The organism is Pseudomonas kurunegalensis, assembly GCF_030291635.1.
Lineage (GTDB): Bacteria > Pseudomonadota > Gammaproteobacteria > Pseudomonadales > Pseudomonadaceae > Aquipseudomonas > Aquipseudomonas monteilii.
Map to the genome: position 1 here is coordinate 4,345,919 of NZ_CP127871.1, position 56,892 is coordinate 4,402,810.

A 56,892-nucleotide genomic window follows, 5' to 3' on the forward strand; every position below is an offset into this window, starting at 1 on the left:
ACGCAGCGGTACACCGCGCCTTCGCTGGTGGTTTCCTTGCCCTTGCTGCGTTTGACCAGTTGAGTACGCTCGACCTGCGAGCCACACACCGGGCACGCACTCGGCACTTCGACCGGGCGGGCATCTTCCGGGCGACGCTCCAGCACCACCTGCATCACCTGCGGGATCACGTCACCGGCACGGCGGATGATTACCGTGTCACCGATGCGCAGGCCCAGGCGGGCGATTTCGTCCATGTTGTGCAAGGTGGCGTTGGACACGGTCACACCCGCAACCTTGACCGGCTTCAGGCGCGCGACAGGCGTTACCGCCCCCGTGCGACCAACCTGGAATTCGACGTCCAGCACCTCGGTCAGCTCTTCCATGGCCGGGAACTTGTGGGCAATCGCCCAGCGTGGCTCACGCGCACGGAAGCCCAACTCGCGCTGGGCGGCCAGGCTGTTGACCTTGAATACGACACCATCGATTTCATACGGCAGGCTGTTACGTCGCTCGCCGATGTCGCGGTAGTAGGCCAGGCATTCTTCGATGCCTGCCGCATGCTTGAGCTCGCGACTGATCGGCATCCCCCAGGCTTTGAGCTGCTCAAGGATGCCGATATGGCTGTCGCCGATGCTTTCAGACACCTGACCAACGCCATAGCAGCAGAACTCCAGCGGGCGGCTGGCGGTGATTTTCGAATCAAGCTGGCGCAGGCTACCGGCGGCGGCGTTGCGCGGGTTGGCGAACGTCTTGCCACCGGCTTCGGCCTGGGCGGCATTGAGCCGGTCGAAACCGGCCTTGCTCATGTACACCTCGCCGCGCACCTCCAACACCGCCGGCCAGCCCTCACCCTGCAGCTTGAGCGGAATGTTGCGCACGGTGCGCACGTTGGCGCTGATGTCTTCGCCGGTGGTGCCATCGCCGCGGGTAGCGCCCTGCACCAGCTGGCCATCGCGGTACAGCAGGCTCACGGCCAGGCCGTCGAGCTTGGGTTCACAGCTGAAGTCGACCGCGCCGGGCTGATCGAGGCCTTCTACAACGCGGCGGCCGAACTCACGCAGGTCGGTTTCTTCGAAGGCGTTACCCAGGCTGAGCATAGGGACTTCATGGCGCACCTGGCTAAAGGCGGCCAAGGCAGCGCCGCCGACGCGCTGGGTGGGCGAGTCGGGTGTGACAAGGTGCGGGTGCTCGGCTTCAAGCGCCTTCAGCTCGTTGAACAGGCGGTCGTATTCGGCATCCGGCACGCTGGGCTCGTCGAGCACGTAGTAGCGGTAGTTGTGCTGGTCGAGCTCGGCACGCAGTTCGTGGATACGGGTTTCGGCGGTCATTTTCAGGTTCTCTTGCATAGCAAAAGAGCAGCCCTTGGCTGCTCTTGCGCTTGAAACAGGGTGGACAGAGGTCTGCCCACTTGGGCACATCAGCGCTTCTGGGTCAGCGCGCGGCGCTCGAACTCGACGATACGCTGGCGGTAGTGCTCAATCGTCTGGGCGGTCAGCACGCTGCGCTGGTCGTCCTTGAGCTCACCGTTCAGTTCGTGGGCCAGCTTGCGCGCCGCAGCCACCATCACGTCGAAGGCTTGCTTCGGATGACGCGGGCCCGGCAGGCCGAGGAAGAAGCTGACGGCACGGGTGCTGAAGTGGTCGATGTCGTCCAGGTCGAACACGCCAGGCTTGACCGCGTTGGCCATGGAGAACAGCACTTCGCCGTGACCGGCCATGCTCTCGTGGCGGTGGAAGATGTCCATTTCGCCGAAGCGCAGGCCGCTTTCCAGAATGTTCTGCAGCAGTGCCGGGCCCTTGAAGCCGCCCTCGTCGCGGGAGATCACGCTGATAACCAGCACTTCCTCGGCCGGCGGCAGGTCCTTCACGCTGCTGCTGGCAGGCGCCGCACCGCTGTTGCGGGTGTTGTCGGCGGCAAAGTCGTCGTCGCTTTCGGCGAACAGATCCGGCTCACGCGGCTCGGCGCTGAGGTTCAGGTCGCCCTGCTGTACGTCGGCGGCCGCACGCTTCCCGCGCTTGCCGGCCTTGACCGGCTTGGGCTCGCGCTCACGATCACGCGCAGAAGCGCTGAGCGACGGCAGGTCGCTTTCGTCTAGCTCAGGCTCCTTGTGGGTATCCAGCACCCGCGACGGGCCGAGCACTTCGGCACTGCCGCCTTCTTCGTCCGGCAGGTTGGAATAACTGCGATCCAGACGGAATTTCAACTTGCCTTTTCCGCCGCGCATGCGGCGCCAGCCGTCGAAAAGAATCCCGGCAATGACAATGATGCCGATGACGATCAGCCACTCGCGCAGACCGATTTCCATGTAATCCCGTGCCTCTATAAAAATATGCTTGAAAACAAAGGGTTCAAAGCCCTTTAACACGTGGCGCCAACTCTATGTTCTGACAGGCGTTTTACCCACGCAAAAAACGAGTGACATTAAGCTAGCACGACCAAAGACAACTTTACACCGTCTGTCGCACATGGCGGGGGCATTTCGCTACAGAATGTGCCCCCATCGTCGCGCATCACGCATCGACCATGGCCATGGCCGCCTCCACATCAACTGCAACAAGGCGTGAACATCCGGGTTCATGCATGGTCACCCCCATCAATTGATCCGCCATCTCCATGGCAATCTTGTTATGGGTGATGTAGATGAACTGCACGCTTTCACTCATTTCCTTGACCAGACGGGCGTAGCGCCCGACGTTGGCATCGTCCAGCGGCGCGTCGACTTCGTCGAGCATGCAGAACGGTGCGGGGTTCAACTTGAAAATGGCAAACACCAGCGCCAAAGCGGTCAGTGCCTTCTCGCCGCCGGACAGCAGATGGATGGTGCTGTTCTTCTTGCCCGGTGGCCGTGCCATGATCGTCACCCCTGTATCGAGTAGATCTTCGCCCGTCAGTTCCAGATAAGCGCTGCCACCCCCGAAAACTTTTGGGAAAAGTGCCTGTAATCCGGCATTTATCTGATCAAAGGTATCCTTGAAGCGGTTGCGGGTTTCCTTGTCGATCTTGCGGATGACGTTCTCCAGGGTCTCCAGGGCTTCGACCAGGTCGGCGTCTTGCGCGTCCAGATAGCGCTTGCGCTCGGACTGCTGCTCGTATTCTTCAATGGCCGCCAGGTTGATCGCACCCAAGCGCTGGATGCGTGCTTCAAGCTGCTCCAGCTCCTGCTCGGTACCCTGCTCGCTGGCCTCGGCCTCAAGGGTGGCGAGCACGCCTTGCAGGTCATAGCCATCGGCCAGCAGCTGCTCCTGCAAGGTTTTGCGCCGCACATCCAAACCTTGGCACTCAAGGCGCAACTGTTCCAGCTGGCCGCGCAACACCAGCGCTTGCTGCTCGGCCTGGGTGCGGCGTTTTTCGGCATCGCGCAGTTCGCGGTCGGCTTCGTCCATGTGCAGGCGGGCCTTGCGCATTTCCTCGTCGACGCTCATGCGCCGCTCCAGCAGCTCTTCCAGCTTCAGGCGCAGCTCTTCCTGCGGGGCCTCGCCCTCCTCCAGGTTCAGGCTCAGTTGCTCCTGGCGCTCGGTCAGGCGCGCGGCCTGCTGCTCCAGGCGTTCCAGAGCCTGACGGGTGGAGTCGTGCTGGGCGCGCAGCGAGCCCAAGCGCACGGCCAGCTGGTGGGCGTGGTCCTTGTGCTGACGGGCTTCCTGACGCACCCGATCGAGGCTTTCACGCAGCGTGTCGCGGCGCGCCATCAACTGCTCGCGCTGCTCGGTGTCCTGGGCCATCAGCTCCAGGGCTTCTTGCAGCAGCAGGCGTGATTCGCCCAGCTGCTCATGTTCCAGGGCACGCTGCTCTTCCAGCTCAGCCAATTCTTCCTGCAGGCGCCGGCGGCGCAATTCGACCTGCTCGGCGCGGGCACGGCTGGCCGACAGACTGGCATTCAGTTCACCATGCAGGCGGTTTTCTTCCTGGCTGCGGCGGCGCAGCTGTTCGCGCTGCTCTTCCAGGTCCAGCTGCTGCTCGCGCAGGGTTTGCAGTTGCTGTTCCAGTTGTTCCAGCGCCGCCGCCTGCTCCAGCTGCTCCTGACCTAACCGTTCGATTTCCTGGCCGCGTGCCAAAACCCCGCCTTCGGCCTCACCACCACGACGAACCCGCAGGAAATGCCGGCCAACCCAATAACCATCACGACTGACCAGGCTTTGCCCTTCAGCAAGGGCTGCACGCCGGGCCAGCGCCTCGGTCAGGTTTTCTACCGGTCTGACCTGGCCAAGCCAAGGCGCCAGGTCGATAGGGCCTTCAACTTTTTCCAGCAGGCTGCCGGGCAAGGATACGTTGTCAGCGCTGGCCAGAAGCAAGCGCAACTCGCCCTGCTCCAGGCCGGCAAAATCGAGCTTGCCGAAGTCGTCCACCAGTACGGCTTGCAGATCGGCGCCAAGCACCGTTTCCACGGCCAGCTCCCAGCCCGGCTCCACCCGCAGGCCTTCTGCAAGGCGCGGCTGCTGCTCCAGGCTTTGGCTTTGCAGCCAGTCAGCAGCACCTGCGCCCGGCTCCAGCGCGGCCTGCTGCAAAGCCTCCAGCGAAGCCAACCGGCCGCCCAGGCGCTGCAGGTCACCCTGCGCCTGTTGTTGTGCCTGGGTGGCCTGGTGCAACTGCTCGCGCACACCTTCCAGTCGCTCGACCACCTGCTCTTCGGACAGTTGCAGTTCTTCCAGCAGCATTTCGCTGCTGGCCAACTGCTCAGCCAGTTCGAGCATGGCGGCATCCTGCGGGTCGCTACCCAGTTGCTCACGCTCCTCGCCCAGCTTGCGCTGGCGTTCGCCCAGACGCTCCAGGCTGGCTTCCAGCTGCTGCAGGCGCGCCTGCTGCACCTCGGCCTGGCGGCGCGGCTCGGCGGAGCGGCTGTTGAAGCTGTCCCACTGCTCCTGCCAGCCGTGCATGCCCAGCTCGGCTTCTTCCAGCGTGGCGGCGGCTTCTTCGGCAGCGGCCAAGGTCAATTCCTGCTCGGGTTCGAGCATGGCCAGCTCTTCGCCAAGGGTGGCCAGCAAAGTGCGGTCATGGCCCAGGTGCGACTCAGTCTCCAAGCGCGTGCGCTCGGCTTCCTTGAAGTCGTCCTGCAACTGGCGCAGGCGCTGCTGGCCGTGCTGGATACTCTGCTCGACCCGGGCGATATCGCCGGCCACCGAATAGAACCGGCCCTGCACCTGGTTGAAGCGTTCGGACAGCTCGTGATGACCGTCGCGCAGGCGCTCGATGCTGGCATCGGCGTTGCGCTGCTCGGCCACCAGCGCCTCATGGGACACGTCCTGGTCGCCGATCACCGACTCACGCTGACGCACCCGTTCATCCAGGTCGCGCCAGCGCAAGGCCGACAGGCGCGCCTTCATCTGGCGCTCCTGGGCCTTGTACTCACGGTACTTCTCAGCTGCCTGGGCCTGGCGGTGCAGGCGTTCCAGCTGGCGCTCCAGCTCTTCGCGCAGGTCGGTCAGGCGCGCCAGGTTTTCCTGGGTGCGGCGGATGCGGTTTTCGGTTTCGCGGCGGCGTTCCTTGTACTTGGAAATGCCGGCGGCTTCCTCGATGAAGTTGCGCAGCTCCTCGGGCTTGGCCTCGATCAGCTTGGAGATCATGCCCTGCTCGATGATCGAGTAGCTGCGCGGCCCCAGGCCAGTACCCAGGAAGATATCGGTAATGTCGCGCCGGCGGCACTTGGTGCTGTTGAGGTAATAGCTGTTCTGACCGTCGCGGGTGACCTTGCGGCGGATCGAAATCTCGGCGTAGGCGGCGTATTCGCCGACCAAGGTGGTTTCGCTGTTGTCGAACACCAGCTCGATGCTGGCCTGGCTGACCGGTTTGCGGCCACTGGAGCCGTTGAAGATGACATCGGTCATCGACTCGCCGCGCAGGTTCTTCGCCGAACTCTCGCCCATCACCCAGCGCACTGCGTCGATGATGTTGGACTTGCCGCAGCCGTTGGGGCCGACCACCGCCGCCATGTTGCTGGGGAAGTTGACCGTGGTCGGGTCGACGAACGACTTGAACCCGGCCAGGCGAATGCACTTCAGGCGCATCGGTCAGCCTCGGGCCAGCGCCGCCAGCACCAGTTCGCAGCTGCGCTGGCCGTAGGCGGTGAGCACCTCGCGAATGCGCGGCAGGTCGCGGGCGACCACGGCTTCGAGCAGGCGGGCGAACAAGTCGAGGTAGTCGATCATGTTGGCCTGGCGCTGGTCCAGCGACAGGTAGTAGGCACGGCTCATGGCGGGCTGGAGGTTTTCCACGGTTTCCTGCAGGAACGGGTTGTCGGCGAACGGATAAGCCGCACGCATGACCGCAAAGCTGTCGGCGACGAAGGTCTTGATATCCAGTTGGTCATGGGCGCGCTGCAGGCGCTGCTGGATCTCCAGAAACGGGCGCAGGTCGGCTTCGGTGCGCCATTTTTGCGCAACCGCGTTGCCCAGCAGGATGTAGAACTCGCCCATCAACGAACACAGGCTGCGCACGCTGCGCTCGTCCAGCTCGGTTACATGGGCACCTCGGCGCGGCAAAATCGCCACCAGGTGGCGGCGCTCGAGGATCAGCAGCGCTTCGCGCACCGAGCCACGGCTGACGTTGAGCGCCTGGGTAACCTTCTGCTCCTGGATACGCTCGCCTGGCGCCAGCTCGCCGCGGATGATGCGTTCGGCCAGGTAATCGGCAATCTGCTCGGAGAGGCTGTCCGGGGCCTTGAACGTCATGGTTTTCCTTCAAAATCATTGAACTGGGCACAAGGGGCGGATTGTAGCGTACTTGGGCGGTAATCGCGCAGAGGGGCCAGGCGGTTTATTTGACCTGCCAGACAGCCGCGCGCCCGGCGCGATCTATGCTTGTTCCATAGGCAATGTGTTCGGCCGGGCGTAGACACGAGCAATTTCTTGACCTTTGAGTCAGAAAAATATTGACCTGCTAGACAGGTCTTGCTTAGAGTCCGCCCAACAACAATAAAACCATTGCGAGGCCATCCCCGTGATCCAGTTTCTCGTCAACCAGGAGTTGCGCAGCGAGCACGCCCTGGACCCGAACATGACGGTGCTGCAGTACCTGCGCGAGCACCTGGGCAAACCCGGCACCAAGGAGGGCTGCGCCAGTGGTGACTGCGGCGCCTGCACCGTGGTGGTCGGCGAACTGACCCAGGACGAACAGGGCAACGACAGCCTGCGTTATCGCAGCCTCAACTCGTGCCTGACGTTTGTCTCGTCGCTGCACGGCAAGCAATTGATCAGCGTTGAAGGCCTCAAGCATCAGGGCCAGCTGCACAGCGTGCAGCAAGCGATGGCCGATTGCCATGGTTCGCAATGCGGCTTCTGCACCCCCGGTTTCGTGATGTCGCTGTTCGCCCTGCAAAAGAACAGCAGCGGCCCCGACCTGCACCAGGCCCAGGAAGCCCTGGCCGGCAACCTGTGCCGCTGCACCGGCTATCGGCCGATTCTCGACGCTGCCGAGCAGAGCTGCCGCCAGCCCTGCCGCGACCAGTTCGATGCCCAGCAGGCGCAAACCATCAGCCGCCTCAAGGCCATTGCACCCACCCAGACCGGCGAACTGAACAGCGGCGACAAACGCTGCCTGGTGCCGCTGACCGTGGCCGACCTGGCCGACCTTTACAGCTCGCACCCCGAAGCCCGCCTGCTGGCCGGCGGTACCGACCTGGCGCTTGAAGTGACCCAGTTCCACAAGACACTGCCGGTGATGATCTACGTCGGCCACGTGGCCGAGCTCAAGCGCATCGAGAAAACCGCCAGCCACCTGGAAATCGGCGCCGCCACCCCGCTCACCGACTGCTACGGCGCGCTGAACGAGGAGTACCCAGACTTCGGTGCCTTGCTGCACCGGTTTGCCTCGCTGCAGATCCGCAATCAGGGCACCCTCGGAGGCAACATCGGCAACGCCTCGCCAATCGGCGACTCGCCACCCCTGCTGATCGCCCTGGATGCGCAGGTCGTCCTGCGCCAAGGCGAGCGTCAGCGGGTAATGCCACTGGAAGACTACTTTATCGATTACCGCATTACCGCCCGCCAGGACAGCGAGTTCATCGAGAAAATCATCGTGCCGCGTGCCACCCGCGACTGGGCGTTCCGCGCCTACAAGGTGTCCAAACGCCTGGACGATGACATCTCCGCCGTGTGCGGGGCGTTCAACCTGAGCATCGAAGACGGCGTGGTCAGCGGTGTGCGCATCGCCTTCGGCGGCATGGCGGCCATCCCCAAACGCGCCCGTGCCTGCGAGGCGGCGCTGCGTGGCAAGCCGTGGGACCAGGCCGCCATCGAGCGCGCCTGCCAGGCCCTGGCCGAGGACTTCACCCCGCTCAGCGACTTCCGCGCCAGCAAGGAATACCGCCTGCTGACCGCGCAAAACCTGCTGCGCAAGTACTTCATCGAACAGCAAACGCCGTACATCGAAACCCGGGTGACCGCTTATGTCTAACCATCACGTAGCCAAAAGCCAGGCCGAGATGGCCGAGCTGTTCAGCCAGGACCTGACCACCGGGGTCGGCCGCAGCGTCAAGCACGACAGCGCCGACAAGCATGTGTCCGGCGAGGCGCTGTACATCGACGACCGCCTGGAATTCCCCAACCAGTTGCACGTCTATGCGCGTACCGCCGACCGTGCCCATGCGCGTATCCTGCGCATCGACACCACGCCGTGCTACGCCTTCGAAGGCGTGCGCATCGCCATCACCCACGAAGACATCCCCGGCCTGAAAGACATCGGCCCGGTGGTGGCCGGCGACCCGCTGCTGGCCATCGACAAGGTCGAGTTCTTCGGCCAGCCGGTACTCGCCGTCGCAGCCCGCGACCTGGAAACCGCGCGCCGTGCAGCCATGGCCGCCATTGTCGAATATGAAGACCTGGAGCCGGTGCTGGACGTGGTCGATGCACTGCGCAAGAAGCACTTCGTGCTCGACAGCCACACCCACCAACGCGGCGATTCCGCTGCCGCGCTGGCCAGCGCCCCGCACCGCATTCAGGGCACCCTGCACATTGGTGGCCAGGAACACTTCTACCTGGAAACGCAGATTTCCTCGGTGATGCCCACCGAAGATGGCGGCATGATCGTCTACTGCTCCACACAGAACCCCACCGAAGTGCAGAAGCTGGTGGCCGAAGTGCTCGACGTGCCAATGAACAAGGTGGTACTGGACATGCGCCGCATGGGTGGCGGTTTTGGCGGCAAGGAAACCCAGGCTGCCAGCCCCGCGTGCCTGTGCGCGGTAGTGGCCCGCCTGACCGGCCAGCCCACCAAGATGCGCCTGCCGCGTGTCGAAGACATGACCATGACCGGCAAGCGCCACCCGTTCTATGTCGAATATGACGTGGGCTTTGACGACAACGGTCGCCTGCACGGCATCAACTTCGACCTGGCCGGCAACTGCGGTTACTCGCCCGACCTGTCCGGTTCGATCGTCGACCGCGCCATGTTCCACTCCGACAACGCCTACTACCTGGGCGATGCCACCGTGCATGGTCACCGCTGCAAGACCAACACTGCCTCCAACACTGCTTACCGCGGCTTTGGCGGCCCGCAGGGTATGGTCGCCATCGAGCAGGTAATGGACCATATCGCCCGCCACCTGGGCCGCGACCCGCTGGCGGTGCGCAAGGCCAACTACTACGGCAAGACCGAGCGCAACGTCACCCACTACTACCAGACCGTCGAGCACAACATGCTCGATGAGATGACTGCCGACCTGGAAGCCAGCAGCGACTACGCCGAGCGCCGTGAGTCGATCCGTCGCTTCAACGCCAACAGCCCGGTACTGAAGAAGGGCCTGGCGCTGACGCCGGTCAAGTTCGGCATCTCGTTCACTGCCACCTTCCTCAACCAGGCCGGGGCGCTGATCCACATCTATACCGACGGCAGCATCCACCTGAACCACGGCGGCACCGAGATGGGCCAGGGCCTGAACACCAAGGTTGCGCAGGTGGTGGCGCAGATCTTCCAGGTGGATTTCAGCCGCATCCAGATCACCGCCACCAACACCGACAAGGTGCCCAACACCTCGCCGACCGCAGCCTCCAGTGGCGCCGACCTGAACGGCAAGGCGGCGCAGAACGCTGCCGAAATCCTCAAGAAGCGCCTGACCGAGTTCGCGGCGCGGCATTACAACGTGACCGAGGAAGACGTCGAGTTCCGCAATGGCCATGTGCGTGTACGCGACCAGATCGTCAGCTTCGAGCAACTGGTGCAGCAGGCGTACTTCGCCCAGGTATCGCTGTCCAGCACCGGCTTCTACCGCACACCGAAGATCTTCTACGACCGCAGCCAGGCGCGCGGCCGGCCGTTCTACTACTTCGCTTTCGGCGCCGCCTGCGTGGAAGTGATCGTCGATACCCTGACCGGCGAATACAAGATGCTGCGCGCCGACATCCTGCACGACGTGGGCGACTCGCTGAACCCGGCCATCGACATCGGCCAGGTGGAAGGCGGCTTCATCCAGGGCATGGGCTGGCTGACCACCGAAGAACTGGTGTGGAACGCCAAGGGCAAGCTGATGACCAATGGCCCGGCCAGCTACAAGATCCCGGCGGTCGCCGACATGCCGCTGGACTTGCGGGTGAAGCTGGTGGAAAACCGCAAGAACCCCGAAGACACCGTGTTCCATTCCAAGGCCGTGGGCGAGCCGCCGTTCATGCTCGGTATTGCTGCCTGGTGCGCCATCAAGGATGCCGTGGCGAGCCTTGCCGATTACCGGGTACAGCCGAACATCGACGCGCCGGCGACACCGGAGCGGGTGCTGTGGGGCTGTGAGCAGATGCGCAAGGCGGTGGCCGCGACGCAGCCTGCCGAGCCGGAACTGGAAACCGTCACTCACTGACAACGCAAGGCCCTGTAGGAGCGGCCTTGTGTCGCGAAAGGGTCGCGAAGCGGCCCCAAGATCTTGGCTACTGCATAGATTGTCGGGGCTGCGGTGCAGCCCTTTCGCGACACAAGGCCGCTCCTACAAGGGGACCGTGTCGATCTTTAGAGAGGTTGCATCATGCACCAATGGATCAACGCCCTCGCCGACCACCAGTCCCGTGGCGAAGCCTGCGTACTGGTGACCATCATCGAAGAACGCGGCTCCACCCCGCGCAACGCCGGCTCGAAAATGGTCGTCAGCGCCAATGGCCTTTTCGACACCATCGGTGGTGGCCACCTGGAATACAAGGCCCTGCACATCGCCCGGCAGATGCTCGAAGAACAGCGCACCACCCCACACCTGGAGCGCTTCAGCCTCGGCGCCAGCCTGGGCCAGTGCTGCGGCGGCGCTACCGTGCTGTTGTTCGAGCCCATGGCCGCCGTGCAGGCGCACATCGCCGTGTTCGGCGCGGGCCATGTCGGCCGTGCTCTGGTACCCTTGCTCGCCGCGCTGCCCTGCCGGGTGCGCTGGATCGACTCGCGCGAACAGGAATTCCCCGAACTCATCCCCAACGGGGTGACCAAGGTCGTCAGTGAGGAACCGGTCGACGAAGTCGCAGACCTGCCGCCAGGTTGCTACTGCATCGTCATGACCCACAACCACCAGCTCGACCTGGAACTGACCGCCGCCATTCTCAAGCGCAACGACTTCACCTGGTTCGGCCTGATCGGCTCGAAGACCAAGCGGGTCAAGTTCGAGCATCGCCTGCGCGAGCGCGGCTACGACGATGCCGTGCTGGCACGCATGCGCTGCCCGATGGGCCTGCCCGAGGTGAAGGGCAAGCTGCCCATCGAAATCGCCGTGTCCATCGCCGGTGAAATCATCGCCACCTACAACGCCTGCTTCGGCCAGCACGACGCTGCCGCCAATGCCGGCCCCATTGCCCAGTTGCTGCCGCCCTCCCGGCGCAGCCAAGCCATTTGACGAGTGTGTTATGACCGTTACCCGCAAAGCCTACCGCGCCGCCATCCTGCACAGCATCGCCGACCCGGCCGAGGTGGGCCTGGAGGCGTCCCATGAGTACTTCGAGGACGGCCTGCTGGTGGTCGACGATGGCCGCATCAGCGCCGTTGGCCACGCCAGCGAGCTGCTGCCGACCCTGGATGCCGGCATCCCGGTTGAACACTACCAGGACGCACTGATCACCCCGGGCTTTATCGATACCCATATTCACTTCCCGCAAACCGGCATGATCGGTTCCTACGGCGAGCAACTGCTGGACTGGCTGAACACCTACACCTTCCCTTGCGAAAAGCAGTTCGCCGACAAGGATCATGCCGACAAGGTGGCCAAGATCTTCCTCAAGGAACTGCTGCGCAACGGCACCACCACTGCGCTGGTGTTCGGCAGCGTGCACCCGGAATCGGTCAATGCCCTGTTCGAAGAGGCCGAGCGCCTGGACCTGCGCCTGATCGCCGGCAAGGTGATGATGGACCGCAACGCACCGGACTACCTGACCGACACCGCCGAATCCGGCTATGCCGAAAGCAAAGCACTGATCGAGCGTTGGCACGGCAAGGGCCGCCTGCACTATGCAGTCACCCCACGCTTTGCACCGACCAGCACGCCGGAACAGCTGACCTTGGCGGGCCAATTGCTCAAGGAACACCCAGGTGTGTACATGCACACGCACCTGTCGGAAAACCTCAAGGAAATCGATTGGGTGAAGTCGCTGTTCCCCGAGCAGAAGGGCTACCTGGACGTCTACGACCACTTCGAGCTGCTGGGCGAGCGCTCGGTGTTCGCCCACGGCGTACACCTGTGCGACGAGGAATGCCAGCGCCTGGCCGAAACCGGCTCTGCCGTGGCCTTCTGCCCCACCTCCAATCTGTTCCTGGGCAGCGGTCTGTTCAACCTGCCCCAGGCTGAGCGTTTCAAGGTCAACGTGGGCCTGGGTACCGACGTGGGGGCTGGCACCAGCTTCTCGCTGCTCAACACCCTGAACGAAGCGTACAAGGTGATGCAGCTGCAAGGCGCGCGCCTGCACCCTTACAAGTCACTGTACCTGGCCACCCTCGGCGGCGCCCGTGCGCTGCGCCTGGACGACCGCATCGGCAGCCTGCGCCCCGGCAACGATGCCGACTTCGTGGTGCTGGACTACAAGGCCACGCCGCTGCTGGACTACCGTATTCAGCAGTCCAACAGCATTGAAGAGACCCTGTTCGTGCTCACCACCCTGGGCGACGACCGCACCGTGCGCGAAACGTACGCGGCCGGGCGGTGCGTACACCAGCGTTAAGGCTCTTTAGCCAGGCCCCGGTACAGCGCGCCGCCGATTGCAGCCCCGATCAGCGGCGCCACCCAGAACAGCCACAGCTGTTGCACGGCCCAGCCACCGACGAACAGGGCCGGCCCCGTGCTGCGCGCGGGGTTGACCGAGGTGTTCGTCACGGGAATGGAAATCAGGTGGATCAAGGTGAGGGCCAGGCCGATGGCAATCGGTGCGAACCCTGCCGGTGCGCGGGAGTCGGTCGCCCCCATGATCACCACCAGGAACATCGCGGTCATCACCACTTCACTGATAAAGCCCGCCCCCAGCGTGTAGCCGCCGGGCGAGTGGTCGGCGTAACCGTTCGAAGCCAGCCCTGCAGAAAGCTCGAAACCGGCCTTGCCGCTGGCAATGAGATAGATCACACCCGCTGCCAGGATGGCGCCGATCACTTGTGCGATGACGTAGGGCAACAGCTCCTTGGCCGGGAAACGCCCACCCACAACCAACCCGAATGAGACGGCAGGGTTGAGGTGACAGCCGGAGATATGACCGATGGCGAAGGCCATGGTCAGCACAGTGAGGCCGAAGGCGAAAGCAACACCGAGAACGCCGATACCGACAGGGGAACTGGCTGCGAGTACCGCGCTGCCACAGCCGCCGAGGACCAGCCAGAAGGTGCCGACCAGTTCGGCCCCCATCCGTTTACCGAGGGACATGCTCATGAATCCATTCCTCAAGAAGTTGAACGCAACGAATGCGCAAGCCCAACTGCTTGATGAAGGTTTGCTCACAAGAATTTAGCAGACCTTTGGCTGATGGCCAGTAACGACCGAGGGCCGCAAAGCGGCCCCTCTCAATCACCCAGGCAAACGATCAACCCTTGGCGGAAGCCTTGGGTTTTTTCAGCAGGTGCGAGAACACTGCATGCAGATCGTCCGAGGCACTCTCCTCGTCCAGGTTCAGCTTGCTGTCGATGTGGTCCATGTGGTGCATCATCAGGCTCACGGCCTGTTCAGCATCGCGCGCCTCGATGGCATCGATCAGTTGCATGTGCTCGTCATACGAGCAATGCGAGCGGTTGCCGCTTTCGTACTGGGCGATGATCAGCGACGTCTGCGACACCAGGCTGCGCTGGAAGCTTACCAGCGGCGCATTGCCCGCCGCCTCGGCCAGCTTCAGGTGGAACTCGCCGGACAGACGAATGCCGGCACCCCGGTCACCGCGCGAGAAGCTGTCGCGCTCCTCGCGCACCATCTGCCGCAGCTCGTTGAGCTGGTCCAGGGTGGCGTGTTGCACGGCCAGTTCGGTAATGGCCCGCTCCACCATGCGCCGCGAGAAGAACACCTGGCGCGCTTCTTCCACCGTCGGGCTGGCCACCACCGCACCGCGGTTCGGCCGCAGCAGTACCACGCTTTCGTGGGCCAGGCGCGACAGGGCGCGGCGGATGATGGTGCGGCTGACGCCAAAGATTTCGCCCAGCGCTTCCTCGCTCAACTTGGTGCCCGGCGCCAGGCGCTGCTCAAGGATGGCCTCGAAAATGTGCGCGTAGACGATGTCGTCCTGGGTACCGCTGCGGCCGGCCTTGCCGACACGTGCAGGTTTTTTCAGAGGTTGCAGCTGTTCGTTCATGGGCTCTCGAGGCACGAAGAGAAAGTATGGCGCCATTGTACACAGGCTGAGGCGATTCCGCAGGGGGCGTTTTACCTATATAGCCGTTGTACGACGCATTGCGCACACAAAACATAAAACATTATTTGCATTCTTTGTACACAAAAGCATAATCCACCGAGCAACTTCTTGACCCGTGAGTCAACAAAACGGTCAGACGTCTGCCTTCCCTCGCGGAGCCGCCAAGTGCATTGCGCAGGACAATGGCTCCATAACAACAAGAAAGACTTGAGGAGTACTCGCTGTGGAAAGCCGCAAATCCGAAGCCCCTACGCTGGATCTCGCCCCACCGCTCGAAACGAGCTGGCTGGAGCGGATTTTCAAACTCAAGCAACACGGCAGCACCGTAAAAACCGAAGTGATCGCCGGGGTGACCACCTTCATCACCATGGCCTACATCATCTTCGTCAACCCCAACATCATGGCTGACGCCGGCATCGACCATGGTGCCGCCTTCGTCGCCACCTGCATCGCCGCTTCGCTGGGCTGCCTGCTGATGGGCCTGTACGCCAACTGGCCGGTGGGCCTGGCGCCGGGCATGGGGCTTAACGCGTTCTTTACCTACACCGTGGTCGGCACCATGGGCTACAACTGGGAAACGGCGCTGGGGGCGGTATTCGTCTCGGGCGTGCTGTTCATGTTCCTGACCTTGTCGAAAGTGCGCGAATGGCTGCTGAACAGCATCCCGGTCAGCCTGCGCCATGCCATGGGGGCCGGCGTCGGATTGTTTCTCGGGCTGATCGGCCTGAAGACGGCAGGCATCATCGTCGACAGCCCCGCTACCCTGATCAAGCTGGGCTCTCTGCATGAGCCGGGGCCTCTGCTGGCGGGCGTGTGCTTCCTGCTGATTGCCATCCTCAGCTACAAGCGGGTGTTTGGCGCGATCCTGATCAGCATCATCGGTGTCACCCTGGCCGGTTGGGGCCTGGGGCTGGTGAAATTCGGCGGGGTAATGTCGATGCCGCCAAGCCTGGCACCCACCTGGATGGCCATGGATGTAGCCGGCGTGTTCAACGTCAGCATGATCAGCGTGGTGCTGGCATTCCTGTTCGTGCACATGTTCGACACTGCCGGCACCCTGATGGGTGTGGCGCAGCGGGCCAACCTGGTGGCGCCGGACGGGCGTATCGAAAACCTGTCCAAGGCGTTGAAGGCTGACAGTGCTTCGAGCGTGTTCGGTGCCGTGGTGGGTGTGCCCCCGGTGACCAGTTATGTGGAGAGTGCTGCGGGTGTTGCGGCGGGTGGCCGTACTGGCCTGACTGCCGTGGTGGTCGGCCTGCTGTTCATCGCCGCAATGTTCTTCGCGCCATTGGCCGGGATGATTCCTGCCTATGCCACAGCAGGTGCGCTGATCTATGTGGCGATGCTGATGATGGGCAGCATGGCGCATATCCATTGGGATGAAGCCACCGACAGCATTCCGGCGATCGTCACGGTGATCATGATGCCGCTGACCTTCTCGGTCGCCGATGGTATTGCCTTGGGCTTTATCAGCTATGTGGCATTGAAGGCGGGGACTGGCAAATACAAGGAAATCTCCGCCAGCCTGTGGGTACTGTGCGCGATCTTCATCGCCAAGTTTGTGTTTCTCTGACGCTCTCGCATCAACAAAGGGCGCTTCGGCGCCCCTTGTCAGAACTCATGGTTGCACCGATCGCTGTGCGAGTAAGGCACTCGAAGCGCACGGCGCACAACCGGTGACCCAATGAAGTGTCAAGAACCAAGGGCTTGGATGAAATTCGCTTTAACATCGCACTCTCGCAAGAAGTCGATTAATTCATACAAATTCTCGAAGCGGGGCTGAAAGTGGCCAGAATAGTTTGTGAAAGAAAATTCTCCACCGTCACCGATGACGATATAGCCTGCGCTGATCACAGTCTCGCCAAGACCTTTCGTGCCAAAACCCAGCCCAGAAAATTCAGCGAGGCTACCGTGACTTGGCATCGTGAGGTCATCCTTGCTGCTGAACACGACCAACCTGCGCTCATTGGTGAACACAAATTTGTGATTAAACCCCGACTCGAGTTGCTCAAAGCCGTTTCTGCTTTCTATCACCCTGTATAAGGTCGTGCTTTTTTTCACTTGCTTATTCGCGTACTCCATCTCTTTGCTCATATTCCAGTATTGATTGTTCGTCAGCCCCTTTTCCCAGGTAAGCGCATTAAAGCGACTGGCTACCTGCGTAAGCAAACCCAACGTCTTATTAACGAAATTGCCGAAAACGCCATTTTTGCCACTGGGATCCCGCCCGTTGACAGGATCATTCAGGCAGTAGGCATAGGCGTTGATTCCGCCTTTGTTAAAAGGGCTCAAGCCATCCGGGCTGATAAAACGCATCAAGCGAGGGCTGTATACTCGGTGTCCATTTCCGAGTGAATAGCCTTCCAGTGCAGCCTGAAAAAACTGACCATTGAAGCCTAGTACGCTGGTCGGCGCCGTTCTGGGGCTTCGGTAACCATAAGGCGAATACGCATTGCTTGTGCTCATCAGACGAACCCTCAGACTTCACACGAGGCCCCATCATGTCAACTGAGCCCTTGAGTGACCACTGACAAAAATATCAGTCGCACCGTTGTTTCCACCTGAAAAGATCAATGCAGCAGACGAAAAAAAGCCCGCCAGTGTGAGAGCGGGCCAAAGGACCTACGAAGATTCTTCTAGCGACCAACTAGCTTCCACGATAGGTCGAATAGCTGTACGGCGAGATCAGCAGCGGCACGTGGTAGTGCTCCTGCTGCTCGTCGATGCCAAAGCGCAGCACCACAACATCCAGAAACGCCTGGGCCGGCAGTTGCACGCCACGGGCGCGGTAGTAATCACCTGCGCTGAACTGCAACTGGTAAACGCCAGTGCGGTAATCGTCACCCTGCAGCAACGGCGCGTCGACGCGGCCATCGCTGTTGGTCAGGGCAGTGTTCACCAGCTCCAGCTGCTGGCCTTCGACACGGTACAGCTCGACCTTGATCGAGCTGCCCGGGCAGCCATGCGCGGCATCCAGTACGTGTGTGGTCAAACGTCCCATTGCGTGTCGCCTCTTGTTCAATCTGTGGGCAAGAAATACTCAGCCTATGCACCCAAACAGGGCCTGCGGTAGGCGGGAATGACGCCATTAAGACATTTCATCGCAAAATTGTACACAATTTTTTGTACCCATCCGTCGCACCCGGCGTTTCCTGCCTGTAAACGACCCATCGGTCGCAAATACAGGCACTGTAACGACCTCAATGTCATTAGCTGACCAATCAGGCAGGTTTCTTGCACTGTATTTCCAGGTCGCTGTGAAGCGACAAAAGGGAAGAAATGCGGAAAAACAGGCTTACAAAAGATTTCAGAAGTTGTATACAATCAGCCCATCCGGTGGTGCGACATCCCGACGCGGCCCGCCCACCCCCCGCACAAACGCACAAGAAGGAAGACTGCAGTGAGCGCTGACTACCCTCGCGACCTGATCGGTTACGGCAACAACCCTCCTCACCCGCAATGGCCGGGCAACGCTCGCATCGCGCTGTCTTTCGTCCTCAACTACGAGGAAGGCGGCGAACGCAACATCCTGCACGGTGACAAGGAGTCCGAAGCCTTCCTGTCCGAAATGGTAGCCGCCCAGCCACTGCAGGGCGCGCGCAACATGAGCATGGAATCGCTGTACGAATACGGCAGCCGTGCCGGCGTGTGGCGCCTGCTGAAGCTGTTCAAGGACAGCGGCGTCCCGCTCACCATCTTCGCCGTGGCCATGGCCGCCCAGCGCCACCCCGACGTGATCCGCGCCATGGTCGAAGCCGGCCACGAAATCTGCAGCCACGGCTACCGCTGGATCGACTACCAGAACATGGACGAGGCCCAGGAGCGCGAGCACATGCTCGAAGCCATCCGCATCCTCACCGAACTCACCGGCGAACGCCCGCTGGGCTGGTACACCGGCCGCACCGGCCCGAACACCCGCCGCCTGGTGATGGAGGAAGGTGGCTTCCTGTATGACAGCGACACCTACGACGACGACCTGCCCTACTGGGAGCCGAACAACCCTACCGGCAAGCCGCACCTGGTGATCCCCTACACCCTGGACACCAACGACATGCGCTTCACCCAGGTACAGGGTTTCAACTGCGGCGAGCAGTTCTTCCAGTACCTGAAGGATGCCTTTGATGTGCTGTACGCCGAAGGCGCTGAAGCACCGAAGATGCTGTCCATCGGCCTGCACTGCCGCCTGGTCGGCCGCCCGGCGCGCCTGGCCGCCCTGAAGCGCTTCGTCGATTACGCCAAAAGCCATGACCAGGTCTGGTTCGCCCGTCGCGTGGACATCGCCCGCCACTGGCACACCACCCACCCGTACAAGAAAGAGAACGCCTGATGACCGCCTTCAACACCCTCAAGCCATCCGCCCTGGGCCGTGACGCCTTCGTCAACGCCTTCGCCGACATCTACGAGCACTCGCCGTGGGTAGCCGAAAAGGCCTATGACCTGGGCCAACTGGGCGAGCTGGACGAAATCGAAGCCCTGCACCAGCGCATGAGCGACATCCTGCTCAGCGCCAACCACGCCGACCAGCTGGCACTGATCAACGCTCACCCGGACCTGGCCGGCAAGGCCGCCATCCAGGGCGAGCTGACCGAATCGAGCACCAACGAACAGGCCGGCGCCGGCATTCACCAATGCACCACCGAAGAGTTCGCCCGTTTCACCGAGCTGAACGACGCCTACAAGGCCAAGTTCCAGTTCCCGTTCATCATGGCGGTGAAGGGCAGCAACCGGCACCAGATCCTCGCCTCCTTCGAGAAGCGCATCCACAACGATGCCGATGCCGAATTCAAGGAAGCCCTGGCGCAGATCAACCTGATCGCCCTGTTCCGCCTGCTGCAGCTGTAAGCGACAGCCGAACCTTTTTCAGTACAACGAATAAATAAGAGAGACCCGCATGCGCACCCTGATGATCGAGCCCCTGACCAAAGAAGCCTTCGCCCCCTTCGGTGACGTGATCGAAACCGACGGCAGCGACCACTTCATGATCAACAACGGCTCGACCATGCGCTTTCACAAGCTCGCCACGGTCGAAACCGCCGAGCCTGAAGACAAGGCGATCATCAGCATCTTCCGCGCCGACGCGCTGGACATGCCGCTGACCGTACGCATGCTGGAACGCCATCCGCTGGGCAGCCAGGCTTTCATCCCGCTGCTCGGCAACCCCTTTCTGATCGTGGTCGCGCCCGTTGGCGATGCACCTGTATCAGGCTTGGTCCGGGCCTTCCGCAGTAATGGCAGGCAGGGCGTTAATTACCATCGCGGCGTCTGGCACCACCCGGTGCTGACGATCGAAAAGCGGGATGACTTCCTGGTGGTTGATCGCAGCGGTTCTGGCAACAACTGCGATGAGCATTACTTCACCGAGGAACAGATGCTGATCCTCAATCCCCACCAATAAGAAAAGGTCGGTCATCGTTCACGGTGATCGGCAGAGGTACATACTGTGGAAGCACACCTTCACGAATGGCTGAACCTGAGCATTCGCTGGGTTCACATGATCACCGGTGTCGCCTGGATCGGTGCATCGTTCTACTTCGTCTGGCTGGAGAACCACCTGAACCGAAGCAACCCGCGCGATGGGTTGTCGGGTGATCTCTGGGCGATTCACGGCGGTGGTATCTACCACCTGGAGAAATACAAGCTCGCCCCCCCGAAAATGCCCGAGAACCTGCACTGGTTCAAATGGGAAGCCTACTTCACCTGGATGTCCGGTATTGCCCTGCTGTGCGTGGTGTTCTACTGGAACCCGACCCTGTACCTGCTGGCCCCTGGCAGCACCCTGAGCGGTGCCGAAGGCGTGGCGATCGGTATCGGTTCGCTGGTGGCCGGCTGGTTCATCTACGACTTCCTGTGCGATTCGCCACTGGGTAAAAAACCTGCCCTGCTCGGTGCCGTACTGTTCGTCCTGATCATTGCCGCCTGCTTCGGCTTCAGCCTGGTGTTCAGTGGCCGTGGCGCCTACCTGCACACCGGCGCGATCATCGGCACCATCATGGTGGGTAACGTGTTCCGCATCATCATGCCGGCCCAGCGCCAGCTGGTGGCGGCGATCGAGAACAACCAGACGCCCGACCCGGTACTGCCGGCCAAGGGCCTGCTGCGTTCGCGTCACAACAACTACTTCACCCTGCCGGTGCTGTTCATCATGATCAGCAACCACTTCCCGAGCACCTACGGTAGCCAGTACAACTGGCTGATCCTGGCCGGCATTGCAGTAGCCGCGGTTCTGATCCGCCACTACTTCAACACCCGCCACGACAGCAACAAGTACGCCTGGACCCTGCCGGTCGGCGCCTTGGCAATGATCTGCCTGGCCTACGTCACCGGCCCTAAGCCGATGGCTGTATCGCCTGAGCAAGCCGCAGCGAAAGTGGAGTACCAGCCACTGCCGGCTACTGCCGTAGGTGGCAAGACCGCCGCCGAACTGCGTGCCGAAGAAGCAGCCAAGCCTGCCGAAGCACCGGCTGAAGCACCCGCCCAGGCGACTGCCCAGGCTGGCGGCGACAGCTTCGACAAGATCCACAACGTCATCCAGGAACGCTGCACCGTGTGCCACTCGTCCAAGCCGACCAGCCCACTGTTCAGCGCCGCCCCTGCCGGCGTGATGTTCGACACCCCGCAGCAGATCCAGGCCCAGGCCGCGCGCATTCAGGCGCAAGCGGTTGCCAGCCAGATCATGCCGCTGGGCAACATCACCCAGATGACCACCGAAGAGCGCAAGCTCGTCGGCGACTGGATCGCCAAAGGCGCTCCGGTCAACTGAAACACCGCAATCGGGTCAACACAGCTCCCCTGTAGGAGCGGGTTTACCCGCGAAGAGGCCGGCAACCCCGGCCTCTGTTTCAAGCCATACGCAACAAGCAAGCATCGAGCGTTCAGCCTAAAGCGGGAACCCCAGCCTCTCTTCACCGAGAGCCTGCCGCTTGAAGCCGACGCTTGGATCCGAGAATAAAAACAAAACTCGAGGTGCTGCATGTCCGAGTCACGCAAGGCGTACATCCCCATTGCGCCGCCGCGCGAGCCCTTGCCCCTGTTCCAACTGATCCTGGTTGGCCTGCAACACGTTCTGCTGATGTACGGTGGCGCCATCGCGGTGCCGCTGATCATCGGCCAGGCCGCCGGATTGTCCCGTGAAGAAGTCGCTTTCCTGATCAACGCCGACCTGCTGGTCGCAGGCGTCGCCACCATCATCCAGTCGTTCGGTATCGGCCCGGTGGGCATCCGCATGCCGGTGATGATGGGGGCCAGCTTCGCTGCCGTCGGCAGCATGGTGGCCATGGCCGGCATGCCCGGCGTGGGCCTGCAGGGGATCTTCGGCGCGACCATCGCCGCCGGGTTCTTCGGCATGCTGATCGCGCCGTTCATGTCCAAGGTCGTGCGTTTCTTCCCGCCGCTGGTCACCGGTACGGTGATTACCTCGATTGGCCTGTCGCTGTTCCCGGTGGCGGTCAACTGGGCCGGTGGCGGCCATGAAGCAGAAACCTTCGGCTCGCCGATCTACCTACTGGTAGCCGGCCTGGTGCTGGCGGTCATCCTGCTGATCAACCGCTTCATGCGCGGGTTCTGGGTCAACGTGTCGGTACTGGTGGGCATGGGCCTTGGCTACATCCTGGCCGGTTCCATCGGCATGGTCGACCTGTCGGGCCTGAAAGACGCACCGTGGTTGCAAGTGGTCACCCCACTGCACTTCGGCATGCCGACCTTCAGCCTGGCGCCGATCCTGTCCATGTGCCTGGTGGTGGTGATCATCTTCGTCGAGTCCACAGGCATGTTCCTGGCCCTGGGCAAGGTGACCGATCGCGAAGTCACCCCAGGGATGCTGCGGCGCGGCCTGCTGTGCGATGCCGGTGCATCGTTCATCGCCGGCTTCTTCAACACCTTCACCCACTCCTCGTTCGCCCAGAACATCGGCCTGGTGCAGATGACCGGGGTGCGCTGCCGCTTTGTCACCATCGTGGCCGGTGCACTGCTGATTGTGCTCAGCCTGTTGCCGAAGGCGGCCTTCCTGATTGCCTCGATCCCGCCTGCGGTACTGGGCGGCGCGTCCATTGCCATGTTCGGCATGGTCACCGCCACCGGGATCAAGATTCTTCAGGAGGCGGACATCGGCGACCGTCGCAACCAGCTGCTGGTGGCGGTGAGCGTCGGCTTCGGGCTGATCCCCGTGGTGCGTCCGGAGTTCTTCGCCCAGATGCCACAGTGGATGGAACCCATCACCCACAGTGGTATCGCCATGGCCACGGTCAGTGCCCTGGTGTTGAACGTACTGTTCAACATCCTCGGTGGCGCCGAACGCGCGGTGCACAACGACGCTTGTCACCAGCATTGAGCCAGACGGGGCGGCGCATGGCCGCCCCGCATTCACATAAGCAGTAAACGCAACACCGTCGGCCCGCCGGAATGGGCCGCCCGGGGCGCCTGCGCGCCAAAAAAACCGCCAACAAAAACAATAAGTCCGGGAATCACAACATGAAGCGCATCACCACGTCCCTGTTGCTGGGCAGCAGCCTGCTGGCCACCCTCCCCACGCATGCAGGCGAATGGCTGCAATGGCACGGCGAAAGCCTGACCTACCTGTACGGCAAGGACTTCAAGGTCAACCCTGATATCCAGCAGACCATCACCTTCGAGCACGCCAACAAATGGAAGTACGGCGACACCTTCATGTTCGTCGACAAAATCTTCTACAACGGCAAGGCCGACGCCAGCAAAGGCGTCACCACCTACTACGGCGAGTTCAGCCCACGCCTGTCATTCGGCAAGATCTTTGACCAGAAGCTGGCCTTCGGCCCGATCAAGGACGTACTGCTGGCCATGACCTATGAGCGCGGCGAAGGCGACAACGAGGCCTACCTGATCGGCCCTGGTTTCGACCTGAACGTCCCCGGCTTCAACTATTTCACCCTGAATTTCTACGTGCGCAACACCGAGGGCAGCCGCCCGGGTGACAACGTCTGGCAGATCACCCCCGGCTGGTCCTACACCATCCCCGTGGGCAGGTCCGACATTCTGATCGACGGCTACATGGACTGGGTCACCGACAACGACCAGACCCGCCGTGGCACTTACCACGCCAACCTGCACTTCAACCCGCAGGTGAAGTACGACCTGGGCAAAGCGCTGAACCTGGGCGCCAAGCAGCTGTACGTGGGCTTTGAGTACAGTTACTGGAAGGACAAGTACGGCATCGACAGCCGCGGCAATCTGGACAGCAACCAGAGTGTCGCCAGTGCGCTGATCAAAGTGCACTTCTAGAAAACTGACCAAACGCACAAGTTTGTACCACCCCGCTCCAGGACGGAGCACTTGAGGCGCGGCGCGCAAGCCAGTAATCTGCGCGCCCCCTCGATCAGGGCAGAACGGATTCTGCCTGCGTTTACTGACCGCTCAGTCAATGAATACGGGCGGTTGGCCAACGTGTTGCCAGCCTGAAAGACCCTTTTCATCCGTTCAGAACGAAGTCGAGCAGGAAGGTTTTGCCAACCCAGGAAAGTTGGCCCAACCCTTGCCAAACAGCTGTGGCCTATCGAAAAAAGCTGACTCAAAAGACAAAAAAGCGCCAACAACGAGCGCTGACAACAGATCAATCAAGGGAGCGACACTTTCAATGCGTACCATCAACAGCCTGATCCTCGCCGGCGGCCTGCTGGCCTGTGGCACCACCTTCGGCGGCGACCTGCTGCAATGGCAGAACAACAGCCTGACCTACCTGTGGGGCAAGAACTTCAAGGTCAACCCCGAGACCCAGCAAACCTTCACCTTCGAGCATGCCGATGCGTGGAAGTACGGCGACAACTTCTTCTTCATCGACAAGATTTTCTACCAGGGCAAGAAGGACGCCAGCAACGGCCCCAACACCTACTACGGCGAGTTCAGCCCACGCCTGTCGTTCGGCAAGATCTTCGACCAGAAGCTGGAGTTCGGCCCGGTCAAGGACGTGCTGCTGGCCATGACCTACGAGTTTGGCGAGGGTGACACCGAGTCGTACCTGATCGGCCCGGGCTTCGACCTGGCTATCCCGGGCTTCGACTACTTCCAGCTGAACTTCTACAACCGCACCACCGACGGCAGCCGCGCTGGCGACAACGTGTGGCAGATCACCCCGGTGTGGTCGTACACCATCCCGGTCGGCGATTCCGACGTGCTGATCGACGGCTTCATGGACTGGGTGGTGGACAACGACGAGAACCGTCGCGGCACCTACCAGGCCAACCTGCACTTCAACCCGCAGATCAAGTACGACCTGGGCAAGGCATTGCACCTGGGTGAGAAGCAACTGTATGTGGGTGTGGAGTACGACTACTGGAAGAACAAGTACGGCATCAAGGACAGCGATGCTTTCACCACGGACCAGAACACCATGAGTTTGCTGGTGAAAGTGCACTTCTGATGCGCTGAAACGTGACAGCGCGTTGCATTAACAACGCGCTGTCATGTGCAATACGTTGCGCAACATGTAAGTAATTTCCTACAACTTATTCAGATCAATCCCATTCGCACTTAAAGTTGCCTTGAAAGTCAGGGCAAGCAGGCAAGGCAACAACACGCCAAACAGCAATAGCCCCGCTTCTACCTGCCAGTGTTCAATCACTCGAAAGATGTCCAGCACCAGCATGATGCTGCTGATTGTCAACGCCAGGCCGAACATTGCACAGCACTTGTACAACGCCTCGACGCCCGCCCCACGCAGCAGCAGCCACAGGCCCAGCGCCCCCCAGGCCATGACCGTACCCAGGTAGAGCGCCAGGTGGTACACATCGTAAGTCAATACTTTACCAAACATGGTTTTCCCTCCTGAGCTGTAGGAAAAAGCAAAGTACTGACTATAGGCCCAGGCTTTCCACTTTAACACCGCAAATTTTTGACAAAATTTTTGCACTTTGCCCTTTAGCATGCTTGGATTCTCGCATTCAAAAAAGAAAACAGGCCTACTTAATGCGCACGTCCCTCGCCGCCCCGTGGCGGTATCTTCTGTTAGTTTGCTCACTGTGGTTCGGCATCTTCCTGCTGACTCGCCTGGTATTACTGGCCACCCATCTGGATGAAGTACATGGCGACTACGTCTCATTGTTCTTCAGTGGTGCCCTGTACGACCTGAGCTTCCTCACCTACGCCGCCCTGCCGCTGGGGTTGTACCTGGCCGTGTGCCCGGCAGGCTTATGGCGCACTCGCTTGCATCGCCGGCTGATGGGCGGCGTACTGGTCGTCAGCCTGTTCGTGATGCTGTTCGTCGCGGTGGCCGAGTGGCTGTTCTGGGACGAGTTCGGGGTACGCTTCAACTTTATCGCGGTCGATTACCTGGTCTATTCCAAGGAAGTGCTGGACAACATCCGCGAGTCGTACCCACTGCCCACCCTGCTGGGCAGTATCGCTGTGGTCGCCGTGTTGCTCGCACTGGTCTTGCGCAAACCCCTCGGCCAGGCGCTCGCAGCCCCCGGTGCCAATCTGCGCCAACGCCTGGGCGGCATTGCGCTGTTGGCTGTACTGGGTGGGCTGAGCGGTTTGCTGGTCGACCAGCAATTCCCCCGCGGCCAGGGCGGCAACGCCTACCAACGCGAACTGGCCAGCAACGGCCCGTACCAGTTCTTTGCCGCGTTCCGTAACAACGAACTGGACTACAGCCAGTTCTACGCCACCCTCGATGCCAGTGAAGCCGGTGCGCAGATGCACCAGGAGCTGGCCGAGCCCAACGCCCGGTTCCAGGCCAGCGAGCCCGAGGATATCCGCCGCCATATCAACGCCAGCGGCGAGCCACGCACGCCCAACATCATTCTGGTCACCATCGAAAGCTTCAGCGCCAAGTACATGGGCAGCAACGGCGACCCGCGTAACCTCACGCCCAACCTGGACGCCCTGCGCCGCGAAAGCCTGTACTTCAACAATTTTTACGCCACCGGTACCCGCACCGACCGTGGCCTGGAGGCCATCACCCTGTCGATTCCGCCAACACCGGGCCGCTCCATCGTCAAACGCATCGGCCGCGAAAGCGGTTACGGCAGCCTGGGCCAGCAACTGGCTGCTGTCGGCTATGACCCCGTGTTTGTCTATGGCGGGCGTGGCTACTTCGACAACATGAACGCCTTCTTCAGCGGCAACGGCTACCGTATCGTCGACCAGAGCAGCGTGGACGAAAGCGAAATCAGCTTCAAGAATGCCTGGGGCATGGCCGATGAAGACCTGTACCGACAGGCCCTCAAACTGGCCGATGCCGACCATGCCAAGCAGCAGCCGTTCTTGCTGCAACTGATGACCACCTCCAACCACCGCCCTTACACCTACCCGGACGGCCGTATCGACATCCCTTCGGGTGAAGGCCGTGAAGGCGCGGTGAAGTACACCGACCATGCCATCGCGCAGTTCCTGCGCGAAGCCAAGGGCAAGCCCTGGTTCGACAACACCCTGTTCGTGTTCGTGGCCGACCACACCGCCGGTAGCGCCGGCGTCGAAGACCTGCCGGTGAACAATTACCAGATCCCGCTGTGGATCTACGCCCCCAAGCTGATTGCCCCGCGCGAGGACGCGCAACTGGCCAGCCAGATCGACCTTGCACCGACCTTGCTCGGCCTGCTGAATCTCAGCTACACCTCGACCTTCTTCGGCCGCGACCTGCTGCGTGAAGACACCCTGCCGCCACGGGTACTGATCGGCAACTATCAGCACCTGGGCCTGTTCGACGGTAAGGACCTGGCGATCCTCAGCCCGCGCGGCGGCATGCGTGTGCATCAGGATGCATTGGGCAACAGCCGGGAAATGACCGCAAACACAGACACCCCATTGGTACGCAGGGCCATCGCCTACTACCAGAGTGCGGCCAACGACTTCAGCAAAGGCCTACTCGCCTGGAAGCCGGCAGCCGGCGATGAGGAAAAAGGCGTGGCCGTCAGCCCCTGACGGCGCGCCAAATCTTAGAGACCACGCTGACCACCGCGAGCACCACGGCACCGGCCACCACCCCGGCCACACCGTTGAGCAGCGCACCGGTCAGCGCACCACCGCGCCCCTCGCTGAACGCCTCGATGGCGTGATGCAGGGGCGCAATGCCATGCACCAGAATCCCGCCGCCCACCAGAAACATCGCCGCCGTACCGATCACCGACAGGCTCTTCATCATGTACGGTGCCGCCCGCAGTATGCCGGTACCCACCGCCTGGGCGAGCCGCGAAGCCTTTTGGGTCATCCACAGCCCCAGGTCATCAAGCTTGACGATACCCGCCACCAACCCGTAAACGCCGATGGTCATGACAATGGCAATGCCCGACAGCACGATGATCTGCTGGGTCAGCGGCGCATCGGCCACGGTACCCAGGGTGATGGCGATGATCTCCGCCGAGAGAATGAAGTCGGTGCGCACCGCGCCCTTGATCTTGGTTTTCTCGAACGCCACCAGGTCGACATTGGCATCCGCCACCGCCTCCTTACGGGCTTCGTGCTCAGCCTCATCCTCCTCTTTGCTGTGCAAGAACTTGTGTGCCAGCTTCTCGAACCCCTCGAAGCACAGGTAGGCACCGCCCACCATCAGCAGCGGCGTCACCGCCCAAGGGATGAACGCGCTGATCAACAGCGCCGCCGGCACCAGGATGGCCTTGTTCACCATCGACCCCTTGGCCACCGCCCACACCACCGGGATTTCGCGCTCGGCACGCACACCGGTGACCTGCTGGGCATTCAGCGCCAGGTCGTCGCCCAGCACGCCTGCGGTCTTTTTCGCTGCCACTTTGGTCATCACCGAGACGTCATCGAGCACCGTGGCGATGTCGTCGATCAGTACCAGTAGACTGCTTCCTGCCATGTTTGCCTGTATCCAGATGTGTATGTGCCATCGATTCTAGCCCAAAGCCGCTGCCTTGAGCCCCCGTCGAGCCCGGTGCTACCATGCCCGATCCCTCTTAGAGGTGGCCAGACACGAGGAAGATCCCTGACCATGAGCACCATTCGCGAGCGCAACAAGGAACTGATCCTGCGCGCGGCCAGCGAGGAATTCGCCGACAAGGGCTTCGCCGCCACCAAGACCAGCGATATCGCGGCCAAGGCCGGCCTGCCCAAGCCGAACGTGTATTACTACTTCAAGTCCAAGGACAACCTCTACCGCGAGGTCCTGGAAAGCATCATCGCGCCAATCATGCAGGCGTCGACGCCGTTCAATGCCGACGGCGATCCGAAGGAAGTGCTGAGTTCATACATTCGATCGAAGATCCGCATTTCGCGTGACCTGCCGCACGCCTCCAAGGTGTTCGCCAGCGAGATCATGCACGGCGCCCCGCACCTGTCGCCGAACCAGGTGGAGCAGCTGAACGAACAGGCCCGGCACAACATCGAGTGCATCCAGCGCTGGATCGACCGCGGGCAGATCGCCCATGTGGATGCGCACCACCTGATGTTCAGCATCTGGGCGGCGACACAGACGTATGCGGATTTCGACTGGCAGATTTCTGCGGTAACCGGCAAGGCCAAGCTGGCCGACAGCGATTACGACGCAGCGGCCGAGACCATCATTCGCATGGTGCTCAAGGGCTGTGAGCCCGAGGTGGCCTGATAGGGCCAGTGGGGCTGCTTCGCAGCCCATCGCGACACAAGGCCGCTCCTACAAGGGATCGCGTTCAACCAGCAATCCCCTGTAGGAGCGGCCTTGTGTCGCGATGGGCCGCAAAGCGGCCCCGGCTATCTCGAACCTTACGCTGCTACCCCTGCATCCGCCCGCAACCCCACCTCCTCGATCGCACTGATCGCGCACTGTTCGTCAATGTCCGACGTATCCCCGCTGATCCCGACAGCACCCAGCACCTTGCCAGCCTGATCACGAATCAGCACCCCACCCGGCGCCGGCACCACCGGCCGTTCACCCATCCCGTTTAGCGCGGCAAAGAACGCCGGGCGCTGCTGTGCATCCAGTGCCAGCAAACGCGACCCCTTGCCCAGCGCAATCGCACCCCAGGCTTTGCCCGTGGCCACCTCAGGCCGGATCAGGCTGGCGCCATCCTCGCGCTGCAGCGCCAGCAAGTGCCCGCCGGCATCCAGCACCGCCACGGTCAGTGGCGCGGCGTTGATCTTGCGGCCCGCCGCCAGTGCGGCATTCACCAGGCTGACAGCAACATTCAGGTTCAAAGCGTTCATGGAAAGGTCCTCTTCTTGTTGTGAGAAGCCCTGAGGGCAGTTGAAAACCGATAGAACAAATAGAACACAACGAGATGTGTTTTTGTATACAATATTTTGAAACGATCGTATGCGATGGCGCAAATCACCGTTTTCACGGGCGCTCTGGCGAAAGCCAGCTTAGCCGATGAAAACCCATTGACCTGAGGCGCCAGCCGTGAATACACTCTGTCGCAACGCAAGTTGTATACAATTACAAAATAGATGAGGCACAAACCATGAGCAAAATGAGAGCAATCGATGCAGCCGTTCTGGTCATGCGCCGTGAAGGTGTAGATACCGCGTTCGGCATCCCGGGGGCTGCCATCAACCCGTTGTACTCAGCCCTGAAGAAAGTCGGTGGCATCGATCACGTCCTCGCTCGTCACGTCGAAGGTGCCTCGCACATGGCCGAGGGCTACACCCGTGCCAACCCGGGCAACATCGGCGTGTGCATTGGCACTTCCGGCCCGGCCGGCACCGACATGGTCACCGGTCTGTACAGTGCCTCGGCCGACTCCATCCCGATTCTCTGCATCACCGGCCAGGCCCCGCGTGCTCGCCTGCACAAGGAAGACTTCCAGGCGGTAGACATCACCAGCATCGTCAAGCCGGTGACCAAGTGGGCGACCACCGTTCTGGAGCCAGGCCAGGTGCCTTACGCCTTCCAGAAGGCCTTCTATGAAATGCGCACCGGCCGCCCAGGCCCGGTACTGATCGACCTGCCGTTCGACGTGCAGATGGCCGAAATCGAATTCGACATCGACGCCTACGAGCCGCTGGCCATCAACAAGCCGTCCGCCACCCGCGTACAGGCCGAAAAAGCCCTGGCCCTGCTCAATGACGCCGAGCGCCCACTGCTGGTGGCCGGTGGCGGCATCATCAACGCCGACGCCAGCGACAAGCTGGTCGAGTTCGCCGAACTGACCGGCGTGCCGGTCATCCCGACCCTGATGGGCTGGGGCACCATCCCGGACGACCACGCACAAATGGTCGGCATGGTCGGCCTGCAGACTTCGCACCGCTACGGCAACGCCACCCTGCTCAAATCCGACCTGGTGTTCGGTATCGGTAACCGCTGGGCCAACCGCCACACGGGTTCGGTCGACGTTTACACCGAAGGCCGCAAGTTCGTGCACGTCGATATCGAACCCACCCAGATCGGCCGCGTGTTCACCCCGGACCTGGGTATCGTTTCCGACGCAGGCAAGGCGCTGGACGTGTTCCTGGAAGTGGCCCGCGAGTGGAAAGCCGCCGGCAAGCTGAAGTGCCGCAAGGCCTGGCTGGAAGACTGCCAGCAGCGCAAAGCCAGCCTGCAGCGCAAGACCCACTTCGACAACGTGCCGGTCAAGCCGCAGCGCGTATACGAAGAAATGAACCAGGTGTTCGGCAAGGACACCTGCTACGTCAGCACCATCGGCCTGTCGCAGATTGCCGGCGCGCAGTTCCTGCATGTGTACAAGCCACGCCACTGGATCAACTGCGGCCAGGCCGGTCCGCTGGGCTGGACCATCCCTGCCGCGCTGGGCGTGGTCAAAGCCGACCCCAAGCGCAAGGTTGTCGCGCTGTCGGGTGACTATGACTTCCAGTTCATGATCGAAGAGCTGGCCGTGGGCGCGCAGTTCAACCTGCCGTACGTCCACGTGCTGGTGAACAACGCCTACCTGGGCCTGATCCGTCAGGCGCAGCGTGGCTTCGACATGGATTACTGTGTACAACTGGCGTTCGAGAACATCAACTCCACCGACGCTGCCACCTACGGTGTCGACCACGTCGCCGTGGTCGAAGGCCTGGGCTGCAAGGCCATCCGTGTGTTCGAGCCGGCAGAAATCGCCCCTGCCCTGATCAAGGCACAGAAAATGGCCGAAGAGTTCCGCGTGCCGGTGGTGGTCGAAGTGATTCTCGAGCGTGTAACCAACATTTCCATGGGCACCGAGATCAACGCGGTCAACGAGTTCGAAGACCTGGCCCTGGTCGGCAACGACGCGCCAACCGCCATCTCGCTGCTGGACTGATCGCCTGACGCCCCCAGGCCTACCTGGGGGCCTTCAACGCAAGGAGACAACCCATGCCTCGCTTCGCTGCCAACCTGTCCATGCTGTTCACCGAACAGGACTTCCTGGCCCGCTTCAAGGCTGCCGCCGATGCTGGTTTCAGCGGTGTCGAATACCTGTTCCCGTACGACTTCAGTGCTGCCGAAATCAAACAGCAACTGGAGGCCAACGGCCTGACCCAGGTGCTGTTCAACCTGCCTGCCGGTGACTGGGCCAAAGGTGAGCGTGGTATCACCTGCCACCCCGACCGCATCGAAGAATTCCGTGCCGGTGTCGACAAGGCCATCGAGTACGCCAAGGTGCTGGGCAACACCCAGGTCAACGCCCTGGCCGGCATCCGCCCGCAAGGCCCGGACTGCGCCACCGTGCGCAAGACCTTCGTGGAAAACCTGCGCTACGCCGCCGACAAGCTCAAAGCCGCCGGCATTCGCCTGGTCATGGAAATGATCAACACCCGCGACATCCCGGGTTTCTACCTGAACACCACTCAACAGGCGCTGGAAATCCAGGCCGAGGTGGGCAGCGACAACCTGTTCCTGCAGTACGACATCTATCACATGCAGATCATGGAAGGTGACCTGGCCCGCACCCTGGAAGCCAACCTGCCACTGATCAACCACGTCCAGCTGGCCGACAACCCCGGCCGTCACGAGCCAGGTACCGGCGAGATCAACTATCGCTTCCTGTTCGAGCACCTGGACCGCATTGGCTACCAAGGCTGGGTGGGCGCGGAATACAAGCCCAAGACCACCACCGAAGCAGGCCTGGGCTGGCTGAAAACGCACAACGCAATCTGAACGAGCCGGGCGCACAGCGCCTGATGTGAACAAATACAAAGAGGCACATTGTCATGGCTAAAATCGGTTTCATCGGCACCGGCATCATGGGCAAGCCCATGGCCCAGAACCTGCAGAAAGCAGGTCACAGCCTGTTCGTTTCCACCCACCACGACGCCGCACCAGCCGAGCTGATCGCCGCCGGTGCAGTGGCCCTGGCCAACCCGAAGGAAGTGGCCCAGGAAGCCGAATTCATCATCGTCATGGTCCCGGACACCCCGCAGGTCGAAGCCGTCCTGTTCGGTGAAAACGGCGTGGCCGAAGGTGTGGGCCCGAACAAGGTGGTGATCGACATGAGCTCGATCTCCCCTACCGCCACCAAAGCCTTCGCCGAAAAAATCAAGGCTACCGGCGCCGCCTACCTGGACGCTCCGGTATCCGGCGGTGAAGTCGGTGCCAAAGCCGCGACCCTGAGCATCATGGTCGGTGGCTGCCCGAAAGCCTTCGAGCGCGCTCTGCCGCTGTTCGAAGCCATGGGCAAGAACATCACCCGCGTGGGTGGCAACGGCGACGGCCAGACTGCCAAGGTGGCCAACCAGATCATCGTTGCCCTGAACATCCAGGCTGTTGCCGAAGCCCTGCTGTTCGCTGCCAAGAACGGCGCCGACCCGGCCAAGGTACGTGAAGCCCTGATGGGCGGCTTCGCTTCGTCGAAAATCCTTGAAGTGCATGCCGAGCGCATGATCAAAGGCACCTTCGACCCGGGCTTCCGCATCAACCTGCACCAGAAAGACCTGAACCTGGCCCTGCAAGGTGCCAAGGAGCTGGGCATCAACCTGCCCAACACCTCCAATGCCCAGCAAGTGTTCAACACCTGCCAGGCCTTGGGCGGCGGCAACTGGGACCACTCGGCGCTGATCAAAGGCCTGGAGCACATGGCCAACTTCTCGATCCGCGACGAGAAATAAGCTTCAAGCTGTAAGCCTCAAGCGGCAAGTAAAAGCAGATCTGCTTTTGCTTGCGGCTTGTAGCTTGAAGCTTGCAGCTGTGGGGACCGCCCCTGGTTCGGCCTGCACGGAGGCAGTTCCAGGGGCGTTTTTGATTCTGCAGAACAACAATAATCTGGGAGCCTGCCATGTCGGTCGATCCGCAAAAAATTCTCCGCGAGCTGTTCGACACAGCCATCGCTGCCGCCCACCCCCGTCAAGTCCTCGAACCCTACCTGCCCGCCGACCGTAGCGGCCGGGTGATTGTCATCGGCGCCGGCAAGGCCGCAGCCGCCATGGCCGAAGTGGTCGAGAAAAGCTGGCAGGGCGAAGTCTCTGGCCTGGTCGTCACCCGCTACGGCCACGGCGCCAATTGCCAGAAAATCGAAGTAGTCGAAGCCGCCCACCCGGTCCCCGACGCCGCCGGCCTGGCCGTAGCCAAGCGCGTGCTGGACCTGGTCAGCAACCTCAACGAAGACGACCGCGTCATCTTCCTGCTGTCTGGCGGGGGCTCCGCCCTGCTGGCGCTGCCGGCCGAGGGCCTGACCCTGGCCGACAAGCAACAGATCAACAAGGCACTGCTGAAATCCGGCGCCACCATCGGCGAGATGAACTGCGTGCGCAAGCACCTCTCGGCGATCAAAGGCGGCCGCCTGGCCAAGGCCTGCTGGCCTGCCACCGTTTACACCTATGCGATTTCCGACGTACCGGGCGACCTCGCCACGGTCATCGCCTCCGGCCCCACCGTGGCCGACCCGAGCACTTCAGCCGACGCCCTGGCGATCATCAAACGCTACAACATCGAAGCGCCCAAAGCCGTTATCGACTGGCTCAACAACCCTGCCTCCGAAACCGTCAAAGCCGACGACCCGGCCCTGGCCCGCAGCCACTTCCAGCTAATCGCCAAGCCCCAGCAGTCGCTTGAAGCCGCCGCCGTGAAAGCCCGCCAGGCCGGCTTCAGCCCGCTGATCCTCGGTGACCTGGAAGGCGAATCGCGCGAAGTGGCCAAGGTGCACGCCGGTATCGCCCGGCAGATCGTGCTGCACGGCCAGCCGCTGAAAGCCCCCTGCGTGATCCTGTCCGGCGGCGAAACCACCGTGACCGTGCGCGGCAATGGCCGTGGCGGGCGCAACGCCGAGTTCCTGCTCAGCCTTACCGAAAGCCTGAAAGGCCTGCCGGGTGTGTACGCCCTGGCCGGTGATACCGACGGCATCGATGGCTCGGAAGAAAACGCCGGTGCGTTCATGACCCCAGGCAGCTACGCCCGCGCCGAGGCCCTGGGCCTGTCGGCCAGCGACGAACTGGACAACAACAACGGCTACGGCTATTTCGCCGCGCTGGATGCGCTGATCGTCACCGAACCAACCCGCACCAACGTCAACGATTTCCGCGCCATCCTGATCCTTGAGACTGCCCAATCATGACGCCTGATAAAAAAGTAAAGATCCTCGCCACCCTCGGCCCTGCGATCAAAGGCAAAGACGACATCCGCCAGCTGGTAGAAGCCGGTGTGAACATCTTCCGCCTCAACTTCAGCCACGGCGAACACGCTGACCACGCCTTGCGCTACCAGTGGATCCGCGAAGTCGAGCAGCAGCTCAACCACCCGCTGGGCATCCTCATGGACCTGCAAGGGCCCAAGCTGCGTGTTGGCCGCCTGGCCGAAGGCAAGGTGCAACTGCAGCGTGGTCAGTCATTGCGTCTGGACCTGGACACGACGCCAGGCAACAGCGAGCGGGTCAACCTGCCCCATCCGGAAATCATCGCCGCGCTGGAGCCGGGCATGGACCTGCTGGTGGACGACGGCCGCCTGCGCCTGCGGGTGACCGCCAAGCACGCCGACGCCATCGACACGACCGTGCTGAACGGCGGTGAGCTGTCCGACCGCAAGGGCGTGAACGTGCCGCAAGCGGTACTCGACCTCTCCCCGCTCACCGAAAAAGACCGCCGCGACCTGGCCTTTGGCCTGGAACTGGGCGTGGACTGGGTGGCCCTGTCGTTCGTGCAGCGCCCGGAAGACATCGTCGAAGCCCGCCAGCTGATTGGCGACCGCGCCTACCTGATGGCCAAGATCGAAAAACCATCGGCCGTCGAACAGCTGCAAGCCATCGCCGAACTGGCAGACGCGATCATGGTGGCCCGTGGTGACCTGGGTGTGGAAGTACCCGCCGAAAGCGTGCCGCAGATCCAGAAACGCATCATCGGCACCTGCCGCCAACTGGGCAAGCCGGTAGTAGTGGCCACGCAGATGCTCGAATCCATGCGCTTCTCGCCGGCACCGACCCGTGCCGAAGTCACCGACGTGGCCAACGCTGTAGCGGAAGGTGCCGATGCGGTGATGCTGTCGGCCGAGACCGCCTCGGGCGACTACCCGCTGGAAGCTGTGCAGATGATGAGCAAGATCATCCGCCAGGTGGAGAACGGCCCGGACTACCAGGCCCAGCTCGACGTTGGCCGGCCAAAAGCCGAAGCCACGGTATCGGACGCCATCAGCTGCGCCATCCGCCGTATCAGCGGCATCCTGCCGGTGGCGGTGCTGGTCAACTACAGCGAGTCGGGCGCCTCCACCCTGCGTGCTGCGCGCGAGCGGCCACGGGCACCGATCCTAAACCTGACGCCGAACCTGAACACCGCTCGCCGTCTGAGCGTGGCGTGGGGCGTGCATTCGGTGGTCAACGACCGCCTGCGCCAGGTGGACGAGGTTGTGTCGACTGCGCTGGAGATTGCCCAGGCGCAAGGCATGGCCAGCCGTGGCGACACGCTGTTGATCACGGCCGGTGTGCCTTTCGGCAAGCCGGGATCGACTAACACGCTGCGGATCGAGACCTTGATCTGAGAATGCCGGGGGCGCTTTGCGCCCCTTTCGCGACACAAGGCCGCTCCTACAAGGACCGCGAAACCTTCAAGCTCACGCGCTCCATTTGTAGGAGCGGCCTTGCGTCGCGATTGGAGGGCAAAGCCCTCCCCGAACACCGAAACATCAGACCTGCGGAAAACCCGAGGCCCAAAGAGGCCCACCGCTTCCCTTCAACCTCACTGACTGCCCCATGTACACCAAAAATTTCGTCAACCCGTGCCCCGACTGGGCCACGGCGTTACTCAACGGTTTCAGCCAGGTGCTGCTGCTGCGCAACCCCCTGTGTGGCTTGTGCTGCCTGCTGGCCATCCTATTGACCGCCCCCGACCTGGTCGGCGGCGCCCTGCTCGGTGCCCTCGCCGGGCTGGTCACCGCCCAAGCCCGTGGTTACGACCGCGCCGACCGCCAGGCCGGGCTGTACTGCTACAACGGTGTGCTGATTGGCCTGCTGATCAGCGCCATGCTGCCGTGGTCGGTCATGCTGCCGCCGCTGATCATTGCTGCAGGCGGCCTGTCCAGCATCATCACCCACCAGTGGCGCAAGCGCGGCGGCAAGCTGCTGATCGCCTACACTGCGCCGTTCGTGCTGCTGGGCTGGGCCACGCTGCTGTTCACCAGCCCTTCGCCCAGCGGCTTCGTCGAAGCCGACCCGCTGTATGCTTTGGCGCGGGGTGTGGGCCAGATCTTCCTGCTCGATCAGCCTTTGGCCGGATTGCTGATCATGGTCGGCATGTTCATCGCCAACCCTTACGCCGCGATGTGGGCCGTGATCGGCTCAGCCATTGGTGGCGGTGTGGCATTGCTGGCCGACCAGGCGCAGGCTGCATGGTTGGGCCTGTATGGTTTCAATGCGGCACTGGCGGCGTTGGCCTTTAGCAGGCAGGGTGAAAAGCCGTGGGTGACAATGCTGGCAATTGCCTTGGCCCTGCTGCTGCAACCGGTGTTCACGCTGCTGCCTGTGGCAGGTCTGACTGCGCCCTTTGTCGCCGCCTGCTGGCTGATGCATGCGGGCAACCATCTGGCCCAGCCCAGACAGCGCAATGCCAGCCGCTTGCACAGCTGAAACGCAACCCCTAGGCTCAGCCCATCGTTTTTGTGGACCGAGCCAATGAACAACCCTGCGAGCCTGCGTGAACGGCTCTTCGTTATCGTCTTCCAGACCGACACCGTGGCTGGAAGACGCTTCGACAAAATCCTCCTGCTGATCATCCTCGCCAGCCTGGTCACGGTGATCCTCGACAGCATCGACGAAATACACCAAGGCTACGCCGGCCTGCTCGCCGCCATCGAATGGGGCTTTACCGCGATCTTCCTGGCCGAGTACCTCACCCGCCTGTACTGCTCACCCAAGCCCCTGCGCTATGCCTTCAGTTTCTACGGCCTGGTCGACTTGCTGGCGATCGTGCCGGGGATCATCGCGCTGTACTACAGCGACGCCCAGTACCTGCTGATCATCCGGGTAATCCGGATGCTGCGGATCTTCCGCGTGCTCAAGCTCAGCCCGTACCTCAAGCAGGCCCATTACCTGATGGAGGCACTGCGCGGCAGCAAGCAGAAGATCATCGTGTTTCTGGTCACGGTCTCGACCCTGGTAATCGTGTTCGGCACCTTGATGTATGTGATCGAAGGACCGGAGCATGGCTTTACCAGCATCCCCAAAGGCATCTACTGGGCCATCGTCACCCTCACTACCGTGGGGTTTGGCGATATCGTGCCGAAGACGCCCCTGGGGCAGGTGCTGTCGTCGCTCGTGATGATTACGGGCTACTCAATTATTGCCGTGCCGACCGGTATCTTTACCGCCGAACTGGCCAATGCCATGCGCGGGGAGCAGTTGCAACATGACTGCCCGACCTGCAGCAAGAAAACCCATGAGCATGGCGCCGCCTTCTGTTCCCGGTGTGGGAATGTGCTGTTCCCGAAAACCGAATAAGCAAAGAGCCATTTCGTCTTTAAAGCCCCAAGAACCAAACGCTATAGTCGCTGGCACACTGCCAAACATCTGAACCATAACAAGGAAGCAACGTGAAAAAACTCTTCACCGCCTCGCTGCTCGCCGCAGGCCTGGCCTTGGGCAACCTCGCCCAGGCCGCCCCTACCCTGCTGAACGTTTCCTACGACGTGATGCGCGACTTCTACAAGGACTACAACCCGGCCTTCCAGAAGCACTGGGAAGCCGAGCACAAAGAGAAGGTCAACGTGCAGATGTCCTTCGGCGGCTCCAGCAAGCAGGCGCGTGCAGTGATCGATGGCTTGCCGGCCGACGTCATCACCATGAACATGGCCACCGACATCAACGCCCTGGCCGACAACGGCAAGCTGGTACCGGACAACTGGGTAACCCGCCTGCCGAACAACAGCGCGCCGTTCACTTCGGCCACCGTGTTCATCGTGCGCAAGGGCAACCCGAAAGCCCTGAAAGACTGGCCCGATCTGCTGAAGGACGGTGTGCAGGTGATCGTGCCCAACCCGAAAACCTCGGGTAACGGCCGCTACACCTACCTGTCCGCCTGGGGCTATGTGCTCAAGCAAGGCGGTGACGAGGCCAAGGCCCGTGACTTTGTCGGCAAACTGTTCAAGCAAGCGCCGGTGCTGGATACCGGTGGCCGTGCTGCCACCACCACGTTCATGACCAACCAGATCGGCGACGTGCTGGTCACCTTCGAGAACGAAGCCGAAATGATCGCCCGCGAGTTCGGTCGCGACCAGTTCGAAGTGGTTTACCCAAGCGTGTCGGCCGAGGCCGAGCCACCTGTGAGCGTGGTAGACAAGGTGGTGGCCAAGAAGGGTACCCAGGCCGTGGCCGAGGAATACCTGAAGTACCTGTGGTCGCCAGAAGCCCAGGAGATCGCCGCCAACAACTACCTGCGCCCACGGGATGCGACGGTACTGGCCAAGTACACCGACCGTTTCCCGAAAGTGGACTTCCTGTCGGTGGAGAAAACCTTTGGTGACTGGCGCACCGTGCAGAAGACCCACTTCAATGATGGCGGCGTGTTTGACCAGATCTATACCGGTCAGTAATTGATGTAGGCAGGTCCGGCCCTATCGCCGGCAAGCCAGCTCCCACAGGTACTGCACACGGTTTGGGCATTGTGCAGTACCTGTGGGAGCTGGCTTGCCGGCGATAGGGCCGGTACTGGCAAACTCAGGTCTGACGGAATACCAAAGCCTTCAGCCCCCCGGCCGGGTCTACATCGGGAAACTCCGGCGGGTTCTCCAACCGCTCGACAAACGCCAACGTCGGCGCATGCTCAGCCATCCCCTCGATCAGAAACTCCGGCCCGATCCCCGGGTCGTTCACACACGCCAGCACGGTGCCACCCGCATTCAGCAACTCCGGCAACCGCCGCAGGATCTTCGCGTAATCCTGGGTCAGCACAAAGCTGCCGCGCTGGAAGGTGGGCGGGTCGATGATGATCAGGTCATAAGGCCCGTACTTGCGCACCTTGCCCCACGATTTGAACAGCTCATGCCCCAGGTAAGCCACCCGCGATGCATCGTGGCCATTCAGGCGATGGTTATCACGGCCACGGGACAACGCCGACTTGGCCATGTCCAGGTTCACCACCTGCTCCGCGCCACCGGCAATCGCCGCCACCGAAAAACCGCAGGTGTAGGCGAACAGGTTCAAGACACGCTTGCCGGCTGCCTGCTCGCGCACCCAGCGCCGGCCGTAGCGCATGTCGAGGAACAGGCCATTGTTCTGCCGCACGCCCAGGTCCAGCAGGTAGGTCAGGCCATCCTCGACCACCTCACGCTGCTGGCACGGCTCGCCCAGCAGCCACTGGCCCGGGCTGTCGGGCAGGTAACGGTGCTGAATGAGGATCGCCTGGCCAGACCACTGCGGGCGTTCGGCAAAGGCACGCAACATGGCTTCCAGTTCAGCCAGCTGGCCTTCGGGTGGCTCGCGGAACAGGGCGACCGACAGCACACCCTGCAACCAGTCGACCGTCACTTGCTCCAGGCCCACCCAGCAGCGGCCACGACCGTGGAACAGTCGGCGGGTTTCCTGCGGGGCAGGGTCGAACGCGGCGAGCAGGTGTTGCTCAAGGGTGTGGATCGGCGAAGTCATGGTGGGTCGCAAACAAATGAAAAGGCCGCCATTCTACCCCTTGACCGCCACTTGTGCAGAGCGGAACCACCAGCCCTGCTGCATCCCCGCCGCCGCCACCAGGATCAACCCCACGCCCAGCCACTGCAGCGGCGCCAGCCGATGCCCGAACGCCACCCAGTCCACCAGAATCGCCGCAATCGGGTAGATGAACGACAGCGCCCCGGTCAACGCCGTGGGCAGACGCTGAATGGCACTGTAAAGCAGCACATACATCAGGCCGGTGTGCACCATGCCCAGTGTCAACAAACTGGCCAACGCCGGCACTTCTCCGGGCAACCCGCCAGGCCTGACCCAGGGTGCCAGCATCAGCACACCGGTGGTTACCTGGATCAATGCAATCAGGTGAGGCGGCGTGCCACTCAGGCGCTTGATGATCAGTGCAGCGATTGCGTACAAGAACGCCGCCCCCAACGCCAGTGCAATTCCCAGCAGGTAATCCTCACCGCCACCCTGCCCCGTGCCATGGGCACTGACGATGGCCAGCATGCCGAGGAAGGCGACACTCAGCCAGGTCACCTTGGCCAAGGTGATTTTCTCGCCCAGGAACAGCGCCGCCAGCCCCACCAGCAGAAACGGCTGCACGTTGTACACCGCCGTGCCAATGGCAATCGACGCCCGCGAGTACGAGGCAAACAACAGTAACCAGTTGCCGACAATCGCCACCCCACTCGCAACCGCCAGCAAGAACGCCGTGCGGCTGATCACTCCCGGCCGCAGAAAGCCAAAAACGGCGCAGATCACCAGCAAGGTCACGGCGCCGAACACGCAGCGCCAGAACACCACCTCAAGCACGGGCTGGCCGGACACCAGCACGAACCAGCCGATGGTCCCGGAAATCAGCATGGCAGCGATCATTTCCAGCGAGCCACGGCGCAATGAACTGTCCATCTCACACCTCCCGTTGACGATGGCAACAGTATGCAAAGGATACCGGTGTGCTATCCAGCGGATAACGAAGGCAGATTGGCATACATGCCTTTACTATCAAGGCAAATAACGCGAATTACCTATTGAGGCGACCATGACTGACGCTATCGACCAACTTTTGATCAATGCACTGATGGAGGATTCGCGCCGCTCGCTGAAGGCCCTGGCGCAGGTGAGCGGGCTGTCCGCACCCAGCGTCAGCGAGCGCCTGCGCCGGCTGGAAGAGCGTGGCGTGCTGCGCGGCTACACCGTGGAGGTCGACCCACGCGCGTTTGGCTACCAGTTGCAGGCCATCGTGCGCATCCGCCCGCTGCCGGGGCAGTTGCAGGAGGTGGAGCGGCAGATCATTGCCATCCCCGAGTTCACCGAGTGCGACAAGGTCACCGGCGAGGACTGCTTTATTGCCCGCCTGCATGTGCGCTCCATGGAACAGCTGGACACCCTGCTCGACCGCATCAATGTGCTGGCTGACACCAACACCGCGATCATCAAGAAAAGCCCGGTGAAGCGGCGGTTGCCGCCAATGGATTGAGAGGCGCCACAGGAAAACTTGACTATTTTTTGTACACAAGAATGTCACCTTAAGTGCCATTTTTGTGTGCAATTTTTCCGGTAACGCCCCAATACGTTACACACTACCCTGCAACTAATTTTGACCATTTGATCAACTAATTATCAGTCTAAAAATTTAAACCTGTTTATTTGGTCAACTTATAATTCCTGAATTTCATGAACTTATCTTTCTAAACCCTAGATTCGAAATGATAGCCCTCTAACGCTTGCTCTTTCCTTGGCATGGAACTCGCTTTTGTGTCCTTGTGTTTTGTATACAAACTCGACAAAACATAAATACACAAGAACCCGCGACGCCGGACCAAAACCGGCCGCCGCGCCCAGAACCCTGTGATGCCAAGCTGCACTGACGAGATGGCGAGCCCGTGCGCATGCCCGCTCATCGCAGTCCATGTGCATCAGGAGCCCGCCGGAATGAGTAGCAGCCTCGACCTTGCCCCTGAACTATCCGTCGCCAGCACCCACCCTGCTTCCACACTTGAAGGCAACCAGCCCGCGCTGGCCCTGAGCCCGCGCCTGCATAACCGCGACCTTGCGCCTACCCGTATCGAAGGCCGCCGCTGGGGTGGATACAGCATCTTCGCGTTGTGGACAAACGATGTGCACAATATCGCCAACTATTCGTTCGCCATGGGCTTGTTCGCCCTCGGCCTGGGCGGCTGGCAGATTCTGCTGTCGCTGGCCATTGGCGCAGCGCTGGTGTACTTCTTTATGAACCTGTCCGGCTACATGGGGCAGAAAACCGGCGTTCCCTTCCCGGTCATCAGCCGCATCGCCTTCGGCATCCACGGCGCGCAGATTCCGGCGCTGATCCGCGCCGTCATTGCCATTGCCTGGTTCGGCATCCAGACCTACCTCGCCTCCGTGGTACTGCGCGTGCTCCTGACCGCCGTGTGGCCGCACATGGCAGCCTACGACCATGACAGCATCCTCGGCCTTTCAAGCCTGGGCTGGGTGTGCTTCGTGTCGATCTGGCTGGTGCAGCTGGTGATCCTAGCGTACGGCATGGAGATGGTGCGCCGCTACGAGGGTTTCGCCGGCCCGGTGATCCTGCTGACCGTCTCGGCCCTGGCGGTGTTCATGTACTTCCAGGCCGACACGCGCATCGCCTGGTCGGTGGCTACGCCGCTGACTGGCTACGAGATGTGGCGCAACATCTTTGCCGGCGGTGCGCTGTGGTTGGCGATTTACGGCACCCTGGTGCTGAACTTCTGTGACTTCGCCCGCTCCTCGCCGTGCCGCAAAACCATTCGCGTGGGCAACTTCTGGGGCCTGCCGGTGAACATCCTGGTATTCGCCATCATCACCGTGGTGCTGAGCGGCGCGCAGTTCCAGATCAACGGCCAGATCATCGACAGCCCGACACAGATCGTCGCTGCCATCCCGAGCACACCCTTCCTGGTACTCGGCTGCCTGGCCTTCCTGATCGTCACCGTGGCGGTGAACATCATGGCCAACTTCGTCGCCCCGGCCTTCGTGCTCAGCAACCTGGCGCCGCGTCACCTCAACTTCCGCCGCGCCGGGTTGATCAGTGCCACCGTGGCGGTGCTGATCCTGCCGTGGAACCTGTACAACAGCCCATTGGTGATCGTGTACTTCCTGTCGGGCCTGGGCGCCCTGCTCGGCCCGCTGTACGGGGTGATCATGTCCGACTACTGGTTGCTGCGCAAAGGCTGCATCAACGTGCCGCAGCTCTACAGCGAAGACCCGGCCGGTGCCTACCACTACACCAAGGGCATCAACCTGCGCGCCGTGGCAGCCTTCGTGCCGGCCGCACTGCTGGCCATCGTCCTGGCGCTGGTACCCCACTTCCAGCATGTGGCGCCGTTCTCCTGGCTGATCGGTGCCGGCATCGCCGCCGCCCTGTACCTGCTGATCGCGCCTCGCAACCGTCACTACCACGATGTCAGCGGCGAGTGCATCGCCGTCGACCACAGCAGCCATTGATCAAGGAAGACTGCCCATGCGTATTCTGATTGCCAACGTCAACACCACCGAAGCCATCACCGAGGCCATTGCCGAACAAGCGCGCAGTGTCGCCACCCCCGGCACCGAGATCATTGGCCTCACCCCCTGGTTTGGCGCCGAGTCGGTGGAAGGCAATTTCGAGAGTTACCTGGCTGCCATCGCCGTGATGGACCGGGTGCTGGCCTATGAAGGCCCCTACGACGCCGTGATCCAGGCCGGTTATGGCGAACACGGTCGTGAAGGCTTGCAGGAGCTGCTGAACGTACCGGTAGTGGACATTACCGATGCAGCCGCCAGCACGGCGATGTACCTGGGCCATGCTTACTCGGTGGTGACCACCCTGGACCGCACCGTGCCGCTGATCGAGGACCGCTTGAAGCTCTCCGGGCTGTACGACCGCTGCGCCTCGGTAAGGGCCAGCGGGCTGGCCGTGCTGGAACTGGAAGAAGACCCGCAGCGTGCGGTGGAAGCCATCGTGGAGCAGGCCGAGCGAGCCGTGCGTGATGACAAGGCCGAGGTGATCTGCCTGGGCTGCGGCGGCATGGCCGGGCTGGACGAGCAGATCCGCCAACGCACCGGCGTGCCGGTGGTGGATGGGGTGAGCGCGGCGGTGACCATTGCCGAGTCGCTGGTGCGGATGGGCTTGAGCACCTCCAAGGTACGCACCTATGCCACGCCACGGGCGAAGAAAGTGGTGGGTTGGCCGATGCGGTTCGGGCGCTAGCCCTTTACTTGCCTGTACCGGCCTCTTCGCGGGCACGCCCGCTCCCACAGGACAACCACAAGCCTGAAGACTTTGGGATCCCTGGACTGCCCCCAAGAAGTTGGACACCAATCCAATTTCTTGGGGTGTCCACATGAGCAAGTATTCAGACCAATTCAAGCTTACTGCCGTTCAGGCTTACTTGGAGAGTGGTGAAGGCTTCCGAACAGTAGCCCGCCGATTTTCCGTGGATTTCAGCCTGCTGCGGCGCTGGGTCTCAAGCTTCCAGAAACATGGACAGTTCAGTCTGCGCAAAATAGGCCAGCGGTACAGTGCGACCTACAAGTGCTCAGTCCTTGAGTACATGCACAAGCATCAGCTTTCCTTGCGTCAGACCGCCGCCCATTTCGGTCTCGGCCAGTCCTCGCAGGTAGGCATTTGGGCGCGGCAACACTACAGTGGTGACCCTGCACTGCCTGCTCCCAAGAAAAGAAAACCTGCTGCCATGCCGAAAAAGCCTTATCCCATCAAACCTACGACTTCCGATGACACAGAGAAAAGCCGCGACCAGTTGCTGGCCGAGCTTGAGTGGCTGCGCATGGAGAACGCCTACCTAAAAAAGCTGGAAGAACTGAAGAAGCAGGAACGAAGGCAGCCCAAAAAGCCCTGATCGTCTCGGCGCTCAAGGACCGGTTTCCCTTGGCCGCCGTTCTACAGTTGGCGGATCTGCCACGCAGTACGTTTTATTACCAGCTTCAAGCGCAGGCCAAACCTGACAAGCATGCTGCTCTGAAGCAGATGATTCAGCGTGTCTATCACGAGGAAAAAGGGCTATACGGTTACCGGCGCGTTGCAATCGTGATCCGCAATGGCGGCACCTTGGTTAACAAGAAGGTGGTGGAGCGTTTGATGGTCGAGCTTGATCTTCGCTCACTAGTACGGCCAAAAAAGTACCGGTCGTACAAGGGGGTTGTCGGCACCATCGCGCCCAACCTGCTGGAGCGAAACTTCCTCGCGCAGCGCCCGAATCAGAAGTGGGTGACCGATGTTACCGAGTTCAAAGTGGCTCAGGAAAAGATCTATCTCTCCCCTGTGATGGACTTGTACAACGCCGAAATCGTGGCCTACGAAGTGGCCAGCAGGCCGTGCCTTGGGCTGGTTACCAACATGCTGGACAAGGCCTTCGAGCGCCTGGGAAACAAGCCGAAACTGGTGCTTCACTCAGATCAAGGCTGGCACTACCAACACTCGCAGTACCGCCACAAGCTGGCAGAGCAAGGGCTGAAGCAGAGCATGTCACGCAAAGGAAACTGCCTGGATAATGCGGCTATGGAGAGCTTTTTTGGTACGCTTAAGTCCGAGTTTTTCTACCCGAAGCGCTTCGAGAGCGTTGAAGAACTGAAAGCTGGTCTGGATGAGTACATCCACTACTACAACCATGACCGCATCAAGCTAAAGCTCAATGGCATGAGCCCTGTGAAATACAGGACCCATGCTGCGGCTGCTAGCTGAAACTGTCCAACTTTTCGGGGGCAGTCCACCCTGTGGGAGCGGGTTTACCCGCGAAGAGGCCGGTACAGGTCAGCTCATCATTCGGGCTAACGCTGCACTATAACCTCAGGTCGGGCAGCTGTGCGCACCGTCATTCAGGCCCTGGCGTACGTTACGGCTGAGCAGGCTGGCCTTGCCGTCGTGCCAGGTCAGGGTCAGTACATAGAGGGTATCGAAGTCATCGCCGTTCCAGTCATCGGTAATCACCCGCTCTTCACCCAGCGCCTTGCCGGCCACGGTATTGATCAACTCCGGGAGGTAACCATGCGACCAGGCGGTGTAGATGGTTGCATTGCGGTACTTGTCGCTCAGCAGCTCGTCAGCCAGTTCGTCGGTGTCGTTGGCGCCATAGTCGATGTTTACCGGCAGGCCCAGACGGATGGCGCTGGGGGTAATGGTCATCAACGGGCGGATGTAGCTGTAGCTTTCGTCCTTGCTGCCCTCCTCGACATGCCGCGAAGGGTTGGCAGCAAACACGTAATCGGCCTTGCCAAAGCGCTCGGGCAACACAGTGGCCAGGTCCAGCGCACGGTTCAGGCCTTGGCAGTTCAACTGGCCCAGCCCCTCGCCCGGCTTCTCGGCATGGCGCAGAAACACCAGGGTCTGGGTGCCATCCACCGGTTGCGCACGGCTTTCGACAGCCTCCAGCGCCAGCGGTACGGCGACAGCTGTAAGCACCAGGCTCAGCAGCAAGTGACGGCGACGGCGGAAGAATGTTGGCAACTTCATCAAGGCAGGCTCGTGTGGCAAAGAAAATCGGGTCAACCCGCCACATCGCCCCATCAGCTGCAGGGCGCCCTTGTAGTGAATGCCATCCTTGGCAACGAGTGAGGGTCAGAGTGCCCTGAACCCGTTTGGTTCCTCCCTGGAGCTAGATGCCGTTCCCTAGGCAAGGCCTAGGTTAGGGGATGGGTGTTGCTAAATTATGTATGGAGCAAGAACCTGGGGTTGCTGGATGGTGCCGGGATGTGGGCCTTGAGATTTGCGGTGTTGCTAAAATCGAGCGCCGCCCGCGCGGCGCATCGCGAGCAAGCTCGCTCCTACATCTGTTTCGGGCCAATTATTCCTGTGGGCTTCGCGCGCGAACGCTTTGGCGCATGCCTCGATATCGCGTCGTAAAAACAAGGCGGTCACATAGGATGGTGCGGTCGATACTGGCCCGAAACAGATGTAGGAGCGAGCTTGCTCGCGATGCGCCGCGCGGGCGGCGCTCGATTTCAGCCACACCATAAAAATCCCGTCGTGCATCAGTCGAGGCTCTCACCCCTTGCGCAGGCGGAAATAAGCGGTTGCAAATGCTGCCTTCAGCTCCGAACGGGTTTTCCGGGTGTTTGTAACCACACTCGCCAGTTCACGCGGCAACGAGATTTCCATTCGCGCGCCTGATGCCACCAGCAACGCATTGGCTTCGCGAACCACTCGAGATGAAAAATGCGATTTCATAGAGGACTACCCTGTACGCTCACTGAGCCTACAAGGTTAGCCGACCCTAAATAGCACCTCAATCAGGCATCGATCGATAGAGCGTGTAGTCCTTTTCCTCAATCATCCCGCGTCAGCACATCCAGCAATTCGATCTCGAAGGTCAGGTTCGAATTTGGCGGGATCGCCCCCACGCTGCGCTCGCCATAGCCCAGGTGTGCTGGAACCTGCAGTTTGCGCTTGCCACCAACACGCATGCCCATCAGGCCTTGATCCCAGCCTTTGATCACCCGGCCGGTGCCGATCACGCACTGGAACGGCTTGCCGCGTGACCAGGACGAATCGAACTCGCTGCCGTCGGCCAGCCAGCCGGTGTACTGGGTGGTGATCAGGGCGCCTTTGACGGCGGCTTTGCCATCACCCTCCACCAGGTCGATGATCTGCAGTTCTTGGCTCATGGGCACGCTCCAACGCGGGAAAACAAAGCCGCCCTTTTCTCAGGAATGCACCGGTTTTGCAAGTTTGCGCGGTGTTTCATGCCACCGCTTCGAACCGGGACGCGATGGGTAATCAGCTGTTCTGCTCGAACACCTCTTGGCCAGTCAGTTCCTTGGTCTGGTTGGCGAAGCAGTACCAGGCGGGTTTCTCTTCCACGAAAATCTGCAGGTTGAAATCCCACGCCTGGTCACCGTCGAGCAGGCCGACCGGCACGGCATGGAAGTCGTTGGCCTTGAGCCGGTAATACAGGTGCGTGCCGCACTGGCCGCAAAACGCGCGCTGAGCCCAGTCAGACGACTCATACACCGAGGGCGCACGCCCTTCGATCACCGGGGGCCGGCTGCACTCCACAACCAGCAGCGGGCCGCCAGTCCATTTGCGACACATGCTGCAATGGCAGGCACTGACATGGATGTTGTCTACAGTGACCTTCAGCGTGGTGGCGCCACACAGGCAAGTGCCTTGTTTTTCCAGGGCCATGGCTGGCTCCTTGAACAGGGAAAGAGCCAGCCAGTATAGATGCCTGAACGGGCCTCAGAAGTAGACGGTACCGCGCAGGTACAACGCCGCCCGCCCGCTGATGATTACCCGGCCATTGCCCGGCACTTCGCACTGCAGCTGCCCTTTGCGCACCCCGCCCTGCTCACAGCTCAGTACCCGCTTGCCCAGGCGCTCCGCCCACACCGGTGCCAGCGAGGTGTGCGCCGAACCGGTTACCGGGTCTTCATTCACGCCAACGCGAGGGCCGAACCAGCGGGTGACGAAATCAAAACCACGCCCTGCTGCCGTCACGGCAATACCACGCACGTCGAACGTGTTCAACGCAACGAAGTCCGGCTTCAGGGTGTCGAGGATCAACGCATCATCGATCACCACCACATAATCGTCGCTTTGGTACAACGCCTGTGCCTGGTTCAAACCCAGCGCTTGCAGCAACCCTGCCGGGATATCCACTGCAACCGGCTGCTTGGCCGGGAAATCCATCGCCAGCAGCCCGTCAGCGCCACGGCTGACGCGCAACTCGCCGCTGCGGGTGTTGAAGCGCAGCACCTGCGCGTGCTCGCCCAGATGCTCGAACAGCACATAGGCCGAGGCAAGCGTGGCATGGCCGCACAGGTCAACTTCTACAGTCGGGGTGAACCAGCGCAGGTCGTAGGTTTCACCATTGCGCACGAAATACGCGGTTTCCGACAGGTTGTTCTCTTCGGCGATGCGCTGCAGCACATCGTCCGGCAGCCAGCTTTGCAGCGGAATCACGGCGGCCGGGTTGCCACCGAACGGTTCAGCGGAAAAGGCATCGACCTGGAAGATTTCGAGTTGCATGCACACACTCCTTGTTGCCCGGGTGTTGCCAGGCAGATGGCTGATAAGGGTTACTTGGGTACCTTGCGGCAGTGCGGTGGCCCGCGCATCAGTGTCGAGCGCGCTGGCACGGGCGATATTCATCAGATAGCCTTCGGCGACAGGGCAGTTTTGCGCAAGCCACCTGCGGGTCAATTCGAGGTGCCATTATGCGGAGTGATGGACCAGTACAGTCAACCGAAATAACAAGGTAAAACTGTACTGTACCGCCACACAAAGCCCCGCTTTTGATCTTGATCTTGATCTTGATCTTCGCGACTTCAGGAGGCCGAACGCAGGCCTTGCGGAGGGAGGTGACGGGCATGGATGCCCGTCAAGCGCTGGGCCCCAGGATGGGGCCTGCAGCGCGGTCCTCCCGGGAGCAAGGCCGGAGTGAGGGAACCCCGGAGCGCAGCGCAGGGGCCGGATGATGGGAGCGCAGCGTTTTTTGGTTACTTTTTGTCGCGTTTGACAAAAAGTGACTCGCCGTAAGGGCGAAAAGGTGAGTCAACGTCGCCAAAGCAAATGGACTTTGCGCGATATAAGAACCAGCACTGTTTCGCTTTTTGCTTTTCGCTTTTCGCGTTACTGGGCGAATGCGCGACCTAAGCCACCCGGCACACCGCTACTGTCAGTTTCCTGCCAAGGCCCATTCGGGCTCAGCGACCAGCTCCAGCCGTTATCAAACCGGTAATATGTACGCTGCCGGTAGAAGGTGTTGGGCTGTTTCTCCAATACATAAACACCCAGCTTCGGGTCCCAGTGGCTGGCCCCGCCAGGCGGTGGCGCAAAGCTGGCCGAGGTACGCGGCATCGGTTTGGGAATCGCCGCCGGCTTGCTCGGTTGGGTCGATGGCTGCCCACCCGGCAACGGTTTGACCACCGGCCCCTGTGGCGGCACGCGTTCAATCGGGGGTTCAGGCTGCTCATACGGCTGATGCACCGTACACGCAGACAAACCCAGGGCCAGGGTAATCAGGGTCAGGCGGACGGTGCTGTGCATGGCATTGCTCTCTTACTGGTCGGGGCTGTCGATGGTCAGGCGCTGAGTAGCCTGGGTGGCGCTGGGCAGTGGCGCACCCTGGCCAATCCATTCGCCGTGGGTAGGCTGGCCAGCGCGCGATACACGTGCAACCAGTTGGACTTCGGCAAATTGCGACAGTTTCATCTGCGGCATCATCGCGTCAGCATCAGACAACTCCACCTCGATCGGCAACTGCGCCACCGTCACCCGCTTGGCCGCCAGCGGCATGGGCGGGCCATTGCTGGCGCGGGCAAAGATGAACACGGTGTCGTCCGGCTTGACCTTGTCCTTCAGCGCCGCCGCCAGCTCCACCCGCACTTTCAGGCGGGCCGCCGCAGGTGTGGGCGCTGCTTCTGCCACAGCACCACCCAGGCGCTCGACAGCGCGGTCGATACCGCCCTGCAGGGCGTCACGCGATGCGTCACCTTCCGGCAGTTGCGCCAGCAGGCGCTTCCAGTAGTCGATGGCTTCCTGGTAACGCTCACCTTCGAAGGCAGCAATGCCGCGCAGGCCCAGGCTGGTCACTTCGTTGGGGTCGGCTTTCAAGGCTTCGTCGGTCAGTGCCTGCAACTGCGGGCTCCACTGTTTGTCAGCCGCAAAATACAGGGCCTGAGCCCATTGCCCCAGCAGCTCGGGCTGGCGGCCGGCCAAGGCCACGGCCCGCTCGAAGGTGCGCGCCGCATCAGCCGGGCGTTGCTCGGCCATGTAGGCGCGGCCCAGGAAGTACATGGCCTCGGCCGAATCCGGCTGGGCCTGCACCACGCGCTCCAGACGCGTGGTCATTTCTTCCATCGACTTGGGCGCCTCGGCGAATTCCTGGGTCAGGGCCACCTTGTCGGCCGCACCAAAATGCAGGTACAGCCCCAGTGCCATCAGTGGTACCAGCACAGCCGCCAGCAGCGGCAGGGCCTTGCCCAAGTGGCCCTGGCGCGGTGCCTCGGCGCCTTCGGTATCGGCCAGCAATTCGCGGGCAGCCTCGTCACGGCCCTTGGTCATCTGCGCCTCATCCAGCACGCCAGCAGCCTGCTGGGCGGCCAGTTCGGCAACACGCTCCTGGTACAAGGCCACGTTCAGGGCGGTGCGGTCTTCTTCCTGCTGACGACGACGGCCACGCAGGATAGGGATCAGCAAAAAGCTGAGGGCAGCGAGCAGCAGCAGGCCCGCGCTAAGCCAGAATTCAATCATGGGTCTGTTCTTTTTCCAGCAGTTTGGCGAGACGCTCGCGTTCTTCGGCAGACAATTCATTGCCGCCCTGCACAGCCGTACCGCGGCGCCGGCGCACGATCACCGCCAACACCACGAAACCGCCGGCCAGCAGAATCCCCGGGCCGAACCACAACAGCCAGGTGCGCCCGCTGAGCGCCGGCTTGTAGCGCACGAAGTCACCATAGCGGTCGACCATGAAGTCGACAATCTGCTGGTTGCTCTTGCCCTCGCCCAGCATGCGGAAGATTTCCCGGCGCAGGTCGGCGGCAATCGGCGCGTTGGAATCGGCGATGTCCTGGTTCTGGCACTTGGGGCAGCGCAGTTCCTTGGTCAGTTGCTGATAGCGCTCGCGCTCGGCCTCGTCGCGGAACTGGTAGGTGTCGATGGCCGCCTTGGCCACGCCGGCCAGGCTCATGCCCAGCACGACAGCCGCCAGCCAACGCCTCATGGTTTGGCCTCATCGACCAGGCCCTGGTAAAGCGGGGCCAGCTGTTCGCGCCACACCGTGGCATCGACAATGCCCACATGTTTGTAGCGAATGATGCCCTTGGCGTCGATCAGGAAGGTTTCCGGCGCGCCGTACACGCCCAGGTCCAGACCCAGGCTGCCCTGCTCGTCGCGGATGTCCAGCTGGTAGGGGTTGTGGAACTCGGCCAGCCATTTTTGCGCGGCGGCATTGTCGTCCTTGTAGTTGACCCCGTGAATCACCACACCCTGCTGTGCCAGCTGGTTAAGGTACGGATGCTCGACCTTGCACGACGGGCACCAGGTGGCCCACACGTTGACCAGTGCCGGGCGGCCCATCAGGTCGGCCTGAGTCAAGGTGCGGTCACCCTGGGTCGAGGCCAGCGAAAACGCCGGGAACGGTTTGCCGATCATTGCCGAAGGCAGCTCGTCGGGCTTGAGGAACAACCCTTTATAGAGGAACACCGCCACCAGCAGGAACACCGCCAGTGGGACTACCATGATCCAACGCTTCATGCAGCAGCTCCAGACACGCCCAGGGCATCACGCACCCGGGTCTTGACCTTGACGCGGTAACGCCGGTCGAGGGCCGCCAGCAACCCGCCCAGGCCGGTCAGCAGACCGCCCAGCCAGATCCAGCGGACGTAAGGCTTGATATGTACGCGCACGGCCCACGCGCCGTTCTCCAGCGGCTCGCCCAGGGCGACGTACAGGTCACGAGTAAAGCCTGCATCGATGCCGGCTTCGGTCATCATCGACTGCTGCACGGTGTACAGGCGCTTCTCCGGGTGCAGGGTGGTGATTTCACGGCCATCACGGCTGACCACCACGGTGCCCTTGTCGGAGATGAAGTTCGGCCCTTCGAAGTGCTTGGCGCCCTGGAACAGGAAGTGGTAACCGCCCAGCTCAACGCTTTCGCCCGGGGCCATGCGCAGGTCGCGTTCGGCGCTGTTGTTACTCGACAGCACCACGCCCAACGCACACACCGCCAGGCCCAGGTGGGCCAGCTGCATGCCCCAGTAGCTGCGGCCCAGGCCGGGCAGGCCCTTGAGCAGGCCTTTGTGGCGGGTCTTGTCGAGGATGTCGCGCAGCCCGCCGAGCACCACCCAGGCGGCCAGGGCAAAGGCGGTCAGTGTCGGCCAGTCGAAGTCGTCGACGATAAAACCGGCCACCGGGGCCAGGATGGCGCTGCCGATCAGCACCGGGGTCATCATGCTGGCCAGCCATTTGCCCGGGGTGTCCTTCCAGCGCACCACCACGCCCACGCTCAGCACCACCATCAACAGCGCCATCAACGGCAGGAACAAGGCATCGAAGTACGGAGGGCCGACCGACAGCTTGGCCCCGGTGAGGGCATCAAGCACCAGCGGGTACAAGGTGCCGAGCAGGATCATCGACGCGGCCACCACCAGCACCAGGTTATTGGCCAGCAGCAGCGTCTCGCGCGACCACAGGGCGAAGCCGACCTGGCTCTTGACCACCGGGGCACGCAGGGCGAACAGGGTGAGCGAACCACCGACCACGAACAGCAGGAAGATCAGGATGAAAATGCCCCGCGACGGGTCGGCGGCAAAGGCGTGCACCGAAGTCAGTACACCGGAACGCACCAGGAAGGTCCCCAGCAGGCTCAGCGAGAACGCGGCAATGGCCAGCAGCACGGTCCAGCTCTTGAACACCCCGCGTTTTTCGGTCACTGCCAGCGAGTGGATCAGCGCCGTGCCTACCAGCCAGGGCATGAACGAGGCGTTTTCCACCGGGTCCCAGAACCACCAGCCACCCCAGCCCAGCTCATAGTAGGCCCACCACGAGCCCAAGGTGATGCCCACGCCAAGGAAGGCCCAGGCAACGATGGTCCACGGCCGCGACCAGCGCGCCCAGGCCGCGTCCAGGCGGCCGCCTAGCAAGGCAGCGATGGCGAAGGCGAAGGCCACCGAGAAGCCCACGTAACCCATGTACAGCATCGGCGGGTGAACGATCAGGCCAAAGTCCTGCAGCAGCGGGTTGAGGTCGCGGCCATCGGTCGGCACCTGTGGCAGCAGGCGCTGGAACGGGTTGGAGGTAATGATCAGGAAGCTCAGGAAGCCCACGCTGATCATGCCCATCACCGCCAGCACACGGGCCAGCATCACCTGCGGCAACTGGCGCGAGAACACCGACACGGCAAACGTCCAGCCGCCCAGGATCAGCGCCCAGAGCAGCAACGAACCTTCGTGGGCGCCCCATACAGCGCTGAACTTGTAGTACCAGGGCAAGGCGCTGTTGGAGTTGCTGGCTACGTAGGCAACCGAGAAATTGTCGGTCATGAAGGCATGGGTCAAACACGCGAAGGCAAACGCCAGGAAGGCGAACTGCCCCCACGCCGCCGGCCGTGCCAGGCTCATCCACAGGCTGTCGCCACGCCAGGCGCCGAGCAGCGGCACACTGGCCTGTACGGCGGCAAAGCAGATAGCCAGGATCATCGCCAGCTGGCCCAGTTCGGGGATTACCAGCGCCGCGTTCATGGCTTGGCCTCCCCGCCCGTGGCGGCCTGGCCGCTTTCCTTCAGGGCCTTGGTGACCTCGGGCGGCATGTACTTCTCATCGTGCTTGGCCAGCACTTCGTCGGCCACCACCACACCGTCGGCGTTGACCTTGCCCAGGGCGACAATGCCCTGCCCTTCGCGGAACAGGTCGGGCAGGATGCCACGGTAGGTGATCGGCACCGACTTGTTGAAGTCGGTGACCACGAAGCGCACATCCAGCGAGTCGGACGAGCGCTGCACCGAGCCTTTCTCGACCATGCCGCCTGCGCGGATGCGGGTGTCCAGCGGTGCTTCGCCATTGGCGATCTGGGTGGGGGTGTAGAACAGGTTGATGTTCTGCTGCAGTGCGCTCAAGGCAAAGCCGACGGCAACCCCGACGCCGACCAGCAGGCCGACGATGAGCAACAAGCGTTTCTTGCGCTGCGGATTCACTGGTTGTTCTCCCGGCGCAAACGGCGCGCCTCTTCTTGCAGGTAGCGACGGCGGGCCAGCAGCGGCGCAGCGACATTCAGCGCCAGCACGGCCAGGCAGATGCCATAGGCCGACCACACGTACAGGCCATGGTGGCCCATGGCGAGAAAGTCACCAAAGGTGGCAAAGCTCATTGTGCGGCCCTCCGCCCCAGGCTGTTCAACACTTCGTCCTTGACCCAACTGGCGCGTGCCTCGCGCTTGAGCACTTCAAGGCGCATGCGCAACAGCAGCACGGCACCGAAGAAGCAGTAGAAACCCAGCGCCGTGCACAGCAACGGCAGCCACATTTCTGCGGGCATCGCCGGTTTTTCGGTAAGGGTGAAGGTGGCGCCCTGGTGCAGGGTGTTCCACCACTCCACCGAGTACTTGATGATCGGGATGTTCACCACGCCGACAATCGCCAGCACCGCGCAGGCCTTGGCCGCACTGTCACGATTACTGATCGCCTGGCCCAACGCAATAATGCCGAAGTACAGGAACAGCAGGATAAGCATGGACGTAAGGCGGGCATCCCACACCCACCAGCTGCCCCAGGTCGGTTTGCCCCAGATGGCGCCAGTGACCAGCGCCACGGCGGTCATCCAGGCGCCGATCGGCGCGGCGCATTGCAAGGCGACATCGGCGATTTTCATTTTCCACACCAGCCCCACCACCCCGGCCACCGCCAGCAGCACGTAGCAGGACTGCGCCAGCATTGCCGCCGGTACATGAATGTAGATGATGCGGAAGCTATTGCCCTGCTGGTAGTCCTGAGGGGCGAAGGCCAGGCCCCAGGTGATGCCGACCAGCAGCAGGATCACGGCAGCGCCGGCCAGCCATGGCAGCATGCGGCCGCTGATGGCATAGAACCATTTGGGGGAGCCCAGTTTGTGGAACCACGTCCAGCTTATTTTCATCAGGGTACATCCAGGGTATTGGCCGGGCTTGAAAGCCCGGGACTCGTTATTCGCCAACGCTGATTTTCAGGCCAGCGGCTATCGCAAAGGGTGCCAGGGTCACGGCCAGGGCCGTGAGGCTGGCAAGCCAGAGCAGGTGGCCGGTTGCCGGCATATTTTGCAACGCCGCTTGCAACGCACCACTGCCCAGGATCAATACAGGGATATACAACGGCAGAATCAGCAACGCCAGTAACAAACCACCGCGCTTGAGGCCAACCGTCAGCGCCGCGCCCACCGCACCCAGCAGGCTCAGTACCGGCGTACCCAGCAGCAGCGAGCCAAGCAGCACCGGCAGGCAATGGCTCGGCAGCCCCAGCATCAGCGCCAGCAGCGGCGCCAACAATACCAGCGCCAGCCCGGAAAAGATCCAGTGCGCCAGCACCTTGGCCAGCACCAGCAGTGCCAGCGGGTGCGGCGACAACACCCACTGCTCCAGCGAGCCGTCCTCGAAATCGCTGCGGAACAGGCCGTCCAGCGACAACAGCACCGCCAGCAATGCCGCCACCCAGACCAGCCCAGGCGACAAGGTTTGCAACAATTGGCTTTCCGGGCCGACCGCCAACGGGAACAACGCCACGACGATGGCGAAGAACACCAGCGGGTTGGCCAGCTCGGCCGGACGG

At 61.9% G+C, this 56,892-nt stretch carries 54 protein-coding genes (2 of these 54 only partly in view); 26 read left to right on the forward strand and 28 right to left on the reverse strand.

Features of this window, described 5'->3' with window-relative positions; translation table 11 throughout:
* The 4 genes from ligA to QQ992_RS19715 all read right to left on the reverse strand — a co-directional run.
* Positions 1-1,310 carry the 5' portion of an NAD-dependent DNA ligase LigA gene (ligA, locus tag QQ992_RS19700; RefSeq protein ID WP_286110774.1) on the reverse strand. Its footprint begins 1,021 nt before the window's first position, so only the first 1,310 of its 2,331 coding nucleotides appear in the window; the start codon lies at positions 1,308-1,310; its stop codon lies off the left edge, out of view.
* An 89-nt stretch (positions 1,311-1,399) separates the two neighbouring features.
* Positions 1,400-2,287 carry a cell division protein ZipA gene (gene zipA, locus QQ992_RS19705; RefSeq protein ID WP_105946152.1) on the reverse strand — a complete coding sequence of 296 codons (888 nt, stop codon included), beginning with the start codon at positions 2,285-2,287 and terminating at the stop codon, positions 1,400-1,402.
* Positions 2,288-2,492: 205 nt separating this feature from the next.
* Positions 2,493-5,981, reverse strand: a complete 3,489-nt coding sequence (gene smc, locus QQ992_RS19710; protein WP_286110775.1) for a chromosome segregation protein SMC — start codon at positions 5,979-5,981, stop codon at positions 2,493-2,495.
* A gap of 3 nt (positions 5,982-5,984) precedes the next feature.
* Positions 5,985-6,644, reverse strand: coding sequence for a GntR family transcriptional regulator (locus QQ992_RS19715; protein ID WP_012273425.1), 660 nt, complete (start codon positions 6,642-6,644; stop codon positions 5,985-5,987).
* Positions 6,645-6,912: 268 nt separating this feature from the next.
* Between QQ992_RS19715 and xdhA the strand changes: the two genes are divergently transcribed.
* The 4 genes from xdhA (at position 6,913) to guaD (ending at position 13,082) form a co-directional block, all read left to right on the forward strand.
* Positions 6,913-8,367, forward strand: coding sequence for a xanthine dehydrogenase small subunit (gene xdhA / locus QQ992_RS19720; protein ID WP_286110776.1), 1,455 nt, complete (start codon positions 6,913-6,915; stop codon positions 8,365-8,367).
* On the forward strand, positions 8,360-10,759 hold the full coding sequence (gene xdhB / locus QQ992_RS19725) for a xanthine dehydrogenase molybdopterin binding subunit (protein WP_286110777.1): 2,400 nt from the start codon (positions 8,360-8,362) through the stop codon (positions 10,757-10,759). The genes xdhA and xdhB overlap by 8 nt, the downstream gene beginning before the upstream one ends.
* Positions 10,760-10,921: 162 nt before the next feature.
* The gene (gene xdhC, locus QQ992_RS19730; RefSeq protein ID WP_119369266.1) at positions 10,922-11,767 is read left to right on the forward strand and encodes a xanthine dehydrogenase accessory protein XdhC; all 846 of its coding nucleotides are present in this window, start codon (positions 10,922-10,924) and stop codon (positions 11,765-11,767) included.
* A 10-nt stretch (positions 11,768-11,777) separates the two neighbouring features.
* Positions 11,778-13,082 carry a guanine deaminase gene (gene guaD, locus QQ992_RS19735; RefSeq protein ID WP_286110778.1) on the forward strand — a complete coding sequence of 435 codons (1,305 nt, stop codon included), beginning with the start codon at positions 11,778-11,780 and terminating at the stop codon, positions 13,080-13,082.
* On the opposite strand, the gene aqpZ is transcribed toward guaD, so the two are convergent.
* Positions 13,079-13,777 carry an aquaporin Z gene (gene aqpZ / locus QQ992_RS19740; protein WP_286110779.1) on the reverse strand — a complete coding sequence of 233 codons (699 nt, stop codon included), beginning with the start codon at positions 13,775-13,777 and terminating at the stop codon, positions 13,079-13,081. The genes guaD and aqpZ overlap by 4 nt on opposite strands.
* 151 nt (positions 13,778-13,928) lie before the next feature.
* Positions 13,929-14,684, reverse strand: coding sequence for a GntR family transcriptional regulator (locus QQ992_RS19745; RefSeq protein WP_060499641.1), 756 nt, complete (start codon positions 14,682-14,684; stop codon positions 13,929-13,931).
* A 283-nt stretch (positions 14,685-14,967) separates the two neighbouring features.
* Here QQ992_RS19745 and QQ992_RS19750 point away from each other — a divergent pair, with 283 nt between their 5' ends.
* Positions 14,968-16,317 (forward strand): NCS2 family permease, encoded by a 1,350-nt coding sequence (locus tag QQ992_RS19750; protein ID WP_433963094.1) that lies wholly within the window; start codon positions 14,968-14,970, stop codon positions 16,315-16,317.
* Positions 16,318-16,436: 119 nt separating this feature from the next.
* Here the strand turns inward: QQ992_RS19750 and QQ992_RS19755 are convergent, their stop codons facing one another.
* Positions 16,437-17,210 (reverse strand): RHS repeat-associated core domain-containing protein, encoded by a 774-nt coding sequence (locus tag QQ992_RS19755; RefSeq protein WP_286110780.1) that lies wholly within the window; start codon positions 17,208-17,210, stop codon positions 16,437-16,439.
* A gap of 181 nt (positions 17,211-17,391) precedes the next feature.
* Positions 17,392-17,745, reverse strand: coding sequence for a hydroxyisourate hydrolase (uraH, locus tag QQ992_RS19760; protein WP_003259496.1), 354 nt, complete (start codon positions 17,743-17,745; stop codon positions 17,392-17,394).
* A gap of 399 nt (positions 17,746-18,144) precedes the next feature.
* Between uraH and puuE the strand changes: the two genes are divergently transcribed.
* The 7 genes from puuE (at position 18,145) to QQ992_RS19795 (ending at position 25,131) form a co-directional block, all read left to right on the forward strand.
* Positions 18,145-19,071, forward strand: a complete 927-nt coding sequence (gene puuE, locus QQ992_RS19765) for an allantoinase PuuE (protein ID WP_060499638.1) — start codon at positions 18,145-18,147, stop codon at positions 19,069-19,071.
* Positions 19,071-19,586: a 2-oxo-4-hydroxy-4-carboxy-5-ureidoimidazoline decarboxylase gene (uraD, locus tag QQ992_RS19770; protein WP_286110781.1), complete on the forward strand. Its 516-nt coding sequence runs from the start codon at positions 19,071-19,073 to the stop codon at positions 19,584-19,586. Before puuE ends, uraD begins: the two co-directional genes overlap by 1 nt.
* Positions 19,587-19,635: 49 nt before the next feature.
* The gene (locus tag QQ992_RS19775) at positions 19,636-20,139 is read left to right on the forward strand and encodes an ureidoglycolate lyase (RefSeq protein WP_012315446.1); all 504 of its coding nucleotides are present in this window, start codon (positions 19,636-19,638) and stop codon (positions 20,137-20,139) included.
* 45 nt (positions 20,140-20,184) lie between these two features.
* Positions 20,185-21,504 carry a urate hydroxylase PuuD gene (locus tag QQ992_RS19780; protein WP_060499636.1) on the forward strand — a complete coding sequence of 440 codons (1,320 nt, stop codon included), beginning with the start codon at positions 20,185-20,187 and terminating at the stop codon, positions 21,502-21,504.
* A 210-nt stretch (positions 21,505-21,714) separates the two neighbouring features.
* The gene (locus QQ992_RS19785; RefSeq protein WP_016711731.1) at positions 21,715-23,070 is read left to right on the forward strand and encodes a nucleobase:cation symporter-2 family protein; all 1,356 of its coding nucleotides are present in this window, start codon (positions 21,715-21,717) and stop codon (positions 23,068-23,070) included.
* 140 nt (positions 23,071-23,210) lie between these two features.
* Positions 23,211-23,996, forward strand: coding sequence for an outer membrane protein OmpK (locus QQ992_RS19790; RefSeq protein ID WP_286110782.1), 786 nt, complete (start codon positions 23,211-23,213; stop codon positions 23,994-23,996).
* A 352-nt stretch (positions 23,997-24,348) separates the two neighbouring features.
* Entirely contained in the window at positions 24,349-25,131 is a 783-nt protein-coding gene (locus tag QQ992_RS19795; protein ID WP_286110783.1) for an outer membrane protein OmpK, read from the forward strand.
* A gap of 78 nt (positions 25,132-25,209) precedes the next feature.
* On the opposite strand, the gene QQ992_RS19800 is transcribed toward QQ992_RS19795, so the two are convergent.
* The gene (locus QQ992_RS19800; protein ID WP_286110784.1) at positions 25,210-25,635 is read right to left on the reverse strand and encodes a hypothetical protein; all 426 of its coding nucleotides are present in this window, start codon (positions 25,633-25,635) and stop codon (positions 25,210-25,212) included.
* A 41-nt stretch (positions 25,636-25,676) separates the two neighbouring features.
* Between QQ992_RS19800 and QQ992_RS19805 the strand changes: the two genes are divergently transcribed.
* A complete protein-coding gene (locus QQ992_RS19805; protein ID WP_286110785.1) occupies positions 25,677-27,632 on the forward strand; it encodes an LTA synthase family protein in 1,956 nt (651 codons plus the stop codon).
* Here QQ992_RS19805 and QQ992_RS19810 read toward each other — a convergent pair.
* A complete protein-coding gene (locus QQ992_RS19810; protein WP_286110786.1) occupies positions 27,622-28,530 on the reverse strand; it encodes a DUF808 domain-containing protein in 909 nt (302 codons plus the stop codon). The genes QQ992_RS19805 and QQ992_RS19810 overlap by 11 nt on opposite strands.
* 132 nt (positions 28,531-28,662) lie before the next feature.
* Here QQ992_RS19810 and QQ992_RS19815 point away from each other — a divergent pair, with 132 nt between their 5' ends.
* The gene (locus tag QQ992_RS19815) at positions 28,663-29,274 is read left to right on the forward strand and encodes a TetR/AcrR family transcriptional regulator (protein ID WP_060499633.1); all 612 of its coding nucleotides are present in this window, start codon (positions 28,663-28,665) and stop codon (positions 29,272-29,274) included.
* Positions 29,275-29,411: 137 nt separating this feature from the next.
* On the opposite strand, the gene QQ992_RS19820 is transcribed toward QQ992_RS19815, so the two are convergent.
* The gene (locus QQ992_RS19820) at positions 29,412-29,852 is read right to left on the reverse strand and encodes a GlcG/HbpS family heme-binding protein (RefSeq protein WP_028699366.1); all 441 of its coding nucleotides are present in this window, start codon (positions 29,850-29,852) and stop codon (positions 29,412-29,414) included.
* A gap of 257 nt (positions 29,853-30,109) precedes the next feature.
* Between QQ992_RS19820 and gcl the strand changes: the two genes are divergently transcribed.
* From gcl to QQ992_RS19860, 8 genes are all read left to right on the forward strand, one after another.
* On the forward strand, positions 30,110-31,885 hold the full coding sequence (gene gcl / locus QQ992_RS19825; RefSeq protein WP_286110787.1) for a glyoxylate carboligase: 1,776 nt from the start codon (positions 30,110-30,112) through the stop codon (positions 31,883-31,885).
* 53 nt (positions 31,886-31,938) lie between these two features.
* Entirely contained in the window at positions 31,939-32,721 is a 783-nt protein-coding gene (gene hyi, locus QQ992_RS19830) for a hydroxypyruvate isomerase (protein WP_016711738.1), read from the forward strand.
* Between the two features lie 53 nt (positions 32,722-32,774).
* Complete coding sequence (locus QQ992_RS19835; RefSeq protein WP_286110788.1) at positions 32,775-33,668, forward strand: 2-hydroxy-3-oxopropionate reductase; 894 nt, start codon at positions 32,775-32,777, stop codon at positions 33,666-33,668.
* A 167-nt stretch (positions 33,669-33,835) separates the two neighbouring features.
* Positions 33,836-35,110: a glycerate kinase type-2 family protein gene (locus tag QQ992_RS19840; RefSeq protein ID WP_119369259.1), complete on the forward strand. Its 1,275-nt coding sequence runs from the start codon at positions 33,836-33,838 to the stop codon at positions 35,108-35,110.
* On the forward strand, positions 35,107-36,522 hold the full coding sequence (pyk, locus tag QQ992_RS19845; RefSeq protein ID WP_119369258.1) for a pyruvate kinase: 1,416 nt from the start codon (positions 35,107-35,109) through the stop codon (positions 36,520-36,522). The genes QQ992_RS19840 and pyk overlap by 4 nt, the downstream gene beginning before the upstream one ends.
* A gap of 211 nt (positions 36,523-36,733) precedes the next feature.
* Positions 36,734-37,606: an urea transporter gene (locus tag QQ992_RS19850; RefSeq protein WP_286110789.1), complete on the forward strand. Its 873-nt coding sequence runs from the start codon at positions 36,734-36,736 to the stop codon at positions 37,604-37,606.
* 45 nt (positions 37,607-37,651) lie between these two features.
* Positions 37,652-38,476, forward strand: a complete 825-nt coding sequence (locus tag QQ992_RS19855; protein WP_286110790.1) for an ion transporter — start codon at positions 37,652-37,654, stop codon at positions 38,474-38,476.
* A 92-nt stretch (positions 38,477-38,568) separates the two neighbouring features.
* Complete coding sequence (locus tag QQ992_RS19860; protein ID WP_119369256.1) at positions 38,569-39,567, forward strand: sulfate ABC transporter substrate-binding protein; 999 nt, start codon at positions 38,569-38,571, stop codon at positions 39,565-39,567.
* 124 nt (positions 39,568-39,691) lie between these two features.
* Here the strand turns inward: QQ992_RS19860 and QQ992_RS19865 are convergent, their stop codons facing one another.
* Positions 39,692-40,618, reverse strand: a complete 927-nt coding sequence (locus tag QQ992_RS19865; RefSeq protein ID WP_286110791.1) for a class I SAM-dependent methyltransferase — start codon at positions 40,616-40,618, stop codon at positions 39,692-39,694.
* A gap of 33 nt (positions 40,619-40,651) precedes the next feature.
* On the reverse strand, positions 40,652-41,548 hold the full coding sequence (locus tag QQ992_RS19870) for a DMT family transporter (RefSeq protein ID WP_286110792.1): 897 nt from the start codon (positions 41,546-41,548) through the stop codon (positions 40,652-40,654).
* A gap of 133 nt (positions 41,549-41,681) precedes the next feature.
* On the opposite strand from QQ992_RS19870, the gene QQ992_RS19875 reads away from it, so the two are divergent.
* The 4 genes from QQ992_RS19875 to QQ992_RS19890 all read left to right on the forward strand — a co-directional run bounded on the left by QQ992_RS19875 (position 41,682) and on the right by QQ992_RS19890 (position 46,343).
* Positions 41,682-42,119 carry an Lrp/AsnC family transcriptional regulator gene (locus QQ992_RS19875; protein WP_016711747.1) on the forward strand — a complete coding sequence of 146 codons (438 nt, stop codon included), beginning with the start codon at positions 41,682-41,684 and terminating at the stop codon, positions 42,117-42,119.
* 455 nt (positions 42,120-42,574) lie between these two features.
* Positions 42,575-44,107 carry an NCS1 family nucleobase:cation symporter-1 gene (locus QQ992_RS19880; RefSeq protein ID WP_286110793.1) on the forward strand — a complete coding sequence of 511 codons (1,533 nt, stop codon included), beginning with the start codon at positions 42,575-42,577 and terminating at the stop codon, positions 44,105-44,107.
* A 16-nt stretch (positions 44,108-44,123) separates the two neighbouring features.
* Positions 44,124-44,852, forward strand: a complete 729-nt coding sequence (locus QQ992_RS19885; RefSeq protein WP_060499621.1) for an aspartate/glutamate racemase family protein — start codon at positions 44,124-44,126, stop codon at positions 44,850-44,852.
* Positions 44,853-44,985: 133 nt separating this feature from the next.
* Positions 44,986-46,343, forward strand: a protein-coding gene (locus tag QQ992_RS19890; protein ID WP_286110417.1) for an IS3 family transposase whose coding sequence is annotated in 2 segments (ribosomal slippage) — positions 44,986-45,454 and positions 45,454-46,343 — 1,359 coding nt in all. Because the reading frame shifts where the segments join, the coding sequence is not laid out codon by codon here.
* Positions 46,344-46,448: 105 nt separating this feature from the next.
* Here the strand turns inward: QQ992_RS19890 and QQ992_RS19895 are convergent.
* The 15 genes from QQ992_RS19895 to ccmB all read right to left on the reverse strand — a co-directional run.
* Entirely contained in the window at positions 46,449-47,111 is a 663-nt protein-coding gene (locus tag QQ992_RS19895) for a histidine phosphatase family protein (protein WP_105946130.1), read from the reverse strand.
* Between the two features lie 264 nt (positions 47,112-47,375).
* Positions 47,376-47,630 carry a hypothetical protein gene (locus QQ992_RS19900; RefSeq protein WP_286110794.1) on the reverse strand — a complete coding sequence of 85 codons (255 nt, stop codon included), beginning with the start codon at positions 47,628-47,630 and terminating at the stop codon, positions 47,376-47,378.
* Between the two features lie 12 nt (positions 47,631-47,642).
* Entirely contained in the window at positions 47,643-47,825 is a 183-nt protein-coding gene (locus tag QQ992_RS19905; protein WP_286110795.1) for a hypothetical protein, read from the reverse strand.
* A gap of 98 nt (positions 47,826-47,923) precedes the next feature.
* On the reverse strand, positions 47,924-48,262 hold the full coding sequence (locus QQ992_RS19910) for an FKBP-type peptidyl-prolyl cis-trans isomerase (protein ID WP_286110796.1): 339 nt from the start codon (positions 48,260-48,262) through the stop codon (positions 47,924-47,926).
* 112 nt (positions 48,263-48,374) lie between these two features.
* The gene (locus QQ992_RS19915) at positions 48,375-48,782 is read right to left on the reverse strand and encodes a GFA family protein (protein ID WP_286110797.1); all 408 of its coding nucleotides are present in this window, start codon (positions 48,780-48,782) and stop codon (positions 48,375-48,377) included.
* A gap of 54 nt (positions 48,783-48,836) precedes the next feature.
* Complete coding sequence (locus QQ992_RS19920; RefSeq protein ID WP_286110798.1) at positions 48,837-49,625, reverse strand: PhzF family phenazine biosynthesis protein; 789 nt, start codon at positions 49,623-49,625, stop codon at positions 48,837-48,839.
* A gap of 603 nt (positions 49,626-50,228) precedes the next feature.
* Positions 50,229-50,645 (reverse strand): hypothetical protein, encoded by a 417-nt coding sequence (locus QQ992_RS19925; RefSeq protein WP_016711753.1) that lies wholly within the window; start codon positions 50,643-50,645, stop codon positions 50,229-50,231.
* 12 nt (positions 50,646-50,657) lie between these two features.
* Entirely contained in the window at positions 50,658-51,851 is a 1,194-nt protein-coding gene (gene ccmI / locus QQ992_RS19930) for a c-type cytochrome biogenesis protein CcmI (RefSeq protein WP_286110799.1), read from the reverse strand.
* A complete protein-coding gene (locus QQ992_RS19935) occupies positions 51,844-52,320 on the reverse strand; it encodes a cytochrome c-type biogenesis protein (RefSeq protein ID WP_119369248.1) in 477 nt (158 codons plus the stop codon). The genes ccmI and QQ992_RS19935 overlap by 8 nt, the downstream gene beginning before the upstream one ends.
* Positions 52,317-52,853: a DsbE family thiol:disulfide interchange protein gene (locus QQ992_RS19940; RefSeq protein WP_286110800.1), complete on the reverse strand. Its 537-nt coding sequence runs from the start codon at positions 52,851-52,853 to the stop codon at positions 52,317-52,319. Before QQ992_RS19940 ends, QQ992_RS19935 begins: the two co-directional genes overlap by 4 nt.
* Positions 52,850-54,838, reverse strand: coding sequence for a heme lyase CcmF/NrfE family subunit (locus tag QQ992_RS19945; protein ID WP_019096398.1), 1,989 nt, complete (start codon positions 54,836-54,838; stop codon positions 52,850-52,852). The genes QQ992_RS19940 and QQ992_RS19945 overlap by 4 nt, the downstream gene beginning before the upstream one ends.
* Positions 54,835-55,290: a cytochrome c maturation protein CcmE gene (gene ccmE, locus QQ992_RS19950; protein WP_016711758.1), complete on the reverse strand. Its 456-nt coding sequence runs from the start codon at positions 55,288-55,290 to the stop codon at positions 54,835-54,837. Before ccmE ends, QQ992_RS19945 begins: the two co-directional genes overlap by 4 nt.
* A complete protein-coding gene (gene ccmD / locus QQ992_RS19955; RefSeq protein ID WP_012273475.1) occupies positions 55,287-55,463 on the reverse strand; it encodes a heme exporter protein CcmD in 177 nt (58 codons plus the stop codon). The genes ccmE and ccmD overlap by 4 nt, the downstream gene beginning before the upstream one ends.
* Positions 55,460-56,227, reverse strand: coding sequence for a heme ABC transporter permease (locus QQ992_RS19960; RefSeq protein WP_286110801.1), 768 nt, complete (start codon positions 56,225-56,227; stop codon positions 55,460-55,462). The genes ccmD and QQ992_RS19960 overlap by 4 nt, the downstream gene beginning before the upstream one ends.
* 46 nt (positions 56,228-56,273) lie before the next feature.
* Positions 56,274-56,892 carry the 3' portion of a heme exporter protein CcmB gene (gene ccmB, locus QQ992_RS19965; RefSeq protein WP_016711760.1) on the reverse strand. The gene runs 59 nt beyond the window's last position, so only the last 619 of its 678 coding nucleotides appear in the window; the start codon falls outside the window, past its right edge; it ends in the stop codon at positions 56,274-56,276.

What these genes read in the sequence shown, in the direction of transcription:
- zipA (WP_105946152.1), bottom strand. Translation starts at nt 2,287, where the DNA reads ATGGAAATCGGTCTGCGCGAGTGGCTGATCGTCATCGGCATCATTGTC.
- smc (WP_286110775.1), bottom strand. Translation starts at nt 5,981, where the DNA reads ATGCGCCTGAAGTGCATTCGCCTGGCCGGGTTCAAGTCGTTCGTCGAC.
- QQ992_RS19715 (WP_012273425.1), bottom strand. Translation starts at nt 6,644, where the DNA reads ATGACGTTCAAGGCCCCGGACAGCCTCTCCGAGCAGATTGCCGATTAC.
- xdhB (WP_286110777.1), top strand. Translation starts at nt 8,360, where the DNA reads ATGTCTAACCATCACGTAGCCAAAAGCCAGGCCGAGATGGCCGAGCTG.
- xdhC (WP_119369266.1), top strand. Translation starts at nt 10,922, where the DNA reads ATGCACCAATGGATCAACGCCCTCGCCGACCACCAGTCCCGTGGCGAA.
- guaD (WP_286110778.1), top strand. Translation starts at nt 11,778, where the DNA reads ATGACCGTTACCCGCAAAGCCTACCGCGCCGCCATCCTGCACAGCATC.
- aqpZ (WP_286110779.1), bottom strand. Translation starts at nt 13,777, where the DNA reads ATGAGCATGTCCCTCGGTAAACGGATGGGGGCCGAACTGGTCGGCACC.
- QQ992_RS19745 (WP_060499641.1), bottom strand. Translation starts at nt 14,684, where the DNA reads ATGAACGAACAGCTGCAACCTCTGAAAAAACCTGCACGTGTCGGCAAG.
- QQ992_RS19755 (WP_286110780.1), bottom strand. Translation starts at nt 17,210, where the DNA reads ATGAGCACAAGCAATGCGTATTCGCCTTATGGTTACCGAAGCCCCAGA.
- uraH (WP_003259496.1), bottom strand. Translation starts at nt 17,745, where the DNA reads ATGGGACGTTTGACCACACACGTACTGGATGCCGCGCATGGCTGCCCG.
- uraD (WP_286110781.1), top strand. Translation starts at nt 19,071, where the DNA reads ATGACCGCCTTCAACACCCTCAAGCCATCCGCCCTGGGCCGTGACGCC.
- QQ992_RS19775 (WP_012315446.1), top strand. Translation starts at nt 19,636, where the DNA reads ATGCGCACCCTGATGATCGAGCCCCTGACCAAAGAAGCCTTCGCCCCC.
- QQ992_RS19785 (WP_016711731.1), top strand. Translation starts at nt 21,715, where the DNA reads ATGTCCGAGTCACGCAAGGCGTACATCCCCATTGCGCCGCCGCGCGAG.
- QQ992_RS19790 (WP_286110782.1), top strand. Translation starts at nt 23,211, where the DNA reads ATGAAGCGCATCACCACGTCCCTGTTGCTGGGCAGCAGCCTGCTGGCC.
- QQ992_RS19795 (WP_286110783.1), top strand. Translation starts at nt 24,349, where the DNA reads ATGCGTACCATCAACAGCCTGATCCTCGCCGGCGGCCTGCTGGCCTGT.
- QQ992_RS19800 (WP_286110784.1), bottom strand. Translation starts at nt 25,635, where the DNA reads ATGCTAAAGGGCAAAGTGCAAAAATTTTGTCAAAAATTTGCGGTGTTA.
- QQ992_RS19805 (WP_286110785.1), top strand. Translation starts at nt 25,677, where the DNA reads ATGCGCACGTCCCTCGCCGCCCCGTGGCGGTATCTTCTGTTAGTTTGC.
- QQ992_RS19810 (WP_286110786.1), bottom strand. Translation starts at nt 28,530, where the DNA reads ATGGCAGGAAGCAGTCTACTGGTACTGATCGACGACATCGCCACGGTG.
- QQ992_RS19815 (WP_060499633.1), top strand. Translation starts at nt 28,663, where the DNA reads ATGAGCACCATTCGCGAGCGCAACAAGGAACTGATCCTGCGCGCGGCC.
- QQ992_RS19820 (WP_028699366.1), bottom strand. Translation starts at nt 29,852, where the DNA reads ATGAACGCTTTGAACCTGAATGTTGCTGTCAGCCTGGTGAATGCCGCA.
- gcl (WP_286110787.1), top strand. Translation starts at nt 30,110, where the DNA reads ATGAGCAAAATGAGAGCAATCGATGCAGCCGTTCTGGTCATGCGCCGT.
- hyi (WP_016711738.1), top strand. Translation starts at nt 31,939, where the DNA reads ATGCCTCGCTTCGCTGCCAACCTGTCCATGCTGTTCACCGAACAGGAC.
- QQ992_RS19835 (WP_286110788.1), top strand. Translation starts at nt 32,775, where the DNA reads ATGGCTAAAATCGGTTTCATCGGCACCGGCATCATGGGCAAGCCCATG.
- QQ992_RS19840 (WP_119369259.1), top strand. Translation starts at nt 33,836, where the DNA reads ATGTCGGTCGATCCGCAAAAAATTCTCCGCGAGCTGTTCGACACAGCC.
- pyk (WP_119369258.1), top strand. Translation starts at nt 35,107, where the DNA reads ATGACGCCTGATAAAAAAGTAAAGATCCTCGCCACCCTCGGCCCTGCG.
- QQ992_RS19850 (WP_286110789.1), top strand. Translation starts at nt 36,734, where the DNA reads ATGTACACCAAAAATTTCGTCAACCCGTGCCCCGACTGGGCCACGGCG.
- QQ992_RS19855 (WP_286110790.1), top strand. Translation starts at nt 37,652, where the DNA reads ATGAACAACCCTGCGAGCCTGCGTGAACGGCTCTTCGTTATCGTCTTC.
- QQ992_RS19865 (WP_286110791.1), bottom strand. Translation starts at nt 40,618, where the DNA reads ATGACTTCGCCGATCCACACCCTTGAGCAACACCTGCTCGCCGCGTTC.
- QQ992_RS19870 (WP_286110792.1), bottom strand. Translation starts at nt 41,548, where the DNA reads ATGGACAGTTCATTGCGCCGTGGCTCGCTGGAAATGATCGCTGCCATG.
- QQ992_RS19875 (WP_016711747.1), top strand. Translation starts at nt 41,682, where the DNA reads ATGACTGACGCTATCGACCAACTTTTGATCAATGCACTGATGGAGGAT.
- QQ992_RS19880 (WP_286110793.1), top strand. Translation starts at nt 42,575, where the DNA reads ATGAGTAGCAGCCTCGACCTTGCCCCTGAACTATCCGTCGCCAGCACC.
- QQ992_RS19885 (WP_060499621.1), top strand. Translation starts at nt 44,124, where the DNA reads ATGCGTATTCTGATTGCCAACGTCAACACCACCGAAGCCATCACCGAG.
- QQ992_RS19895 (WP_105946130.1), bottom strand. Translation starts at nt 47,111, where the DNA reads ATGAAGTTGCCAACATTCTTCCGCCGTCGCCGTCACTTGCTGCTGAGC.
- QQ992_RS19900 (WP_286110794.1), bottom strand. Translation starts at nt 47,630, where the DNA reads ATGCACGACGGGATTTTTATGGTGTGGCTGAAATCGAGCGCCGCCCGC.
- QQ992_RS19905 (WP_286110795.1), bottom strand. Translation starts at nt 47,825, where the DNA reads ATGAAATCGCATTTTTCATCTCGAGTGGTTCGCGAAGCCAATGCGTTG.
- QQ992_RS19910 (WP_286110796.1), bottom strand. Translation starts at nt 48,262, where the DNA reads ATGAGCCAAGAACTGCAGATCATCGACCTGGTGGAGGGTGATGGCAAA.
- QQ992_RS19915 (WP_286110797.1), bottom strand. Translation starts at nt 48,782, where the DNA reads ATGGCCCTGGAAAAACAAGGCACTTGCCTGTGTGGCGCCACCACGCTG.
- QQ992_RS19920 (WP_286110798.1), bottom strand. Translation starts at nt 49,625, where the DNA reads ATGCAACTCGAAATCTTCCAGGTCGATGCCTTTTCCGCTGAACCGTTC.
- QQ992_RS19925 (WP_016711753.1), bottom strand. Translation starts at nt 50,645, where the DNA reads ATGCACAGCACCGTCCGCCTGACCCTGATTACCCTGGCCCTGGGTTTG.
- ccmI (WP_286110799.1), bottom strand. Translation starts at nt 51,851, where the DNA reads ATGATTGAATTCTGGCTTAGCGCGGGCCTGCTGCTGCTCGCTGCCCTC.
- QQ992_RS19935 (WP_119369248.1), bottom strand. Translation starts at nt 52,320, where the DNA reads ATGAGGCGTTGGCTGGCGGCTGTCGTGCTGGGCATGAGCCTGGCCGGC.
- QQ992_RS19940 (WP_286110800.1), bottom strand. Translation starts at nt 52,853, where the DNA reads ATGAAGCGTTGGATCATGGTAGTCCCACTGGCGGTGTTCCTGCTGGTG.
- QQ992_RS19945 (WP_019096398.1), bottom strand. Translation starts at nt 54,838, where the DNA reads ATGAACGCGGCGCTGGTAATCCCCGAACTGGGCCAGCTGGCGATGATC.
- ccmD (WP_012273475.1), bottom strand. Translation starts at nt 55,463, where the DNA reads ATGAGCTTTGCCACCTTTGGTGACTTTCTCGCCATGGGCCACCATGGC.
- QQ992_RS19960 (WP_286110801.1), bottom strand. Translation starts at nt 56,227, where the DNA reads ATGAAAATAAGCTGGACGTGGTTCCACAAACTGGGCTCCCCCAAATGG.